This window comes from Acinetobacter lwoffii (assembly GCF_024129435.1).
Classification (GTDB): Bacteria; Pseudomonadota; Gammaproteobacteria; order Pseudomonadales; family Moraxellaceae; genus Acinetobacter; species Acinetobacter lwoffii_F.
Map to the genome: position 1 here is coordinate 1 of NZ_JAMXXN010000013.1, position 57,671 is coordinate 57,671.

The 57,671-nt window shown below is 45.0% G+C and carries 54 protein-coding genes and 1 riboswitch (1 of these 55 running past the window's edge); of the genes, 24 read left to right on the forward strand and 30 right to left on the reverse strand.

The annotated features are described in order from the left end of the window. Positions 1 to 99: 99 nt before the first annotated feature. Genes NI455_RS09710 through NI455_RS09725 form a run of 4 tightly spaced genes read right to left on the reverse strand, consistent with a single transcriptional unit; the run spans position 100 to position 3,530 of the window. Complete coding sequence (locus NI455_RS09710; protein ID WP_005108477.1) at positions 100 to 1,086, reverse strand: CsgG/HfaB family protein; 987 nt, start codon at positions 1,084 to 1,086, stop codon at positions 100 to 102. A 52-nt stretch (positions 1,087 to 1,138) separates the two neighbouring features. Further along, positions 1,139 to 1,738 carry a penicillin-binding protein activator LpoB gene (gene lpoB, locus NI455_RS09715; protein WP_005108476.1) on the reverse strand — a complete coding sequence of 200 codons (600 nt, stop codon included), beginning with the start codon at positions 1,736 to 1,738 and terminating at the stop codon, positions 1,139 to 1,141. 12 nt (positions 1,739 to 1,750) lie between these two features. Beyond that, entirely contained in the window at positions 1,751 to 2,152 is a 402-nt protein-coding gene (locus NI455_RS09720; RefSeq protein WP_253113889.1) for a YcfL family putative periplasmic lipoprotein, read from the reverse strand. A 19-nt stretch (positions 2,153 to 2,171) separates the two neighbouring features. Further along, entirely contained in the window at positions 2,172 to 3,530 is a 1,359-nt protein-coding gene (locus NI455_RS09725; RefSeq protein ID WP_034438391.1) for a COG3014 family protein, read from the reverse strand. A gap of 665 nt (positions 3,531 to 4,195) precedes the next feature. Here NI455_RS09725 and NI455_RS09730 point away from each other — a divergent pair. Both NI455_RS09730 and ruvX read left to right on the forward strand, forming a co-directional pair. Beyond that, a complete protein-coding gene (locus NI455_RS09730) occupies positions 4,196 to 4,750 on the forward strand; it encodes a YqgE/AlgH family protein (RefSeq protein ID WP_004281085.1) in 555 nt (184 codons plus the stop codon). Further along, on the forward strand, positions 4,743 to 5,186 hold the full coding sequence (gene ruvX / locus NI455_RS09735) for a Holliday junction resolvase RuvX (RefSeq protein ID WP_253113893.1): 444 nt from the start codon (positions 4,743 to 4,745) through the stop codon (positions 5,184 to 5,186). Before NI455_RS09730 ends, ruvX begins: the two co-directional genes overlap by 8 nt. 64 nt (positions 5,187 to 5,250) lie before the next feature. Here the strand turns inward: ruvX and NI455_RS09740 are convergent, their stop codons facing one another. Beyond that, positions 5,251 to 5,874 carry an alpha-ketoglutarate-dependent dioxygenase AlkB family protein gene (locus NI455_RS09740; RefSeq protein ID WP_253113896.1) on the reverse strand — a complete coding sequence of 208 codons (624 nt, stop codon included), beginning with the start codon at positions 5,872 to 5,874 and terminating at the stop codon, positions 5,251 to 5,253. A gap of 151 nt (positions 5,875 to 6,025) precedes the next feature. On the opposite strand from NI455_RS09740, the gene NI455_RS09745 reads away from it, so the two are divergent. Further along, entirely contained in the window at positions 6,026 to 7,828 is a 1,803-nt protein-coding gene (locus NI455_RS09745; RefSeq protein WP_253113898.1) for an ABC transporter ATP-binding protein, read from the forward strand. 60 nt (positions 7,829 to 7,888) lie between these two features. On the opposite strand, the gene phoU is transcribed toward NI455_RS09745, so the two are convergent. Together phoU and abuO are read right to left on the reverse strand one after the other, a co-directional pair. Further along, positions 7,889 to 8,608, reverse strand: coding sequence for a phosphate signaling complex protein PhoU (gene phoU, locus NI455_RS09750; protein WP_005108465.1), 720 nt, complete (start codon positions 8,606 to 8,608; stop codon positions 7,889 to 7,891). 91 nt (positions 8,609 to 8,699) lie between these two features. Further along, positions 8,700 to 10,061 carry a multidrug efflux outer membrane protein AbuO gene (gene abuO / locus NI455_RS09755; protein WP_168730889.1) on the reverse strand — a complete coding sequence of 454 codons (1,362 nt, stop codon included), beginning with the start codon at positions 10,059 to 10,061 and terminating at the stop codon, positions 8,700 to 8,702. Between the two features lie 289 nt (positions 10,062 to 10,350). On the opposite strand from abuO, the gene NI455_RS09760 reads away from it, so the two are divergent. From NI455_RS09760 to NI455_RS09790, 7 genes are all read left to right on the forward strand, one after another. Continuing rightward, a complete protein-coding gene (locus NI455_RS09760; protein ID WP_253113901.1) occupies positions 10,351 to 11,382 on the forward strand; it encodes a hypothetical protein in 1,032 nt (343 codons plus the stop codon). 108 nt (positions 11,383 to 11,490) lie between these two features. Further along, a riboswitch (TPP riboswitch) is annotated at positions 11,491 to 11,623 on the forward strand. An 88-nt stretch (positions 11,624 to 11,711) separates the two neighbouring features. Further along, a complete protein-coding gene (gene thiC, locus NI455_RS09765) occupies positions 11,712 to 13,607 on the forward strand; it encodes a phosphomethylpyrimidine synthase ThiC (protein ID WP_253113904.1) in 1,896 nt (631 codons plus the stop codon). Positions 13,608 to 13,683: 76 nt separating this feature from the next. Continuing rightward, the gene (locus NI455_RS09770; protein ID WP_004281075.1) at positions 13,684 to 14,319 is read left to right on the forward strand and encodes an NUDIX domain-containing protein; all 636 of its coding nucleotides are present in this window, start codon (positions 13,684 to 13,686) and stop codon (positions 14,317 to 14,319) included. Beyond that, positions 14,316 to 15,128, forward strand: coding sequence for a metallophosphoesterase (locus NI455_RS09775; RefSeq protein WP_253113907.1), 813 nt, complete (start codon positions 14,316 to 14,318; stop codon positions 15,126 to 15,128). Before NI455_RS09770 ends, NI455_RS09775 begins: the two co-directional genes overlap by 4 nt. 210 nt (positions 15,129 to 15,338) lie before the next feature. Further along, positions 15,339 to 15,866 (forward strand): RNA polymerase-binding protein DksA, encoded by a 528-nt coding sequence (gene dksA / locus NI455_RS09780; RefSeq protein ID WP_004281072.1) that lies wholly within the window; start codon positions 15,339 to 15,341, stop codon positions 15,864 to 15,866. Between the two features lie 2 nt (positions 15,867 to 15,868). Next, complete coding sequence (gene gluQRS, locus NI455_RS09785) at positions 15,869 to 16,789, forward strand: tRNA glutamyl-Q(34) synthetase GluQRS (protein ID WP_253113910.1); 921 nt, start codon at positions 15,869 to 15,871, stop codon at positions 16,787 to 16,789. A gap of 57 nt (positions 16,790 to 16,846) precedes the next feature. Beyond that, positions 16,847 to 17,107 (forward strand): zinc ribbon domain-containing protein, encoded by a 261-nt coding sequence (locus NI455_RS09790; RefSeq protein ID WP_168730893.1) that lies wholly within the window; start codon positions 16,847 to 16,849, stop codon positions 17,105 to 17,107. On the opposite strand, the gene ftsW is transcribed toward NI455_RS09790, so the two are convergent. The 5 genes from ftsW to NI455_RS09815 form a co-directional block, all read right to left on the reverse strand. After that, positions 17,096 to 18,292, reverse strand: coding sequence for a putative lipid II flippase FtsW (ftsW, locus tag NI455_RS09795; protein ID WP_004281069.1), 1,197 nt, complete (start codon positions 18,290 to 18,292; stop codon positions 17,096 to 17,098). The genes NI455_RS09790 and ftsW overlap by 12 nt on opposite strands. A 20-nt stretch (positions 18,293 to 18,312) precedes the next feature. Further along, on the reverse strand, positions 18,313 to 19,659 hold the full coding sequence (gene murD / locus NI455_RS09800) for a UDP-N-acetylmuramoyl-L-alanine--D-glutamate ligase (protein WP_247143100.1): 1,347 nt from the start codon (positions 19,657 to 19,659) through the stop codon (positions 18,313 to 18,315). Positions 19,660 to 19,821: 162 nt separating this feature from the next. Then, on the reverse strand, positions 19,822 to 20,073 hold the full coding sequence (locus NI455_RS09805; RefSeq protein ID WP_253113913.1) for a DUF6587 family protein: 252 nt from the start codon (positions 20,071 to 20,073) through the stop codon (positions 19,822 to 19,824). 59 nt (positions 20,074 to 20,132) lie between these two features. Then, on the reverse strand, positions 20,133 to 21,989 hold the full coding sequence (gene feoB, locus NI455_RS09810; RefSeq protein ID WP_138743174.1) for a ferrous iron transporter B: 1,857 nt from the start codon (positions 21,987 to 21,989) through the stop codon (positions 20,133 to 20,135). Continuing rightward, complete coding sequence (locus NI455_RS09815) at positions 21,986 to 22,246, reverse strand: FeoA family protein (RefSeq protein WP_004281065.1); 261 nt, start codon at positions 22,244 to 22,246, stop codon at positions 21,986 to 21,988. Before NI455_RS09815 ends, feoB begins: the two co-directional genes overlap by 4 nt. Positions 22,247 to 22,420: 174 nt before the next feature. Here NI455_RS09815 and xerD point away from each other — a divergent pair, with 174 nt between their 5' ends. The 4 genes from xerD (at position 22,421) to thrC (ending at position 26,877) form a co-directional block, all read left to right on the forward strand. Further along, on the forward strand, positions 22,421 to 23,338 hold the full coding sequence (gene xerD, locus NI455_RS09820; RefSeq protein WP_253113915.1) for a site-specific tyrosine recombinase XerD: 918 nt from the start codon (positions 22,421 to 22,423) through the stop codon (positions 23,336 to 23,338). A gap of 99 nt (positions 23,339 to 23,437) precedes the next feature. Further along, entirely contained in the window at positions 23,438 to 24,247 is an 810-nt protein-coding gene (locus tag NI455_RS09825; RefSeq protein ID WP_071851139.1) for a DsbC family protein, read from the forward strand. 126 nt (positions 24,248 to 24,373) lie between these two features. After that, on the forward strand, positions 24,374 to 25,681 hold the full coding sequence (locus tag NI455_RS09830; RefSeq protein WP_034438395.1) for a homoserine dehydrogenase: 1,308 nt from the start codon (positions 24,374 to 24,376) through the stop codon (positions 25,679 to 25,681). Positions 25,682 to 25,737: 56 nt separating this feature from the next. Beyond that, positions 25,738 to 26,877 (forward strand): threonine synthase, encoded by a 1,140-nt coding sequence (gene thrC / locus NI455_RS09835; protein ID WP_005248423.1) that lies wholly within the window; start codon positions 25,738 to 25,740, stop codon positions 26,875 to 26,877. Between the two features lie 58 nt (positions 26,878 to 26,935). Here thrC and NI455_RS09840 read toward each other — a convergent pair whose 3' ends face one another. Then, the gene (locus tag NI455_RS09840; RefSeq protein ID WP_005248424.1) at positions 26,936 to 27,997 is read right to left on the reverse strand and encodes a serine hydrolase; all 1,062 of its coding nucleotides are present in this window, start codon (positions 27,995 to 27,997) and stop codon (positions 26,936 to 26,938) included. 219 nt (positions 27,998 to 28,216) lie between these two features. On the opposite strand from NI455_RS09840, the gene gacA reads away from it, so the two are divergent. The 3 genes from gacA to NI455_RS09855 are packed head-to-tail and all read left to right on the forward strand — an operon-like array spanning position 28,217 to position 31,879. Beyond that, positions 28,217 to 28,852 carry a response regulator transcription factor GacA gene (gene gacA, locus NI455_RS09845; RefSeq protein WP_004281059.1) on the forward strand — a complete coding sequence of 212 codons (636 nt, stop codon included), beginning with the start codon at positions 28,217 to 28,219 and terminating at the stop codon, positions 28,850 to 28,852. A 22-nt stretch (positions 28,853 to 28,874) separates the two neighbouring features. After that, the gene (locus NI455_RS09850; RefSeq protein WP_253113917.1) at positions 28,875 to 30,440 is read left to right on the forward strand and encodes a sensor histidine kinase; all 1,566 of its coding nucleotides are present in this window, start codon (positions 28,875 to 28,877) and stop codon (positions 30,438 to 30,440) included. 14 nt (positions 30,441 to 30,454) lie between these two features. Continuing rightward, positions 30,455 to 31,879, forward strand: coding sequence for a sigma-54-dependent transcriptional regulator (locus tag NI455_RS09855; RefSeq protein WP_253113918.1), 1,425 nt, complete (start codon positions 30,455 to 30,457; stop codon positions 31,877 to 31,879). Here NI455_RS09855 and NI455_RS09860 read toward each other — a convergent pair whose 3' ends face one another. From NI455_RS09860 to lptF, 4 genes are all read right to left on the reverse strand, one after another. Then, on the reverse strand, positions 31,880 to 33,052 hold the full coding sequence (locus tag NI455_RS09860; protein WP_253113919.1) for a S41 family peptidase: 1,173 nt from the start codon (positions 33,050 to 33,052) through the stop codon (positions 31,880 to 31,882). A gap of 31 nt (positions 33,053 to 33,083) precedes the next feature. Further along, a complete protein-coding gene (gpmI, locus tag NI455_RS09865) occupies positions 33,084 to 34,631 on the reverse strand; it encodes a 2,3-bisphosphoglycerate-independent phosphoglycerate mutase (RefSeq protein ID WP_253113920.1) in 1,548 nt (515 codons plus the stop codon). A gap of 124 nt (positions 34,632 to 34,755) precedes the next feature. After that, on the reverse strand, positions 34,756 to 35,826 hold the full coding sequence (gene lptG / locus NI455_RS09870; protein WP_253113921.1) for an LPS export ABC transporter permease LptG: 1,071 nt from the start codon (positions 35,824 to 35,826) through the stop codon (positions 34,756 to 34,758). A 2-nt stretch (positions 35,827 to 35,828) separates the two neighbouring features. Further along, on the reverse strand, positions 35,829 to 36,929 hold the full coding sequence (gene lptF, locus NI455_RS09875; RefSeq protein WP_004281053.1) for an LPS export ABC transporter permease LptF: 1,101 nt from the start codon (positions 36,927 to 36,929) through the stop codon (positions 35,829 to 35,831). Between the two features lie 156 nt (positions 36,930 to 37,085). Here lptF and NI455_RS09880 point away from each other — a divergent pair, with 156 nt between their 5' ends. The 3 genes from NI455_RS09880 to blhA are packed head-to-tail and all read left to right on the forward strand — an operon-like array spanning position 37,086 to position 39,590. Then, entirely contained in the window at positions 37,086 to 38,534 is a 1,449-nt protein-coding gene (locus NI455_RS09880; RefSeq protein ID WP_253113923.1) for a leucyl aminopeptidase, read from the forward strand. Further along, positions 38,527 to 38,934 carry a DNA polymerase III subunit chi gene (locus tag NI455_RS09885; RefSeq protein WP_253113924.1) on the forward strand — a complete coding sequence of 136 codons (408 nt, stop codon included), beginning with the start codon at positions 38,527 to 38,529 and terminating at the stop codon, positions 38,932 to 38,934. Before NI455_RS09880 ends, NI455_RS09885 begins: the two co-directional genes overlap by 8 nt. Before the next feature lie 26 nt (positions 38,935 to 38,960). Next, the gene (gene blhA, locus NI455_RS09890; RefSeq protein WP_253113925.1) at positions 38,961 to 39,590 is read left to right on the forward strand and encodes a cell division protein BlhA; all 630 of its coding nucleotides are present in this window, start codon (positions 38,961 to 38,963) and stop codon (positions 39,588 to 39,590) included. Between the two features lie 61 nt (positions 39,591 to 39,651). On the opposite strand, the gene NI455_RS09895 is transcribed toward blhA, so the two are convergent. The 7 genes from NI455_RS09895 to glnK form a co-directional block, all read right to left on the reverse strand. Then, positions 39,652 to 40,197 (reverse strand): VTT domain-containing protein, encoded by a 546-nt coding sequence (locus NI455_RS09895; RefSeq protein WP_004281049.1) that lies wholly within the window; start codon positions 40,195 to 40,197, stop codon positions 39,652 to 39,654. Between the two features lie 109 nt (positions 40,198 to 40,306). After that, positions 40,307 to 40,966, reverse strand: a complete 660-nt coding sequence (locus NI455_RS09900; protein ID WP_004644909.1) for a riboflavin synthase — start codon at positions 40,964 to 40,966, stop codon at positions 40,307 to 40,309. A 22-nt stretch (positions 40,967 to 40,988) separates the two neighbouring features. Further along, entirely contained in the window at positions 40,989 to 42,281 is a 1,293-nt protein-coding gene (locus NI455_RS09905) for a DNA adenine methylase (protein ID WP_004644908.1), read from the reverse strand. Beyond that, the gene (gene ribD / locus NI455_RS09910; protein WP_253113927.1) at positions 42,278 to 43,366 is read right to left on the reverse strand and encodes a bifunctional diaminohydroxyphosphoribosylaminopyrimidine deaminase/5-amino-6-(5-phosphoribosylamino)uracil reductase RibD; all 1,089 of its coding nucleotides are present in this window, start codon (positions 43,364 to 43,366) and stop codon (positions 42,278 to 42,280) included. Before ribD ends, NI455_RS09905 begins: the two co-directional genes overlap by 4 nt. A gap of 2 nt (positions 43,367 to 43,368) precedes the next feature. Then, a complete protein-coding gene (gene nrdR / locus NI455_RS09915; protein ID WP_004281044.1) occupies positions 43,369 to 43,833 on the reverse strand; it encodes a transcriptional regulator NrdR in 465 nt (154 codons plus the stop codon). A gap of 140 nt (positions 43,834 to 43,973) precedes the next feature. Next, positions 43,974 to 45,386, reverse strand: coding sequence for an ammonium transporter (locus tag NI455_RS09920; protein WP_213686734.1), 1,413 nt, complete (start codon positions 45,384 to 45,386; stop codon positions 43,974 to 43,976). A 59-nt stretch (positions 45,387 to 45,445) separates the two neighbouring features. Further along, positions 45,446 to 45,784: a P-II family nitrogen regulator gene (glnK, locus tag NI455_RS09925; protein ID WP_004281042.1), complete on the reverse strand. Its 339-nt coding sequence runs from the start codon at positions 45,782 to 45,784 to the stop codon at positions 45,446 to 45,448. Positions 45,785 to 46,061: 277 nt separating this feature from the next. Here glnK and NI455_RS09930 point away from each other — a divergent pair, with 277 nt between their 5' ends. Both NI455_RS09930 and NI455_RS09935 read left to right on the forward strand, forming a co-directional pair. Further along, positions 46,062 to 46,289: an accessory factor UbiK family protein gene (locus NI455_RS09930; RefSeq protein ID WP_253113929.1), complete on the forward strand. Its 228-nt coding sequence runs from the start codon at positions 46,062 to 46,064 to the stop codon at positions 46,287 to 46,289. Between the two features lie 66 nt (positions 46,290 to 46,355). Beyond that, complete coding sequence (locus NI455_RS09935; protein ID WP_004732527.1) at positions 46,356 to 47,846, forward strand: YifB family Mg chelatase-like AAA ATPase; 1,491 nt, start codon at positions 46,356 to 46,358, stop codon at positions 47,844 to 47,846. A gap of 47 nt (positions 47,847 to 47,893) precedes the next feature. On the opposite strand, the gene NI455_RS09940 is transcribed toward NI455_RS09935, so the two are convergent. Next, on the reverse strand, positions 47,894 to 48,628 hold the full coding sequence (locus tag NI455_RS09940; RefSeq protein ID WP_085064601.1) for a TorF family putative porin: 735 nt from the start codon (positions 48,626 to 48,628) through the stop codon (positions 47,894 to 47,896). 598 nt (positions 48,629 to 49,226) lie between these two features. On the opposite strand from NI455_RS09940, the gene NI455_RS09945 reads away from it, so the two are divergent. Then, positions 49,227 to 50,573, forward strand: a complete 1,347-nt coding sequence (locus NI455_RS09945; protein WP_085064600.1) for an OprD family outer membrane porin — start codon at positions 49,227 to 49,229, stop codon at positions 50,571 to 50,573. Positions 50,574 to 50,668: 95 nt separating this feature from the next. On the opposite strand, the gene ppa is transcribed toward NI455_RS09945, so the two are convergent. Beyond that, positions 50,669 to 51,205, reverse strand: coding sequence for an inorganic diphosphatase (gene ppa, locus NI455_RS09950; RefSeq protein WP_004281037.1), 537 nt, complete (start codon positions 51,203 to 51,205; stop codon positions 50,669 to 50,671). Between the two features lie 117 nt (positions 51,206 to 51,322). Beyond that, entirely contained in the window at positions 51,323 to 51,721 is a 399-nt protein-coding gene (locus tag NI455_RS09955; protein WP_005101513.1) for an MAPEG family protein, read from the reverse strand. Between the two features lie 100 nt (positions 51,722 to 51,821). Between NI455_RS09955 and NI455_RS09960 the strand changes: the two genes are divergently transcribed. Further along, positions 51,822 to 52,202 carry a hypothetical protein gene (locus tag NI455_RS09960; RefSeq protein ID WP_253113931.1) on the forward strand — a complete coding sequence of 127 codons (381 nt, stop codon included), beginning with the start codon at positions 51,822 to 51,824 and terminating at the stop codon, positions 52,200 to 52,202. A 51-nt stretch (positions 52,203 to 52,253) separates the two neighbouring features. Here NI455_RS09960 and NI455_RS09965 read toward each other — a convergent pair whose 3' ends face one another. From NI455_RS09965 to niaP, 3 genes are all read right to left on the reverse strand, one after another. Next, on the reverse strand, positions 52,254 to 53,930 hold the full coding sequence (locus tag NI455_RS09965) for a long-chain-fatty-acid--CoA ligase (protein ID WP_005101517.1): 1,677 nt from the start codon (positions 53,928 to 53,930) through the stop codon (positions 52,254 to 52,256). A gap of 150 nt (positions 53,931 to 54,080) precedes the next feature. After that, positions 54,081 to 56,300, reverse strand: a complete 2,220-nt coding sequence (gene parC / locus NI455_RS09970) for a DNA topoisomerase IV subunit A (protein WP_253113933.1) — start codon at positions 56,298 to 56,300, stop codon at positions 54,081 to 54,083. Positions 56,301 to 56,465: 165 nt separating this feature from the next. Next, positions 56,466 to 57,671: the 3' portion of a niacin transporter NiaP gene (niaP, locus tag NI455_RS09975; RefSeq protein ID WP_004281032.1), read on the reverse strand. 114 nt of this gene lie beyond the right edge of the window; 1,206 of the gene's 1,320 nt are visible here — the last part of the coding sequence; the start codon falls outside the window, past its right edge — the gene reads right to left on this strand; it ends in the stop codon at positions 56,466 to 56,468.

Consider the following 57,671-nt stretch of genomic DNA (forward strand, 5'->3'; position numbering starts at 1 on the left):
AGTACGTGCCATTGAAAATATAGAAATAAAAATAACTCAAAGGAGGATTTTAAGTATTTAAAACCAATTCTTCAAATGAGGACACGCCCTAATATTAACTTACCATTTTACAGGTTGATCGCTTGAACCTGGCGTCATTTCATAGCCCGGTGATGAATCATAAGATTGACCAGTCTGAGACTGTACAGGCTGTAATTTTAAGCCCTGTAAAATTTCCGGGTTTAAGCCCTGAGCAATTTTATCCGCCGTACTGTCATTTAAACTATTGGTCAGAATATTCTGTGTCATTAAATTAGACAGAGTTCGATTGAAAGTGCCCGCTGCTACCACTTTACTGGTATTGGCTTCAATGACACGCCAGCTTAAACGCACTTGTTCAGCGCCGGCATTCAAACCATACATTTGCTGATGGCTGGCACTAGACAGATCATTAATTCGTCCCACCAGTAAATAGTCTGCTCCAACTTTCTGACCGATACGCGCCAGCTCATGCGGTGCACCATCCCAATACAGGAATGCATTTTCAGACTGCATTTCATCCAGATAATGACGATCTACCACACTCAACTGTCCGCTTTGAGCCAGATAATTTCCTAAAGTATCGGATAATTCCTGACTAAACTCATAGGCAGATGTGTCATTGGCCAGTCGGTTATTTTTCTCGGCCATCTGGAATGGCAATACTGCAATCCTGCGCAAATGCTGGTCTTGTACAGTCGATTCAAACTTCACCACATGTGCGCGAACTTTGGCACGGTAATTATTTTTTGCACCCGTCACACTCAGCACCTGAAACTTGGTCACTGAACCTGAACCTTGATTTGCCACACTAAAAACTGGTGAAACTTTACCGTTATAACTCCAGCCCTGATTATTCACCGATACAGAAACAGTCTCTTCATAATTCATTTGGGAAGAAACTGAAGCACCATTTACCGATTGCACAGCAATTAATAAGGCTTCAGAAATCGCCTGGTGTTGAGTTGGACCACTTCCACTGGCTTCTTTAACCACTTCTTTAATGGCTGCAAAGGCCGGAGCGCTCAACAATCCAGACAACAGGCCTGCAAGTAATATTTTTTTCATATTATATTCTTCTACAGTCACTGTGCCAAAAGCACAGTGACCTTCATTGAAATTACAGACCAAAAGTCGAGCGTTTGCCTGCCTTACGGATTTCTTTCTCGCCAGTCCACTCTACGATACCAGTTTGCAGGTTTTGCAATTTAAAAGTGAACTTGTAATACACATCACTCTTGCCACCGGCATTCTTCACAATACTCGACAAGTTGCCATTTAGCATAAATTCGGCACCAATATGACCACCGGCACGTACTGCTGTTGACTGGTTCACCATACCGCTTTGCTTTTGATAAGCTAGCTGCTGTGCCACCGCATTCACCGATTTCATATCAACAAAACGAAATTTTCCAGAATTGATTAGTTTGTTCTGAATACTGTCAGTAATCGATTCGGTATCGATATGTTCCTGGGTTTTGTTATGAATCCGATCAAGGACAATGACCGGACGGCGGTTTTGGGTCATTTGCACCACTGGCGGGAACATCAACATGTCATCCACCATTTTGGCTGCAATCATTTGCAAGTCAGTTGAACCAAAGTCTGTGGTTAAGGTTTCGACTGCTTGGGCATCACCATAACTTACTGAACCAGTAGAGGCACAGCCACTAAGCAGTGTCGTAGTTGCCAATGCGGCGAAAATCAATTTTGCGTTCATTTCAAGTCTCTCTTATTTTTTCAAATACACAACAACATCAACAGCAGATGGATTTGGCGCCAAGGACTGCACACCTTTGGTTTCACGTCCGGTTAACTGGATCGGCTTCCAGATGGCACCTTCAGGATTAACTTCCACACCTTGTGCATCCACCCAAACAATCTTGTAGCTAAAATTTTTATTGTTAAAACGGCGGTTTTTGATCGCGATCGAAGCACGCTTTAAATCACCAACCAAGCTCATATTCACACGTTCCACAAAGACTTCCGTAGTTAATACCGGATTATTGGTAATGGTGCGGATACTCATTTCATTATTGGCATTGGTTTGGGTAGATAAGGCATTCGGTGCGGTACAACCCACCATGAACAGCGCCCCTAAACCAAGTACAGCAAAGCTAAATTGACGTTTCATATTGTTCCCTTATTTATGATTAATGTGGAATGGTGCTTACACTAGCCGTAATTTTGTCATTAACATGATGGGCATAGACAAACACTGTTTGATTGGCTTTCACATCTAGGGTGACCGGAGAGCTAGATACACTCCCGCTAGAAAGTTGTAAATTATGTTTGCCCGGCGTTAAATTTAAGCGCGCAATCTGGGCATTACTCGGCAAGGTACTCCAGCCACGCAAGTCAGCACGCTCAGTCGCCATATTTAAGACGTTACCGGCAAGTTGACCAAACACACCAAACTGGTTACCAAGTTCTTTTTGTGCGGCATATTTTGCAGTGGCGCGCAGCACCTGACTGCTCACATTCGCCATAATTTTTTCTTTGAGATCCTTGACGGCCAAAGCACCAATATCACTAATCACATAACTGTCTTGTAAAGCTTTATTATTGACTTTCACTTTCAGGCTAGTTGGTATCACATAGGTACTTGGTTCATAGGTCGCAAAAGCAATATTGATTAAACCGCCCGGTGTAGGGACATCAATTTTATTTTCCACCTTTTGCGGTACAATTCCCTGTTCGATAAATACAATCACCGGAACACTACCCTTCTTATGCTGTGTGACCAGTTGATCCAGACGTTTCACGTCTTCGGAAATTTGCTTATCTGGTTGTAACTCATAAGCTTTCTTATAATCAACCAAGGCATCATTGTATTCACCCAAGGTTTCCCATAAATTGGCTGCCATATAAAAAGCGTAGGCATTCTGATAGCTGTTCTTAATCTTGCCGGCTATGGGGTCCAGACCGACAAAAGCTTCATCCAGCACACTTAGATTCTTCTCTGCTTCCGTGTTTTTAGCTACTTTGTCTTTTTTCTTTTCTAGTTCTTTTTGGTGCAACAATTCGATTTCACGCTGGAGGCCCTGAGCCACGCGCATTTCTACCGCAGCAGCTTCCAGATCCTTTAAGAAAATATAGTTTTTAGCTTGGGAAATATGCGCCAGCACCTGCTCATGTGCTGGTACCAGATAAGGCACTACAGAGTCATTGCTGACCATGGCAAGAGCCTTAAACCCCATTCGGGACACACTAATTTTGGCCCGATTTTTTTGTTTTTCTAACAGCGTAAAGGCTTGCTTATAATAATCTCGGCTTTCTTCATATTGATGGTTAACTTGTAATAAGCGGGCTTGTTCAAGTAAATATAAAACTCCATCCTTTGAATCAGCTTTGTCCTTAAACTGAGTAATGAGGTTTTCAGATAAAGCGCTATTCAAATGACTACGGAAAAAACTACCTTCTTCATTATAACTACTAAATACTGCTGCCTGTGAAGTGACTGACACAGAAAATAGCGCAGAAATTAAAGTCCCTTTTAAAATATGATGCATAACAACCCCATTAAAAAAATAAATTAAAGATGAAAATTTCTGCATTCTACGAACAAAGCAATATGGTTTCAATATGTATATTTTGTATAATAATTGAAATATTCTGTACAATATATCGCAAATTTATTACATAAATAAACAAATATTATAGTTTGTTATCTAATATTGACCATTTTTTAATCACTAGAAACTATGTATCGAAATATAGTTAGAGCTTAATTAATGAGCTGAGATTGTAATAACTTACCTTTAGTTTTCAGATAAATTCTATTTAAAAGCAAGAAACTATATATAGTCTACTTTTAACCATGAATGATCTATTGTTATTATTTAATTCATTCCACCACAATATATTTAATATTTTTTATTAAAATTTAAGTAAGTTTTTACTCGGTTTATCTGGCTGTTTTAGCATAAATAAAAAACGCTTAAAACTACCTCCCATCATTTAAATAAAATCACTGAAGGTCTTTTTAAAAGGAATTTTAAAACCGGCCTTAACCTGTTCATGCCTGATTTACCCCATATCCAAGTTGTCAGCCTAAGCATTTTATGGGATAACTAGCAGGAAGAAAGCCGCTGTTTGAGTGATTACAATTAGGCCCGTAGGCCATGCTTCACTTTTTCAGACTGCATAGCATACTGACTTTGGGAGAACTGCTCAGGTGACCAAACAGTTTCTGACACATCGTTGTCTGATTGCACCACCGCATGCGAATGATGATTTTTTTGCACAGACGGTCATTTATCTCGCGCGTCATGATGAAGATGGTGCCCAAGGCATCATTATCAATCGACCTGCCGGCATTCAAATTAAAGAATTGCTGAATGATCTTGATATTGAAGCAGACAATGTCAATCCGCATGAAGTATTACAAGGCGGCCCTTTACGCCCTGAGGCCGGTTTTGTCTTGCATACTGGTCAGCCGACCTGGCATTCCTCCATCGCCGTAGGTGAAAATGTCTGCATTACCACTTCCAAAGATATTCTGGATGCCATTGCGCATAATGAAGGGGTCGGTCGCTATCAGATTGCCCTCGGTTATGCCAGTTGGGGCAAACACCAGCTGGAACAGGAAATTGCCCGTGGTGACTGGCTGATTTGTGATTCCGATATGGATCTGATTTTTAACCTCCCTTATAACGACCGTTGGGACGCTGCCTATAAAAAAATGGGTGTAGACCGCAACTGGTTATCTTCCGAGATTGGACATGCCTGATGTAAACGTGCCACAAACCATTATGGCGTTTGATTTTGGTACACAAAAAATGGGAATGTCAGTTGGACAATCCCTGATTGCAAGTGCCAATCCCCTGCCCTTATTTCCCATGAAAGATGGTATCCCCAACTGGGATGAACTGCTCAAAATCGTGAAAAGCCATCAACCGAATTTATTTCTGGTCGGTTTGCCATTGAACATGGATGATAGTGAATCCGAGCTGTCGACACGGGCGCGAAAATTTGCCCGCCGTTTACGTCATCAGACCAATATTGAAACCTGGATGGTGGATGAACGTCTGACCACCCGTGAAGCACACGATGAGCTGGATCATTATCAGGCGCAAGGTCGCGGCAAGAAACTCTCTGCTGACAGTATTGCGGCTGCCTTGTTGATTGAAAGCTGGTATCGTCATCCTGCCGGGATCACGCCTTAATCTGTTTTGAAAATTTTTTAAAACAGCATCCTTCAGGGTGCTTTTTTATGCTCCAAAATGCTTCTTAAGGATAAAAATAACGAAAGGTCAGGTTAATTCGTGGTGTCAAAACTTTGCTGGTTTTGCTAATACTGTGCTTCCAGTGTTGCTGTGTCGCGCCACGCATCACAATTAATTGCCCACTATGTAACAGCACATCGACTTTATCACTGCGAATTTTATGCTTAAAGCTCATTTTGCGGGTGGCTCCCAGACTCAGAGAAGCGATGACATTTTCCCGAGAAGTACCTGTATATAAAGCCGGCTCATCATCACTATGCCAACCCAAGCCTTGCGAACCATCTTCATACAAATTGGCCAGACAGGAATTAAAGGGATGACCGACCAGAATTTCAATATGCTGCTTTAAACGGAATAATCCGGATGTCCATACCTGAGCTTGTTTGAGCGTACCAGAATAACGATACTGATAATGTTCATCGCCATACCAGACCACCTGGCGGCCGGTGACATGGTGCTTCTTGCCAAATAAATGCACTTCATCATATTGCCAGGCCAGCTGACTGAGAAAATGCTGTAGATACTGCTGGCTTTGTCCCTCATCCAAAATCAGGCCATAATCCTCCACTACCCCATCAAAAGGTAATACATTGGCTTGCGGCTGGGGTGCAAATAAATCGAGCGTCATATCAATCAGATCCAGTATCCACATGAAAATACTGACATTCGACCTAAAGGATTACAACTGCTCTTCACAAATGACTACAACATTTATGCTTGTGGCTGGCATGATTCCTGCCTAGACTGAATTCAACTTTCACAATAAAAATAATCCTTTTATGAACTTATGGCAGCTGTTTCAGAAACTTCGTCCCTTTGTTCAGCCTTACCGGTTGCTGGTGATTGCCACGCTGATTCTGACCCTGATTGGCTCATTCACCGCACAGGTCAATGCCATTACCTTGCAATATGCGGTCGACAGCATCAATTCGCTACTCGAAGCCGGTCAAGGATTGGAGCAAGGCTGGCATATTCTGATCACGATTTCGGCAATTTTGCTCGGCAAAGAAATTATTAATGCCTTTGTCCAGTTCGGGCAGAAGTTCTATGGAGAGAAACTGCGAATTTTTGTCTCTCAGGATCTGGCCCAAGGGATTATTGAAAAGTTTTTAAAATATCGTTTGGAATTTTTTAATCAGGAAAATAATCAGGCCGGTAAATTACAGACCCGGATTGACCGTGGTATTGGTTCACTGACCCGTCTCGTTCAGATCTTCTTTATTGATATTTTACCGTTATTTACCAGTGCCATTGTGGCTTTGGGGTTAATGTATTATGCCAATGTTTATGTCGGTCTGGTCGCGACTGCCATTGTCCCGATCTATTTCTGGTTGACCTATAAACAGGCGCAAAAGCTGGGGGGCTGGCGCCGCAGTCTTCGCGATGGTCGGGAGAAAAAGAGTCAGGGCATTCTCAGCATCATCAACTCGATTACCGTAATCAAATCCTTTAACCGCGAATCGATTGAATCGGAAAAGCAGCTCGGTTTACAGCGTGAGCTGACCGACAATCAGATGAAAACCCGCCAGACCAGTTTCCTGTTTGATGGCCTGAAAACTTTTCTGGAACAGATCGGGATTGTACTCATCATTATTCTAACCTCCTACTTTGTGCTGGATGGCCAGATGAGTATTGGCATGATCATGTTTCATGTGCTGCTATTTAATAATGTCTCTGCCCCAATCCGATCCCTGCACCGGATTTATGATGAAGTGAACGATGCCATGATCTATTCAGAAAGCTTTTTCAAGATTCTGGAAGCCGATGATGAAATTGAACAAAGCGGTCAGCAGAAACCGGTTGTCCAAGGCAAATTTGAACTCAGTGGCGTGAATTTTTATTATCCAAATGGCCACCATGCCCTGAAAGATATTGATATGGAAATTCGCCCCAATAAAATTACCGCCTTAGTGGGTTTATCTGGTGCCGGAAAATCTACCCTGATCAGTCTGCTGGATAAATTTTATGAACCGCAGCAAGGCCAGATCAAACTGGATGGCATTGACCTGAAAGATTATGACACCCAATATTTACGCGATCATATTGGTCTGGTCTTGCAAAAAAATCATATTTTTCAGGGTACCATTTTTGACAATATCCGTTATGGAAAAACCACAGCTTCGATGGAGGATGTGATTGAGGCGGCAGAAAAAGCCTCGATTCATGGGCAGATTTTACAGTTACCGGCTGGCTATGATAGCGATGCCTTGATGCTGTCTGGCGGCCAGCAGCAACGGATTGCCTTGGCAAGGATGTTCCTGAAAAATCCACCGATCATTTTTCTGGATGAACCGACGGCGAGTCTGGATGCAATTGCCACGGAACAGATCAAACAAAGTCTGGACCAGATCAAGCAAGGCCGTACCGTGATCATCATTTCGCATAGCCTGTCGCAGATTATTGATGCGGATTATACCTATGTAATGAAAGAAGGAACGATTGCCGAACATGGTGAACACGACCAGCTTTATCATCAGCAAGGCATATATAAGGAAATCTTTGATGCGATGGCCAAAAGCCTGAATATTGAAAAAATTGCCAAAACTTTTGAAGATGATGCTGAGGAAGAAACTCATAGTTAGCTTTTCTATCCCAATAAAAAACCTCCGAGCTGGAGGTTTTTTTATTTAAGTCTGGAACGTTTAACGCTGAACTTTCTGTTCAATTTCTTCAACGCTGGTATGACGCACATCAAAACCTTTGACCATATAGATCACCTGTTCCGAAATATTCCGGGCATGATCGCCAATTCTTTCTAGCGAACGCAGCACCCATAATACATTGATGACACGACTGATATGCCGCGGATCTTCAATCATATAAGTCATAAGCGTACGTGTGGCTGATTGATACTCACGGTCAATATCCGCATCTGCCAACATGACCTTCAAAGCTTGATCTACATCCAGACGCGCAAAAGCATCCAGTGCATCATGAATCATCACCCGCACCTGGTTGCCAATATGCCGGGTTTCCATATAACCGCGCGGTGAGCCGCCCTCTTCACATAAGCTTTGTGCAATTCGGCCTATTTTCGAGGCTTCATCGCCAATCCGTTCCAGATCGGTATTGGCCTTGGACATGGCAAGCACCATACGTAAATCAATCGCGGCAGGATGACGGCGCGCCAGAATCAGGGTCAGCGCTTCATCAATATCTCGTTCCATCTGATTGACGACATTATCTTGAAACTGCACATCTACTGCCATTGAAACATCTGTGTCCAATAGGGCATGGATGGCATTAGCTACCTGCTGTTCTACCAGTCCGCCCATCGTCATGAATTTGGTATTTACGTCCTGCAGTTCTTCATTAAATTGCGAAGAAATGTGATGACTTAATACAGGATTATTTGGACACAAGGAAAGCTACTCCTGAACGATAGAGGACAATGATCAATAATAAATCATATTAAAGCATATCTATGATGAAAGTTTGATGACAATAGTAGCCTCATAGAGGCTGAGGCGAATCATATTCAATCAGCCAGGCATTCAGCTCTGCCAGTTCCTTTTCGGTTAACTGCCCAACCGAAGCCTGCAATTGCAGCACATGTAGAAGATAATCATATTTGGCATTTAAATAATCGGTCTTGGCGGAAAAGGCATTACGCTGTGCCAGCAACACATCGACCATGGTTTTTAAGCCTTCCTGATATTGGGCTCTGGACGCTTGTGAGACAATTTCCGAAGAGTCCATCGCGGCTTTACGTGCATTCAGTTTGGCCTGATCGGTTTCTACCTGCATAAAGGACTGTTTCACATCGGTATTGGCTTTACGGATGGCTGCATCCAGTTGCGCTTCACTTTTTTGCACATTAACGCCGGCCTGACGGATACTTTTTTGCGTGCGTCCACCGCTAAATACATTCCAGTTCACCTCCACCCCAATCTGGTCGAAATCTCCATTGCTGGACATGATCGTAGCCGGACTTTGCTTTAAATAGCCATAGGTTCCGACCGCTTCGACCTGCGGATAGAGCGCAGCCTGTTCGACCCGTTTGGCATCTTCAGAATAGCGCTTTTGCAGACGCGCTTGCAGAATATTCAGATTTTGGCTTTGTGCTAATTCGGTCCAGGACTGCATATCACTTGGAACCGGCTTCTGGAACTGGAAATCGTTGCGTAATACCGCCAGATTTTCCTGATAAGGGCCGATTAACTGTGCCAGCTGTTCTTGGGCCAGTACCAGCTGAACTTGAGTCGAAATCCGGTTGGCTTGGGCACTTTGATACTGGGCATTGGCTTCACTGACCTCACTACGCGCCACCAAACCTTCTTTCAGCTTAGCATTCATCATGCGTAACTGTTCAGACAGCGCCTGCTCTTCCTGTAAATAAGCCGTAGTCAAAGACTGCTGCCGCAAGACATTAAAATAGGCTTCGGCCACCTGTAAAATATGCTGCTGTTTTTGCAGACGCAGATTGACTTCACTGAGTTCGACCGAGGTCTTGACCTGCTTATAACCTTGCCAGGCATCCCAGCGAAATAAAGGTTGGCGTGCGGTTAAGGCCACCTGACGGCTGGTTGTACTGGAACTTTGCAACTCACCAAATTCAGCAGGCAAACCTTCAGACTCTGAGTTGTTGACGGACTGGTTTTTACGGGTCACATTTCCAGATAAAGTCACGGTCGGCAGCAAATTTCCGCTGGCAATCCCCAGATTGAGCTGATCAGATTGGTACTGCAACACATTCGCCTGCCAATTTGGATCATTTTGCTGGGCGCGTGCATACGCTTCTTGTAAATCCAGGGCAAAAATCGCCGGACTAATTAATAGCAATAAACCGGCCATGACACTGAGTTTTAATTTCATTTTATAGTGTTAACCCCTAACAGCCATTCAGATCAAAAAATTCTGGCGCTTTAAGCTAAGCCATACTAAAGAGATCTCTTGAATTTTTACGTATGATTTTTATTAACTTTTTAATATAACTATCGCGTTTTATTCACGATTAATTCAATTTTCAAGATCTCTGTCTGTAATGTAACAAAGGAATTCACAATACTAAACATAGTATTTTAATTTGATCTATACAATATACCTCCCAGTAAGGCCGTTATTTTCTGAATTCACCTATACAGAGTCCTGAAGCACAGTGTTAATGCCATTCCCGTCGATATTCAAAGCCTGTTTCATTGCCGGCAGTTTGCTGTTTCTGGGAGGCTGTCAGCAGCCCTCAGAATCACAGCTCCAGATTGAACAGCCTGAAGCGAGTCAAGCCCAAAGTCCAGTCAATGACTTCAGCCTCATGTGCCAGAATATTGAAAAAAACATGTCCCAGATTAATGACCAGCGTACGACTTTTGCGCTGGAACAGATTAATCAGGATCTTAAAGTGTGCCTGCCCTTAATGGAACTGGCAGAGCAGAAAAATCTGATGTTGCGCTCTACCGAAATGTATCAGCGCTTTTTGGCTGTGGACCGTACCGAATTTCAGCAACGTGCCTTTGAGCAGTATGCGCTGGAAATGGCCCAGCATCCGACCATTCAGCACGCGCATTTTCAACAGCTCACCTCACGTGACCAGTATCTGTTAAAACACAAGGGGCAGGCTTATGTAGAACTGCTGGATCTGGGAGATGGCACTTTACATTATCGCCGCAGTCCGGAATATCTGGCGCGTATTTTTGCCCCTTATTTACCGGCCGCTGAAAAAGCCTTTATTGAAAATCTGGCGGAACAGAATATGGAACCGGTGCTGGTAGAAAAACGCCTGCAGATTGAAGCCGCTGATATTGCAGCCCGCAGTCTGCTTTGGGAAGACTATCTCAAGACTTATCCGAATAGCAGTTATAAACGCGATGCTGAATATCTGCTGAAGCAATATACCTATTTCCTGTTTAGAGGTACCGAGCAATCCCCGGTGTCGGAAGATTATCGCGATCGTTATGCTGTGGATACCAGTCATCTGGAAACTATTATTGGAATGTCGAGTGGCCAGAAATCAACGCTGTCCACACAGGCACGCCTGTTTCTGGAATTTCTGGACATGACTCCGGAACAGCGCCAGCAAACCTTGCCTGCCGATTATAGAAACCGTTCGGAAGCAGAACAGATTCTGTACTATGCCCAGATCAGTCCGCCCTCACAAAAATACGATAAGGACTGCTTTACCGATGCCATCTGTATCTAGTTGGGATCAGTTTCACCTTCAATCAGTAGGACCATGTCTAAATCAATCCTCGCTTAAAGTTGAGCGATTTAGACCTGTTTATTCTGCCTAAACTGAGCTAAGCTTTAGCCTCGCTTGACGGAGCGCGAGTAATGCCTCGCTGAGATCATGTGATTCCTTTTATCATTATCAGGAATTGAGCATGAGTACCGTTGAACCTGATCAGGTTAATACCTGCGTAGGAATCAAGCCAGCTAAAAACCCAGCCCTTGCTTTATCTGTTCAGGATAAATCTGCCTACGTTTTTGGTCGTGCTTGATTCGTTGATGTCATTCATAAGGATCATAGCCATGAACCAGTTAACGAATCTTTCTTCTGAAACTTCTCTCTCCACTCATGAACAGGAAGCACGCGATTTAACGCGAATTCTGCCTGCCTCACGTAAAGTCTATCTGCCAGGCTCGCGTCCTGATATTCAGGTGCCGATGCGGGAAATTTCCTTAAGTGAAACCCCGACAGGCTTAGGCGGTGAATACAATCCGCCCTTGATGGTTTATGACACCTCTGGTGTGTATACCGATCCCAATGTGACGATTGACCTGAATAAAGGCCTGCCGAATGTTCGTGACAGCTGGATTGAACAGCGCAACGATAGCGAAATTCTGGATCAGCTCAGTTCTGAATTTGGCCGCCAGCGTTTACGCGATATCCGTACCGCCGCAATCCGTTTCGCCCATATCCAGAAACCTCGCAAAGCCAAATGCGGCCGCAACATCACCCAGATGCATTATGCCAAGCAAGGCATCATCACTCCGGAAATGGAATACATCGCCATTCGTGAAAATCTGCGTCAACTCGATGGTGTCGATATGCGCCAGCATCCGGGCCAGAATTTTGGTGCAAAAAACCTGACTGAAATTACGCCAGAATTTGTGCGTCAGGAAGTCGCCGCCGGCCGCGCGATTATTCCGGCCAATATCAATCATCCGGAACTGGAACCGATGATCATCGGGCGTAATTTTCTGGTCAAAATCAATGCCAATATTGGTAATTCTGCACTCGGTTCAAGTATCGAAGAAGAAGTCTCGAAAATGACCTGGGCGACACGTTGGGGCGCAGATACGATTATGGACCTCTCGACCGGCCAGAATATTCATGAAACCCGTGAATGGATTATCCGCAACTCTCCTGTACCAATTGGAACCGTACCGATCTATCAGGCACTGGAAAAAGTCAATGGTGTGGCCGAAGACCTGACCTGGGAGATCTTTAAAGACACCCTGATTGAACAGGCTGAACAAGGTGTGGACTATTTCACCATTCATGCCGGCGTGCTTTTAAGATATGTACCGCTGACTGCCAACCGTTTGACCGGTATCGTATCGCGTGGCGGTTCGATCATGGCGCAGTGGTGTCTGGCACATCATCAGGAAAACTTCCTGTATAGCCATTTCGATGAAATCTGCGAAATCATGAAAGCTTATGACGTATCGTTTAGTCTCGGCGATGGCCTACGTCCGGGCTGTGTGCAGGATGCCAATGACGAAGCGCAATTTGCCGAACTTCGAACTTTGGGCGAACTGACCCACCGTGCCTGGGAGCATGATGTTCAGGTGATGATTGAAGGCCCGGGCCATGTCCCGATGCATATGATCAAGGAAAATATGGATCTGCAACTGGAAGTCTGTAAAGAAGCACCCTTTTATACCTTGGGGCCACTCACCACCGATATCGCACCGGGTTATGACCATATTACTTCGGCAATAGGAGCCGCGATGATTGGCTGGTACGGCACCGCAATGCTGTGTTATGTGACGCCGAAAGAGCATCTCGGTTTACCCAATAAAAAGGATGTCAAAGACGGCATTATTACCTACAAGATTGCCGCACATGCAGCCGATCTGGCCAAAGGTCATCCGGGTGCGCAAGCCCGGGATAATGCCCTGTCCAAGGCGCGTTTTGAGTTCCGCTGGGAAGACCAGTTTAACTTGAGTCTGGATCCGGACACGGCGCGCAGCATGCATGATGAAACCATGCCGAAAGCCGCGCATAAATCCGCGCACTTTTGTTCCATGTGCGGACCAAAGTTCTGTTCAATGAAGATTAGCCAGAATGTTCGTGATTATGCCAGTCAACAGGCCAATCCTGATCAGCCGGCAAGCTCTCAGGCCGAAATTGAAGCCGGCATGAATCAGATGAAAGCCAGCTTCCACAACTCTGGTCAAAATTTATACCACAAACTATAAAACTGTAAAAAAAACAGTTGTCTTCAAAAAAAACTCAGATAGGATGAAAATAAATCAATTCATTCTATCTGAGCATATGAATATTATTAAACAGGCCTCTTATAATAAAAAAGACTTTAGCGTAGAGGCACGTGAGTTCTTGTACCAGGGATTTATTCAGGTAGAAAAAGTCAGCCTGAAACACCGTTTATTTAATCAGGAAAGCTCAACCCCTATTTTGCAACGTGAGCTGATTCATCGGCCAGAAGCAGCGGGTGTGCTGATGTACAATCATCAACAGCAGAAATTCGGCCTGATCGAACAGTTCCGGATTGGCGGACTGGATGATATCGACTCTCCTTGGCAACTCGAAGTAATTGCTGGCGTTCTGGATGGCGATGAAGCGCCTGAAACATGCATCCGTCGCGAAGCACTCGAAGAATCAGGCTGTACCCTGGATGAGCTGCAGCACATTTTCAGCTTCTATCCGTCCGCCGGGGCATGTTCCGAATTATTTCATTTATATGTGGCGCAGACCGAATTGCCTGAACAGGGCGGTATTTTTGGCATGCCGGATGAAGGTGAAAATATCCAGCTGCATATTCTGGATTATGCTGATATTCCGTCCTTGCTCACGAATGGTCGCTTAAGAAATGCACCTGTCATTATGGCCTTGCAATGGTTGCAACAACATATTCATACTGCAGGAATATGTCTAAGGGGAAAGACATGAGTTTTCAGCAGTCAAGCATAAACACACAGCCAGATTGGACCATTATCCAGATTTCTGATACCCATTTGATGGATCGGGAAGAGCTGGAATTTGCCCGGATGAATCCCGAGCAGAGTTTTCACGAGGTGATGCAGCAGATCCAACAGCGCTTTCCCCAAATGGATGCACTGATTCATACCGGTGATCTGGCACAGGTGCCGGTCGAGCAGACTTATCAACGCTATTTAGCATTTGTCCAGTCTTTAAACGTGCCGTATTATCAGATTCCAGGTAACCATGACGATTCTCGGGTGTTCCCTTTTCACCAGCATGCGAATCAGGTACATGCCATTCATTTTGGCACCTGGACCATGATCCTGTTAAATAGTGCCGTTCAAGGCAAGATCGATGGCTGGGTGGAACAAGCTCAACTTGATCAATTGGACCAATTATTGCTTGAATTTAAACATCAGCATGTCATTGTGGCTTGCCATCATCATCCTTTTGCGATGAAATCGTACTGGATTGATCAGCACCGGCTGAAAAATGCTGAAGATTTAAAAGATGTACTGGCTCGGCATCAGAATATCAAGCTGGTTCTGTTTGGTCATGTGCATCAGGATTCCTGCAACGAATGGCATGGCATCTACTTTTTATCCACGCCATCGACCAGTGTGCAGTTTAAACCTAAAAGTGAAGATTTCGCGCTAGATCAGGCGGCACCAGGTTATCGTGTATTACATTTGCAACAAAATGGTGAGTTTGATACCTATATTGAACGGGTGGCATTGAGCCAGCAAAATATTAATACCGAAATTTCAGGTTATTAACTTTTCAATTTGTTTTTTTTGCATTACTTTATTGCAACCAAAGGAAATGTGATATGCATAGTCCAGACATCAAAGACTATCAATAAGCATAAAAAGTCTATATGATGACGGCCCCCATAGGAGGATAATCTTTCTACAGGGTGGATAAAAAACTGCATATCACCATATTTTTTGCGTAGCAATCATACGCATAGATGAGGAATGCCCTAAATGGCGAATGACAACCAAAATCAAGTCTTAGACAATCAAACTGATGTTGTAGAAGAGAAAGCTGCAAAGCGCGTACGCAAATCTAAGCCTAAAACGACTGACGGTGGTTCTACTGCTAGCTTATTTGGTATTGAACCTTATCAACCTAAAAAAAATGAAGAATACATGTCTGAAGGTCAGCTTCAGCATTTCCGCCAAATCTTGCTGGCTTGGAAAGCTGAGTTGATGTCAGAAGTGGATCGTACCCTGAATACGATGCAAGACGAAAATACTGCTCTTCCAGATGTGAATGACCGTGCCACTCAGGAAGAAGAGTTTGCGATTGAGTTACGTACCCGTGACCGTGAACGTAAACTGATTCGTAAAATCGAACAGTCGATCGAAGCAATCCAGAATGATGACTATGGTTTCTGTGAAACTTGTGGTATCGAGATTGGCTTGCGTCGTTTAGAAGCACGCCCAACGGCTACTTTATGTATTGACTGCAAAACACTTGCAGAAATCAAAGAGAAGCAAAATAACGGTTAAGCATGTCTGTAAATAATCCTCCCCTAACCCCTCCTTTAAAAAAGGAGGGGCACAACAGGATGGCTTATGTGGGTCGGTTCGCGCCATCGCCAACCGGCCCTTTGCATTTTGGCTCCCTCATTACCGCAGTTGCCAGTTACTGCGATGCCAAAGCCAATCAAGGCACATGGCTGGTTCGGGTTGAAGACACCGATATTCCTCGTATTTATCCCGGCAGCGAAGAGCATATTTTGCGTGCCCTAGATGCCTTTCAGCTTGAACCTGATGCCGAAATCATTTTTCAGAAAGACCGTTTAGATATTTACGAAGACGTCATCCAGCAATTGCGTCAGCAAGGTCTGGTCTATGCCTGCCAATGCACCCGTAAAATGCTCGGTTCCAATCATATCTATCAGGATACCTGCCGCGACTTGGGTCTGGCTTTTGAGCATCAAGCCATTCGCCTAAAAGTTGAAGATGTTGAAATCTGTTTTGAAGACCGGCTGCAAGGTCGGCACTGTTCAGAATTGAAGAAAGATCTGGGAGACTTTGTCTTAAAACGTCGTGATGGCATTATTAATTACCAGCTGGCTGTAGTGGTCGATGATTATCTGCAAGGTATGACGCATGTGGTACGTGGGGCTGATCTTTTAGATAATACCGAACGACAAATCTATTTGGGACAGTTACTCGGTTATCCGCAGCTGAGCTATATGCATCTGCCGCTGGCAATGAATGATCAGGGACAAAAACTGTCGAAACAAAATCTGGCCCAAGCACTGGATTTAATTCAGGCGCCACAATTATTAAAACAGGCACTTCAGGCTTTGCATCAGGCTGAAGTTGCTTTAGATGCTCCGCAACGGATGCTGCAACAGGCAGTGGCGCAATGGGATATCGACCGGATTCCACATACAACTGAGCTACAAGGTCACTATTTATAAAAACAGCTTTTCACTTAAGCTAGACTTCTACAATGAAAAATAGATAGGAAGAAGAGTATGTTTTTTATTTTTGGCGTCGGCCCTAAAACTAAAACCATTGAGAAAAGCCAGTTTCTGTGTCCGGTCTGCCGTACCCGTTCGGGCTATGAGCTGAAACAACAGCGTAATTATTTTTCTTTGTTTTTTATACCTTTGATTCCACTTTCCAAGCCTAAAACTGCTTTTGTGACCTGTTCTAATTGTGGAACCACAATGCCGAGCACGGTACTTGACCATGCTCAGCCAGAGCCAGGACGAAACTCGAATCTAGAAGCTTGATTCTTCGCGGCTTGGATTGACTTGGCGTGTGGTTGAATCAATTTTCAGAATCAGACTGATCATGACTGCACAGATAATCAGGGATGAACCGCCATAACTAATAAATGGCAGAGTCAAACCCTTGGTCGGCAACATACCCATATTCATGCCGGCATTCACCAGAATCTGTAACAGGAAAATGATACTGATCCCATAAGCCAGATAGCCGGCACGTAGATATTGATGCTGCAAGGCACGATGCCCAATACGGATACAGCAGACCAGCATGGTGAAGGACAAGATCAGGATGGTCGAAATACCTAAAAAGCCAAATTCTTCACCCAAAATTGCCAGCATGAAATCGGTATGCGCCTCAGGCAAATAAGACATTTTCTGGATACTATGCCCCAAGCCTACCCCTGCCCATTCCCCACGGCCAAAGGCCATAAGGGCATTAGAGAGCTGATAACCGGTGCCTAAGGGATCTTCCCAAGGATTCGAAAAAGACAGCAGACGTTGCAGACGATACGGTTCCAACAGAATCGCGGCAGCAAATGCGCCGACCAAGGTCATAAAAGCCACACCGAACTGAATCCACGGCGCACCCGCCAGAAAGAACACGCCAAGCATGGTTAAGGTAATTACCACGGTTGCACCCAAGTCAGGCTCGAGAATAATCAAACCGACGGTAGCACCCATGATGGCACTTAAACGGACCAGACCCTTGATATTATTCCGTACTTCTTCCGCACGGCGCACCACGTAGTCTGCAGTAAAAATTGCCATCATCACTTTGGCGACTTCCGAAGCCTGTAAGGTAAAGCCTGCGATCCGAATCCAGCGTTTGGAACCATTGACTTCCGTCCCGACAAATAGCACGGCCACCAAAAGTACGATGGTAATAATCCACAAAAAGAAAGTGTTATTAAACCAGACTTTTAAGGGGATTTTATAAGCCAGAAAAGCTGCTACGGCAGCGACAAAAATCGAAATCCCATGTCGGCTAATATAGTGAAACGGATTTTCATGCATACGTTCTGCATAGGGCATCGAGGCCGATGCCACCATGATCGAACCAATGCAGAGCAAAGCCAACACACAGAAAATCAATACATTCCGTGGATTCACTTCAGCAGGTATTCTAGGTATCCACTGCGTATAAAATTGATTTAATTTATTGATCGTAGTCTGAGCAAACCCAGCCATATCACGAATCCTTGTTATTCTTAATTGAGTTCATTCACATACGCAACAAACTTGCGACCACGCTCAGGATAACCCGAGAACATATCAAAACTTGCGCATGCAGGAGACAATAGCACGACATCATGTGCCTGAGTGTGCTTTTGGCAGATTTCTACTGCCTGCTGCAAGCTGTCCGCATGAATCAGTTCAGTCGTACCCGCAATCGCTGCTTCAATGACGGGACGATCTTCACCGATTAATACCGCTACTTTGGCATATTTGCTTAATGATTCACGCAAGGCTTTAAAGTCCTGCCCTTTGCCCTGACCACCGAGAATAATCGCGACTTTACCGCCTTGGGCTTCAATGGCCATGCCGAGACCGTCCAGTGCTGCCAAGGTTGCGCCGATATTGGTACCTTTGGAGTCGTTATAATAACGTACGCCTTGCACTTCTTTAACGAATTCACAGCGATGTTCCAGACCTTTAAAGGTCTTTAAGGTATTCAACATGCTTTCCAGTGGCAGGCCAATCGCTTCACCCAGCGCCAGACAGGCTAAGGCATTGGCAACATTATGCGTGCCCTGCATATACATCTCGGTACTTTTCAGCAGACGCTCACGACCACGCGCCAGCCAGATGCTGCCATCCGTATCCTTGAGAATACCGTACTGGTTCATATCTGGTGCATTCAGGCCGAAGCTTTGCATCGGTGTTACGTCCGGTACCAATGGACGGGTCAAAGAGTCATCACGGTTATAGACGACTTTTTTCACACCCTGGAAAATCCGGTGTTTCGCCGTGTGATAACCCATCATATCGCCATGACGATCCAGATGATCTTCACTCATGTTCAACACCACCGCGACTTCAGCCGCCAGATTTGAGGTGGTTTCCAGCTGAAAACTGGACAGCTCAAGTATATATAGCTCAGGATCATCTTTGGTGAGGTCTAGCGCAGGACGCCCCAGATTGCCACCGACAGCGACTTTTTTGCCTGCATCTGCTGCCATCAGGCCAATCAAGGTAGTCACGGTGCTTTTGGCATTAGAACCGGTAATCGCCACAATAGGCTTATCCGTAGCACGGCGTAAAATCTGGATTTCACTGACTACCGGAATACCCTTGTTAATCGCTGCCTGAATTTCAGGAAGTTTAGGGTCAAGCCCGGGGCTAATCACGATTTCTTCTGCAGAAAGTAACAGTTCGGCGTCAAACTGACCAAAACTGGTCTGAACCTCAGCGGGTATCTGGTCATGCCCTGGCGGGTTAGCTCTTGAATCTGTTACTGCAACGCGGTAGCCCTGACTATGCAAGAAATTGACTGCTGCAACACCTGATATTCCGAGTCCTGCAACGACTTTTAACCCACCACGTTGTATTAACATTTTCGCCCCATATTTTGGTCTATTTTGAAACTGACGAAATGGTAGCACTTTGCTGTTTTGAATGCCTTTTCTGATTGGCCTTTCTGCACATTTTTTTTGTGTCCATGCGTAAAAAAACCGTCATGATCATGACGGTTTTTAAAATTCAGTCAGAAAAGGAAATTATTTCCATTTCACCGCTTGTTGGGCTGGTTTTTCTTCTACACTTTTTTCTGAAACTGGACAGGCACAGTTGCCACCACAGCCTGCAGCCATACCCGGTTGCAGCCATTTGGCCAGACGCTGCCAGCCTTGGGCTGCACAGGCATCAGACAGCTTCTGGAAGACTGAGTTAGAGGTGTTAGGAAACACCTTTTTGAATACGACCAGTATGCTCCAAAGCACCAATGCTGTCACAATTAGAATTTCAATCATCTCAATCTCCCATACATATACAATGCAGCAAACTCAATTGGCCAAGGCCAATCTAAGATTTAGCCCAAATAATATGAAGCAATTTGATAAGTCAGGAATGACATGAAATATGCCAGACCAAACAGGTAAACCGTCATGATACTGACAGTTTTCCAGGAACCTGTTTCACGTTTAACCGTTGCCAGAGTCGCCAGACAATGTGGTGCATAAATAAACCACACCAGCAAAGACAAACCTGTCGCAACTGACCAGCCCAGATCACCTCCACCGCTAATTAGCGCAGCTAGACCTTCAGACATCGCATCTTCATCAACAGCCGACATCGCATAGACTGTACCCAGTGCTGCAACGACCACTTCACGCGCTGCCATCGCCGGAATCAGGGCAATACAGATCTGCCAGTTAAAACCGAGCGGTGCAAAGATCGGCTGCATCAGATGACCGAGCATCCCTGCCAATGAATAATCAATGGCCGGCAAGGTTGCCCCTTCTGGTGGCTGTGGGAAAGTACACAAGAACCACAGTACAATCGATAAGGCGAAGATGATGCCACCGACACGTTTCAAGAAGATTTTGCCGCGATCCAGCAAGCCGATCCAGACGTTTTTTAGGTCTGGAAAACGGTAGCTTGGCAGTTCCATCAGCAGCATGTGCTGTGATTTATCTTTATGGAAGAATTTCAACACAAAAGACACTACCAAAGCACTTACGATGCCTGCCATATACAGACCGAAAAGTACCAGACCTTGCAGATTCAGGAAGCCCCAGACAGTTTGTGCGGGTACAAATGCCGCAATCAGCAAGGCATAAACCGGCAAACGCGCCGAACAGGTCATTAAAGGTGCAACAAAAATCGTGGTTAAACGATCTCGTGGATCACTAATGGTCCGCGATGCCATAATGCCGGGAATGGCACAGGCAAAGCTGGACAATAACGGAATAAAGGCACGTCCTGACAAACCGGCTTTAAACATCAGTTTATCGAGCAAGAATGCTGCACGCGGTAAATAACCCGATTCTTCCAGTACCAGAATAAAGAAGAACAAAATCAGAATTTGTGGCAGGAATACGACTACTCCGCCTGCACCGGCAATAATCCCATCTACCACCAGACTATTCAGCAAGGGATGAGAAATATATTCGCCGAGGAACTCACCCAACCAGCCGAAGAAGGATTCAATCCCATCCATAAACGGCGCAGCCCAGGCAAATACCGCCTGGAAAATCACGAACATCATCACGGCCAGACTAATTAAGCCCAGTACCGGATGCAGAAAAATCTTGTCGAGGAAATCGGTACGTTTATCTTCCTGATCGACGAAATTGACCACGTCATTCAGAATGTTTTCCACGCGCTGGTGACTGTCACCTTTCAAGCCGCTGAGCTCAGTCTGTGGTACAGAATACTTGCCTTGATCCAACGCATTTTTCAGGTTTTCAATCCCTGAATTGCGCACAGCCACCGTTTCTACCACAGGTACGCCCAGTCGCTCAGACAGCTTCTGAGTATTGATCTGCATGCCACGACGGCGTGCTTCATCCATCATGTTCAGCACAACCAGCACCGGACGACCCAGCTGAATCATTTCCAGCACCAGACCCAAATGCAGTTTCAGATTGGTGGCATCTACCACACACAAAAATGCATCCTGCTCCTGCTCTTCCGCAATTTTACCTTGTACGACGTTGCGGGTAATCTCTTCATCCGGACTGGTCGCATCCAGACTATAAGTTCCCGGCAAATCCAGTACCCGTACCGCTTTGCCTGAGGCAAGCTGAAACGTACCGACTTTACGTTCAACCGTGACACCCGCATAGTTACCGACTTTTTGGCGTGTTCCGGTTAAGTGGTTGAATAATGAAGTTTTACCGCAGTTAGGGTTACCGACAAGGGCAATACGTAATGTATCACTCATGCCGACACCGCCTGTTCGATTTCAATTTTGGCTGCTTCTGATTTACGCAAAGCAAAACGTGTGAATCCAACTTGAATCAAAATGGGATCTCCACCAAAAATACCTTTAGTAATGACTTGTACCTTTGTACCTGGTACAAAGCCTAAAGTTTCCAAACGACTCGCAACGACATCGTGTAGAGCACTTTCACCATCAGTTGTTCGACTCACTTTTCGAATGATGGCAATTTGTTTTGCTTTTAAATCAGACAAACGCACCGTGAAATTCCTAAACTATTTTGTACAGTATACAAACAAATGAGAATAATTAACAAATAAGATTAATTACATTTCGATTTAGCCTTATACCACATCGACACTGTCATAAAATTAAACTACAGTGGAGAATACCAATCCCGATTATCGCTTTTTCAGATCAGATCCTTTCACCCTATGCTGAATAAAAAACCCCGTATTCCTGCCCCTGTCCAGATTCCTGATGCGTTCAGTTATTTACAGGGTTTTCGTGATTATCTGATTGCGCAAACGGTCAGCCCGCATACCCGCAATGCCTATTTGTCCGATCTGGTGCAATGTGCAGAATGCCTGAGCAAGCCTCTACCGGAATGGAATCATGATGATATTTCCGATGTACTGATTGCGCTGACCAAACAGCAAAAAAGTCCACGTTCGATTGCCCGCTGCCTGTCTGCCTTGCGTTCATTTTATAAATTTCTGCGCGAGCAAAAACTGCGTAGTGACAATCCGGTGGCTGCACATAAAACCCCAAAACTGGGCCGGGCCTTACCCAAAGATCTCTCCGAAGCAGATGTCGAAGCCTTAATTCATGCCCCTAATATCAACACGGCATTAGGACTGCGTGATCGAGCCATGTTTGAAGTATTGTATGCCTGCGGACTCCGGGTGACCGAACTGATTAACTTGCGTCTGGAACTGATCAACTTAAAACAGGGCTATTTACGTATTGTGGGTAAAGGCAATAAAGAACGCCTGGTTCCGATGGGGCAAATGGCCTGTGAATGGGTAGAAAAATATCTGAACGAAGCCCGTCCGCAACTGTACAAGACTTCGACCGATTATCTGTTTCTGACCCAGCATGGCGGCATTATGAGCCGGCAGAATTTCTGGTATGCCATTAAGCGTTATGCGCTGCAGGCCGGCATTCAGGCCGAACTTTCACCGCATACCTTACGTCATGCCTTTGCGACGCATTTACTCAATCATGGCGCAGACTTACGTGTGGTACAGATGCTGCTCGGGCATAGTGATCTGTCTACCACCCAGATTTATACCCATGTAGCGCAAGTACGGATGCAACAGCTACACGCGACCCATCATCCACGGGCTTAAAACATATCCGGATGGAATAAACTGAGAAGTTTGACGTGTGGGTATTTTTTTTTGTTATGCTAATGCTCTGTTTTTAATCCAAGAAGAAAAGGGTTTTTTATGACATTTGCCCGCTCAAAAATTTTTATGGCTTGCATACTTGCTGCTGGTTTGGGTCTGACTGCGTGTTCCAATTCCACTAACAACGATAAAAAGCAAGAGTTGACTGCGAGCGCACCGGCGACGGGCGAAGCCTCTACCCTGACAGAACGCAATGCAGAACAGCGTCTGGCTTCTACGCTGGAAAAGCATTTCAAAACTGCTGGCATCAGTGCCAAAATTACCGACATTAAAGCCACTGAAGTGCCAAACCTGTACTGGGTGAGTCTGGAAGGCATGTCTGCGGTCTATGTCACCAGTGACGGTAAATACCTGATTCAGGGCGATGTGATCCGTCTCGGTGACAAACAGCTACACAATGTCAGCGAAAACCTGCAGGCAGGCATCAACAATAAACTCTTTGCTGAACTCAAGCCAGCAGACTTGCTGGTCTATCCAGCCAAAGGCAAAGCCAAGCATGTGGTCTATGTGTTTACCGATGTCAGCTGTCCGTATTGCCATAAATTCCATGAGCAAATGGATGAGATGAATGCCAAAGGCATTGAAGTGCGTTATATCGCCTGGCCGCGTGGTGAACAGCATATGCCGGCCATGGAAGCGATCTGGTGCAGTGCTGACCGCCGTAGTGCCTTTGACCAGGCGATTTCAGGCGCACAGATTAGTGCAGAGAAGTGTGAAAATCCTGTTCAAGATCAATATCAAATGGGTCTGAATATGGGCGTGAATGGTACCCCTGCCATTTATAATTCAGCAGGTACTTATCTGGGTGGTTACCTGTCTACATCGGAATTATTGAATCGGCTTAAATAACTCATTTTAATACGTTATTTAACTTTATTTTATAGATAAAGATATTCTGAAATGACCCTAGAGTCAGGCGGGTTTTTTAGCTATGATCTAGGCTCTTGTAAAAAACTGTTTAATTTGGAGTGTGACGTGAAACCAGTTCGTCTGGCAATCCTCGGTCTTGGTACTGTAGGTGGTGGTGCCTTGAAACTATTAAAAGAAAATGCTGCTGAGATCAAACGTCGCACCGGTCGTGAAATTGAAATTACCCATGTAGGCACCCGCCGTCCACGTCCTGATCTGGATCTACCAGAATCAGTCAAACAAAGTGCCGACTTGATGGATATCGTACGTCAACCTGATGTAGACGTCGTGGTAGAAGTCATGGGCGGAATTCATCCTGCTTTTGAAATTATTATGGAAGCCATGAAACATGGCAAACATATTGTAACGGCCAATAAAGCACTCTTGGCTGAACATGGGAATGAACTGTTTAAAGCGGCTGAAGACAATGCCGTACAGATTGCCTATGAAGCGGCAGTGGCTGGTGGTATTCCGATTATTAAAGTGATTCGTGAAGGTCTGGCAGCCAACAAGATTGAATGGCTGGCCGGTATTATTAACGGTACGGGTAACTTCATTCTCAGTGAAATGCGTGAAAAAGGCCGTGCTTTTGAAGATGTGCTGAAAGAAGCTCAAGAACTGGGTTATGCCGAAGCCGATCCAACTTTTGACGTGGAAGGCATTGATGCGGCTCACAAGCTCACCATTCTGGCCTCGTGTGCCTTTGGTATTCCGCTACAGTTTGACAAAGTCTTTACTGAAGGCATTGGCAAAGTCACTGCACAAGATGTGAAATATGCCGAAGACCTCGGTTTCCGTATCAAACACTTGGGTATTGCACGCCGCACAGACGCCGGAATCGAATTACGCGTTCATCCTACTTTAATTCCAGATGACCAGCTGATTGCCAATGTGAATGGTGTAAAAAATGCGGTTCTGGTACAAGCCAATGCGGTCGGCCCAACACTCTACTATGGCGCTGGCGCAGGTGCAGGACCAACGGCTTCTGCGGTTGTTGCCGATGTGGTCGATATTGTTCGTGACATCATTTACACAGAAGACGGCGCAGGTACCATTCCACAACTGGCCTTTGAAGCGCTCAGTGATTTACCGATCTTGAGTCGTGAACAAATGACCACCGGCTATTACATCCGTATTAATGCCGAAGATCAGATGGGCGTGCTTGCTGATGTCACCACGATTCTTAGTCGTGCCGGCATCAGTATTGATGCAATCATGCAGCAACCGCGTTTATCCAAAGACCTTATTCCTATCGTGATTCTGACTGATCCAGTCAAGGAATCAAAAATGGATGCAGCGCTTTCACAAATTCAAGCATTACCCGTCATTCATGGCGAAATTGTACGAATTCGTTTAGAATCGCTTGATAATTAATCGGGTTGAGGGGAGGATTCCCCTTGCCAAGCTCTACACACAATTGGAACATCATCATGTCGAATGCCAATCGTTATACTGGTTTAGTTGACCGCTATCGCGACCGTTTACCAGTGTCTGCAACTACTCGTGCGATCTCTTTGGGTGAAGGTAATACTCCACTGATCAAGCTTGAGAATATTCCACGCATTATTGGTAAAGATGTTGAAATTTATGTGAAGTACGAGGGCTTAAACCCGACTGGTTCATTTAAAGACCGCGGTATGACTATGGCGGTGACCAAAGCCGTTGAAGAAGGCTCTAAAGCCATCATCTGCGCATCTACTGGTAACACCTCTGCGGCGGCGGCGGCATATGCTGCGCGTGCTGGCATCAAAGCATTCGTGCTCATCCCTGAAGGCAAAATTGCCATGGGTAAAATGGCTCAAGCGATGATGTATGGTGCGATCACCATGCAAATTCGCGGTAACTTCGATGACGGTATGCGTCTGGTTAAAGAAGTTGCCGATCAGGCACCGGTAACGATTGTAAACTCAATCAACCCATACCGCCTGCAAGGTCAAAAAACCATTGCTTATGAAATCGTTGAAGCTTTAGGTCGTGCACCGGATTATCACTGCCTGCCTGTAGGTAACGCGGGTAACATCACTGCACACTGGATGGGTTATACCGAAGCGGTGGCTAACCAGTCGAAAGAAGAATTTGAGCAAGTCGTTTACGATGCTGAAACTGATGCTTTCACTGGTCCTAAACCGGCTGGCTTGCCAATCATGGCAGGTTACCAAGCCTCTGGTGCTGCACCGTTCCTTCGTGGCGGTCCAGTAGAAAACCCGGAAACTGTTGCAACTGCGATTCGTATCGGCAATCCGCAAAGCTTCAATCATGCTAAAGCGGTTGTTCGTGATTCAAACGGCTGGTTTGATGAACTGACTGATGCGGAAATTCTTGAAGCTCAACGTCTGCTTTCTATGTATGAAGGTGTATTCGTAGAGCCTGCGTCTGCTGCGTCTGTCGGCGGTGCGATCCGTGACATTAAAGCGGGTAAAATTGCTGAAGGTTCAGTGATCGTATGTACCGTAACGGGTAACGGTCTGAAAGATCCAGACACTGCCATCAAGCAATGTGCTGATGCTGTGATGCTGTCGATTGATGCGACCATGACTCAAGTTAAAGACTCTATTCTGTCGAATATGTAATTTCGGCCAGAATTAAAAAAACCCTGCAAGTGCAGGGTTTTTTTTATGAACCAATCAATTAGATTCGTTTAGGTTGCTGGCTAACCCAACTCATTAAACGGGTCGCATCATTGGTACGCGCCTGTGAGCTGTTTGCACCTAAAAGTACCACTGCCACAGGACGGTTATTCAGAGTGGTGTGCATCACCACACAGCGCCCTGCTTCATTAATAAAACCGGTTTTAGAAATATTGATATTCCATCCGCCATTACGTACCAAGGCATTGGTATTATTCGATTTCAATACACGATAACCCAAGTTAAAGTCATAGCTTGGCGTGGTCGAGAACTGACGAATCAGGCCGTATTGAGAGGCCGTATTTACCAAGATTCCCAAGTCACGAGCTGATGCCACGTTACCCGGATGCAAACCTGTTGATTCCATAAAGCGAGTGGAGTTCATTCCCAGCTCTTTAGCTTTTGCATTCATTTTGGCAATAAACGCTGATCGACCACCCGGATAGGTTCGTGCCAAAGCGGCAGCAGCCGGGTTCTCGGACTTCATCAGAGCAAATAATAAAGCTTCAGCACGGTTCATGCTGTCTCCTGCTCTTAGCGTCGAGCTTGAGCTTTTACAACCTGAACAGGAAAAATCAGCCTGTTGCAGGGTGATTTTTTCCGACATATTCAGACGTGCATCAGAAATCACCACCGCTGTCATCAGCTTAGTAATCGATGCAATCGGATAGGCAGTATTGGTATTTTTGCTAAACAGCACTTCACCGGTTTGTGCATCCATGACCAGTGCAGCCCGTGCATTGACAGAAGGTTGATTACTAAAATGATTCGTATCAATAATCTGTGGCGCAGTATAAGCAGGTTTGGCTGCTGTTGGCGCTGCTGTGCCGGCCTGACGCAAAGTGGTAGTCACTGTGGCTGAACCGGGTGGCGACGGCTCATTGGCAGAGGCATTAAAATCATCGCTCATTAACTGGTTAACTTCTTCAGAAGACCAACTAATGCTGGAACCGCCCTCTGCCGTGCCAGAATTCATAATGATTTCAGCAAAACTTGTCGTGCTCATGCTGATTAACACGGACAGGCCGAGTAGATGCCTTAAAGACTTGTTTATTTTCTTCACTATTCCTTCACTCAACTAACAGAGGTAAGATTGATTTGCGTATTACCTCTAATATGCCTTACATTTAAACACAATGCCGAACATTTTTTGTTCTTGACACTGTGTGATAAGTTTCAGATTTAATCTTGCGAATAGGATTGCTAATTTTGTACTTTCATTGCAAGCTTATTTTGCTTTATGTAACAAAAAAATGATTTTTTTAACAGAGGGAGAGCGTAGGTGATCACAGTTTTAGTTGTGGACGACCATGAATTAGTTCGTACTGGAATTTGCAGAATGCTAGAAGACCATGCGGAGGTTCAGGTAATTGGACAAGCTGAATCTGGTGAAGAAGCGATCTCTCTAGTTCGTCAACATCATCCTGATGTAGTTTTGTTAGATGTGAATATGCCGGGCATTGGTGGCGTAGAAACCACGCGCCGTCTACTTCAGAGTGCGCCGGAAACCAAAGTTTTGGCGGTTAGCGGTTTAGCAGAAGAGCCTTATCCGTCCCTGTTATTGAAAGCCGGTGCCAAAGGTTATATCACCAAAGGGGCCCCGATTTCGGAAATGGTCCGTGCGATTAACAAAGTCATGCAAGGCGGCAAATATTTCAGTGCAGACATTGCGGAACAGTTAGCAAGCTCTTACCTTTCTGATACACAACAATCGCCTTTTGATGCATTGTCAGAACGTGAAATGCAAGTCGCGATGATGGTCGTGAATTGTATCAGCGCCCAGGAAATTGCCGACAAGCTCTTTGTGAGTGTTAAAACCGTGAATACTTATCGTTACCGTATTTTTGAAAAACTGAATATCGATAGCGATGTTAAACTGACTCATCTGGCCATGCGCTATGGACTCATTAAACCTTAGCTTTTAACGATTTCCGGTGCATATGGCACAACAAAAAAACTATGCTGAACTGAATCAATACCATCTCGGTATCTGGTACAGCGCTTATCGTCTGCTGATCAGCACCGGTTTGTTACTGATTTTTCTGCTGACCTACCCCGAACTCACCACCGATTATCAATACCCGCAGCTGTATTATTATGCACTGGGAATCGGGGTTGTGATCAATACCGTACAGCTGTTTGTGCTGAAATGGATCAGACGCCTGATCCAGCCGCAGCTGATTATGATTTTCTTTAGCGATGTCTGCGTTTTAAGTTTGCTGACTTTGGCGAGCGACGGTCCTAATCTGCAAATTGGGCTGCTGTTTGTGATTACTATCTTTTCTGCATCTTTATTATTAGATGCAAAAAAGGCCTTGGTCGTCACCCTCATTGCAGTCATTAGTGTTATTTATCAGCATTTTATCGGCAGTATTTTTGCGTTTTCTTCACTCAGCAATATCAGTAATAGCGCCCTGCTGGCCTTTTTGTTTTTTGTGGTTTATGGCACTGGACAAATTGCCGTGCGCCGTTTTCAGATTCTGGAAAATTTGAATTTTTCTCAATCGCTGGAACTGCATCGCTTACAGAATATTAACCGCTATATTCTGGAACAGATTGAAACCGGTTATCTGGTTCTGGATGAAAACTATCATGTGGTACTCAGTAATCCTGCCGCCTGTAATCTTCTTGGAATTGAGTCCAAATACGGCCATGAGAAATTTACTTTATCTCAATCACAGCCAGATTTATTTGAACTGATCCATTTTGAAACGCTAGAAAATGGTGAGCGCTTTCAGTTTGAATCCCAGCAAAGTCGCTATAATATTCATGTGCAGGTGCAAAAACTGATTGTGCCGCATCAGACTCTAATGCTACTGGTGTTACAGGATGCCAAAAAACTGAATCAGCAGGTGCAGCAACTTAAACTTGCTGCACTGGGTCAACTCTCAGCCAGTATTGCCCATGAAATTCGTAACCCCTTGGCGGCCATTGTGCAGGCCAATGATTTATATCTGGACTCGGAAACTGAACAGCAACAGCTACTCCAGCAGATGATTGGCCGACAGGCGACCCGGATTGACCGGATTATTCAGGACACGCTGAATATGGTCAAAAATAAAGAAACCCATCCTATACCGATTCATCTCAATGATTTTATCCCGTTATTTATCCAAGAAGATCTGGCCGATATTCATGATCAGATTCAATTTAATATTGATATCCCTTTGGTAATTCAGTTTGATGAAGCACAATTCCGGCAAATCCTGATTAATCTGATTCGTAATGCCATTCGTCACAATTCAGCAGATGCAGCCTATATTCAGCTGAATGTGCATCCCTATGAACATCGGGTCTGGATTGATGTACGGGATTTTGGCTCTGGCGTAGCCGTACATGATCAGGCCTTATTGTTTAAACCCTTTTTTAGTACATCGATTAGTGGTACCGGATTAGGATTGTATTTATCACATAGTTTTTGCGAAGCAAATCAGGCACAATTAAACTATATACAACAAGAACAGGGCGCATGCTTTCGCATCAGCTGTCAACGTATTACGCTTTAAAGGGGTCAAGGAAGATGAATGGGGAACAACAACCACTGGTGCTCTTGGTGGATGATGAGGAGGATTTATGTACCCTCATGCAAATGTCATTGCTGCGCATGGGAATTCGCACGCACATTGCCCATCGTTTGGAAGACGCTAAAAAATGCCTTGCCAATCATCAATATGATGCCTGTCTGACCGACCTTAACCTACCCGATGGCAATGGTTTGGAGTTACTGGATTGGATTGGCAATCTTTACCCGGCACTTCCGGTCGCGGTTCTGACCGCCTATGGCAACATGGAAATCGCCATTGCTGCACTCAAAGCAGGGGCCTTTGATTTTGTCAGCAAACCGGTTAATCAGAAACATCTGGAACAGCTCTTACAAAAAGCCCTGAATAAACCGGTGGATTATTCGCATAATAATCCGAATGATGCACTCGAACATAAAATGCTGATTGGACAATCCCTGCCGATTCAGCAATTACGTATTACCTTACAAAAAATTGCCCGCTCACAAGCACCGGTTTTTATCACCGGTGAATCGGGAACAGGTAAAGAAGTCGTGGCCAATCTGGTCCATCGCCTGAGTAACCGTAATGAAGGTCCTTTTATTGCGATTAACTGTGGCGCCATTCCGACTGAGTTGATGGAAAGTGAACTCTTTGGACATAAAAAAGGCAGCTTCACCGGCGCTGCTCAGGACAAACAGGGCCTGATTCAATCTGCCCATGGTGGCAGCCTGTTTTTGGATGAAATTGCAGAATTACCGCTTTCCATGCAGGTCAAACTGTTACGTGCCGTACAGGAAAAACGTATTCGTCCACTCGGTTCAGATACCGAAATTGATGTGGATTTCCGTGTAATCAGTGCCACCCATCAGGATCTGGAAGCCTTGGTGCAACAAGGCAAATTCCGTCAGGATTTATATTTCCGTATTCATGTAATGGATCTGACTTTACCGCCGCTGCGTGAACGCGGCCAGGATATTCTGTTACTGGCTGAACACTTTATGCAGAAGATTTGTAAGGAATGGGGAATTCCCAATAAAAAACTGACCGAACGCAGTAAAGAGTTCTTATTGGGACAATATTATCCAGGTAATGTACGTGAATTGCGTAATATTATGGAACGCGCGATTACTTTAAGTGATGAAGAGCGGATTGATCTTCAGCATTTACAGAGTGCACCGCTACGTCAGGCGCTAAACAGCCCTCAGGAGATGGATACGCTCACGAGCGAGATCATTGCGACCGAAACCCTGATTGCACCTAAAAAGCTGCCTGAAGAGGGCTTAGAGCTGTATTTGGAAAAGGTCGAGAAAGAGATTTTACTGAATGCGCTGAATCTGACCCACTGGAACCGGACACTGGCCGCCAAAAAACTCGGCATGTCGTTCCGTTCCCTGCGCTACCGCTTGAAAAAGTTCGGACTGGATACCGAAGAAGACGAATAATTATTTTTGCAGGAGCAGCAAGTCTGTGACATGTTCCAGATAGCTCTCCTCACGCATTTCCTGCTTAAACGAATAGTTGAAATGCGGCTGTACGCCCCGCCCTTCAATCATCTGGCCACTCGGGCTAAAGTATTGCGATACGGTCATCTGTAAGGCTGAACCATTGCTTAAAGGAAAGAGTTTCTGTACTACGCCTTTGCCATAGCTCTTTTCTCCGACCACCCAGGCACGATTATGTTCTTTCAGGGCTGCAGTAAACACTTCTGCTGCAGAAGCCGAGCGGTTGTTAATCAGCACCCCAACTTTCAGATTCTGGAACTCAAAACTCGGCAAGGCCTGAAATTGCTGGTTGCCTTCAGCACGGCTTTTAGTCGAGACAATCACGCCCTGATTCAAAAATAAATCGGCAGATTCAACTGCTGCAGACAATAAGCCTCCCGGGTTATTACGCAGATCAAATAATACGGCTTTTAAGCGTTTATCCGAGTAACTTTCGATTAGACGTTTGATTTCATTGGCAGTATCTTGCTGAAAAACCTTGACCTGTAAAACCAGAACCTGATTATTGTGCAGGCTCGATTTAATTTCAGTATCCAGTTTGGTATTGCGGACCAGACGAACGGCCGGACTTTGCGGGGAAAGCTGGATCATGAGCGTTGAGCCAACTGCTCCGCTCAATAACTGCCGGACTTGTTCCTGATTCAGGCTACTTAAGACCTGATCGTCAATTTTATAAACCGTGACGCCATTTCGCAGTCCCTGCTTGGCTGAATCTGCATCGGCACTCAGTCCCTGAACCACCCATTGCTTCAACCGCGGGTCAAATTGCAGATCGAAATCAATGCTGGCCAGATCGCCTTCGGTATATTCACGCAACTGTTTATAATCTTCAGGCGACAAATAACGGGAATAGCGGTCTAAGCCACTGACCAGACCTTGAATAGCCTGCTGGAATAAAGCATCGTCATTTTTATCTTGAATATAATTGTCTTTTACGATGCCATAAATTTGTACGAATTCCTGAATAGATGCCACAGGAATTTCAGAATAAACCTGCCCATCCATTTCCATATCATCGAATGCCGGCTCATTTGAACCCGCACCCCAGGCTGAATGACTCAAACACATCAGTAAGCATGGTATTACAACAGACTTCCAGCGTGTTCTTGCCATTCTTTGACCTTTTTTAGAATTTTATCGAAAATTATGTATCAAGCTGAATCAGGTTACGACCTTGCATTTCAGCAGGTACCGGAATTTGCATTAGACTTAATAAAGTCGGTGCGACATCTGCCAGTACACCGCCTTCTGCGATCGTGGCCTGAGTTGGACCGACATAAATAAATGGAACCAGTTCAGTGGTATGTTGGGTATGTACCTGACCACTGTGATAGTCCTGCATCTGCTCTACGTTACCATGATCGGCAGTCACAATCATATGACCTTTTTGCGCCATCACGACTTCATAAACCCGACCCAAACAGGTATCGACCGCTTCAACAGCTTTCACCGCAGCATCGAATACGCCCGTATGACCGACCATATCACCATTGGCAAAGTTCACGACCAGCAGGTCAAATTCACCTGAATTGATCGCAGCCACCAGCTCATCAGTCACCTCATAGGCACTCATTTCCGGTTTAAGGTCATAAGTGGCCACGTTTGGCGATGGAATCAGGATACGTTTCTCACCCGGATATTCATCTTCACGACCGCCACTGAAGAAGAAGGTCACATGTGCATATTTTTCCGTTTCCGCGATACGCAGCTGGGTTTTACCCAAGTTAGACAGGTATTCGCCAATCGAGTTTTTCAACGCTTCTGGCATATATGCCACAGGTGCATCAATGGTCGCTTGATAACGCGTCAGCATGACAAACTTCGCCAGATTTGGCACCACTTTACGTTCAAAACCGGCAAAGTCTTTTTCCACAAATGCGCGGGTCAATTCACGGGCACGGTCAGCGCGGAAGTTCATGAACACCACGCTGTCGCCATCCTGAATTTTTGCCAGCTCGCCAATACGAATGGCTTTGACAAACTCATCCGACTCATCGGCTGCGTAAGCCTGTTCCAGACCTTCAACTGCAGTGGCAACCGTACGAACCGCTTCGCCTTCAGTCAACAAGCGATAGGCCTGTTCAACACGATCCCAACGGTTGTCACGGTCCATGGCAAAATAACGGCCAATCATAGTCGCAATACGACCTTGACCTGGATATTGTGCGAATAAGGCATCAAGCTTTTCTAAAGATGGCTGTGCGCTTTTAGGGGGTGTATCACGGCCATCTAAAAATGCATGTAAATAGACTTTTGCACCACGTTTCAGGGCCAGTTCAGCCATCGCCACGATATGATCTTCATGTGAGTGCACACCGCCTTCAGACAAAAGGCCAAGCAAATGTACTGCCCCACCTGTAGCTTTAGCTTTCTCCACCGCATCGACCAGCACTTCATGTTCAAAGAAGTCGCCAGTACGAATGTCTTTGGTAATTCGGGTAAAGTCCTGATACAGCACACGACCTGCACCGAGGTTCATATGTCCGACTTCAGAGTTACCCATCTGACCATCTGGCAGGCCAACATCTTCACCTGAACCCGAGATCAAACCATGCGGATGCTTGTCCTGTATCGCAGTTAAATTTGGTCGTTTAGCTGCTAAAAACGCATTGTCTTCGACCGCTTCGCGATGACCCACACCATCCATAATCACCAAAACGTGAGGGATTTTGCCAGCAGTTGCATCCGTCATAATGAAATACTCTGTTCGTCTACGAATTAATCGCTCTATTTTAGCGAAGTTTATAAAAAGAGGCCATGACCCATATATGGTTTAAGCCTCTCATGATGATTGATTTGTTCTATTTTCCTGTGCCTTAGCGCGCCCGATGCAGCAAGTATCCGCCGATACCGAACATGATCAGAATCGGAATAAACACGAACCAGGCCGGAGATGGTGCGTAAATCAGACTGGCATAGCCGAGGAAGTCCTGCAGATAGAAAAAACCTAGGCCGGCAAATAAGGCAATCACCAGACGGAAACCCATGGATTGCTGACGTAATGGCCCGAAGATAAATGAACAGGCAATCACCACTAGTGCAATCAAGGCAAAAGGCGAGCCGAGTTTTTGCCAGAAGGCTAACTGATAGGTTTTCGGCACTTGGCTGTATTCATGCATATAGCTCATGAAACTAACCAGTTGACTCGGCGATAAATCTTCAGGATCAATCGTCACCATATGCACATATTTGGGCTGTAATGCCAGCGCTAAAGATTGCTGTTGCTGCTTGACCAGTGTGGCATTGCCATTTTGTAAAATATCGAACTGTTCTGTGTTGTCCAGCGTCCAGGAACCATCTTTGACGAATTGGCCCTGATCGGCCTGCAAGGTACCGCGTAAGCGATAGTTCTGGTCAAAGTCCAGCATCTGCACATTTTTCAACTGACCTTGCGAGTTAGCATAATCGATATAAATAAAGCGCTGCCCTTCCCGAGTCCAGTAACCACGAACTTCACCGAGCTGAGCGGCTTTACTGGCACTTTTTACGCTTTTGGCCTGTTCATTGGTATAAGGAATGACCCACTCGCTCAGGGCAAATGACAATACCACCAACAACAGTGCTGAACGGATCACCCACCCGACAATACGCCATAAGCTCACGCCGACCGAACGCATCACAATCAGCTCACTATTCGAGGCTAATGTACCAAGACCTAAAACTGCACCAATCAGTGCAGAAATCGGCAGGATTTCATATAAATAATTTGGTGCGCCCCAAAGCACATATTTCAAGGCATCCCAGGCACCATAACCATCTTTGAGCGAACCAAGCTCACCCAGATAAGTAAATAATACCTGTAAACCCGCCAATACCGCGGTTGCACCCAGCATCGCCAGCGCAGTGGTTTGGGTCACATGTTTTGCAACTATACGACGTGCCAACATTGTTAAGACCTCACTCGCTGAATCTGTTTCTTGATTTTCGGGCCTAATTTCTGTTTACGCGAGAACAAGGCACCCGCAATTGCATAGGCAATCAGAATCAATGGATAGGCCCAAATGCCCATTTCTTCTTTACTGATCCGCGTCTTCACTGCCATCAGGGCCACAATCAGACTGGCAAAAATCATGAGGGCAGGAAATAACTTGAGATATCGACCCTGTCGTGGACTCACTTCAGACAAGGCCACAGCCAGAATCAGGGCAATCAGAATCGCAAAAGGAACAAACACCCGCCAGCCCAACTCACTGGCCACCACAGGATCCTGACGGTTCTGCCACAATTGCGAGGTCGGTAAGGCCTCAACTTCAGTACTGGCAAATTGCGCTTCTTCATCGCTTTCTAAACGCAGACGATAGCTTTCAAATTCAGCTTGAGTATATTGCGGTGTACCCGGATAGATCTCATAACGGCGTCCATTAACCAGATCGACCACATTGGCAGCATCATTCGGTACTTCAATTCGGGTGGCTTCCTGCGCCAGAATCATCACATCCGGTTTGCCTTCTTTTTCCGCACGCTGATAAAAGAAAATATCTTTTAAATTTTTACGGTCTTCTGACAGGTCACCGGCATAAATGGTATAGGGCCCAGAGGAGATAAATTCTTTCGGTCGCACCAGGTCAAAGCCGGTACGTACCGCCTGACTGGTGGTCAGGGCTTCAAACTGGCGAATGCCCCACGGCGCAGCCCAGAGCATCAATCCGGCCTGAGCAATCAAAAACACCAGGGTCATCGGCACCAGTAGACGCGCCAATTGATGCCGACTGACGCCACTGCCATTCATCACGGCCATTTCATGGTCGACATATAAACGGCCAAACACCAGCATCAGTCCAATAAAGAAACCGAGCGGAAGAATCAGGGTCAAGAATTCAGGCAAACGGTAGCCAATAATGCTAAATAAAATGCCTGCATCCAGACGGCCTTGCGCCGCGACACCAAAATACTTGATCAGTCGACCGCCCATCATGATCAAGGTCAATAAGGCAATCACCACCAAGGATGTCGAGACAACTTGCTTGACCAGATAACGCCGAATAATCAAATTAATTCTTCCAAAATAAGGTCCATAAAACGAGTGCTAGTTTACCCGAATAGCAAAAATATAAAACCTAGGCCGCCCTGCCCATTGAAAATCTATTCGGATAAATGTTTCAATGACTGAATGATTTACCCATCTAGACAGGCGTGAAAACAGAATATGAAACTTACAATTAATACGTCATTCCCAGAGAATGGATCAAGTCAATCTTTGTTGATTTTAGTTGACTCAGAACAACTTCAGAATACAACCGCAACCTATCAAATCAATAATTTAGACACATTAATTGAAGCCTCTCAATTCAAGGCCGCGTTGGCGGAAAGCCTGAGCCTGATTGGTCAGGTGAGCCAGTCCAGCCATGCAGCACTAATTGGTTTAGGCAAGGTCGCTGAACTGCAACCGGCAAAACTTGCAAAAATCGCGCAAACTATTATTCAAGTCACTCAAAAAAAATTCAAACAGATTTCTGTAGATCTGACACAACTTCCACAAGAATTCCATTATCTGTTTGCGCTCTTCCTGACTCAGGCCAGCTATGGTTATGATGAATATAAATCCAAGAAGAATGAATTTGTGCTCGAGCAGATCGACCTGATTGCCACTCATAGCGTCTTAACTACCGAACAGTTGCAACTGGTACAAGCAGTGCAAAGCGGACAAAATCTGGCACGTGACCTGGGCAACCGTCCGGGCAATATCTGTTTCCCTGAATATCTTGCAGAACAGGCGGTGGCTTTGGCGGCTGAATATCCAGACCTACTTAAAGTCACAGTGCTAGATGAACAGCAAATGGCAGATTTAGGCATGGGCGCCTTCCTTGCGGTAAGTAAAGGTTCAGAGCGTCCTGGTCGGATTATCAGCATGGAATATCAGTCAGAGCGTAGCGAAGCACCGGTAGTCTTGGTGGGTAAAGGCATTACGTTTGATACCGGCGGTATTTCCCTTAAACCAGGTGCAGGCATGGACGAGATGAAATACGACATGTGCGGTGCAGCTTCTGTACTCGGTACAATGCGTGCATTGTGCGAAGCCCGCTTACCTCTACATGTGGTGGGAACCATCGCTGCAGCAGAAAACATGCCTTCAGGTAAAGCCACCCGTCCTGGTGATATCGTAACGACCATGAGCGGTCAGACGGTTGAAATCCTGAATACCGATGCCGAAGGTCGTTTGGTCCTATGTGATACCTTGACCTATGTAAAACGTTTTAATCCTGCTTTGGTGATTGATATTGCGACCTTAACCGGTGCGTGTGTGATCGCTTTGGGTTCAGTACTAACGGGTCTGTTCACGCCAGATGATAAACTGGCAGCAGAACTAGAAGCTGCCGGCCAGCATTCCTTTGACCGGGTATGGCGTATGCCGGTACTGGAAGACTATCAGGAACAACTGGATTCACCATTTGCCGACATTGGCAATATCGGTGGTCCAAAAGCTGGTTCTGTGACTGCAGCCTGCTTCCTGCAACGTTTTACCCGTGAATATCGCTGGGCACATCTGGATGTTGCAGGTACGGCATGGAACTCAGGTACCAATAAAGGTGCAACCGGCCGTCCAGTTCCATTATTGATGCAATTCCTGACGAGTCGCGTTCAAAGCAATGGCTAAAGTCAGCTTTTATTTATTTGAAAAAAGCCCTGAACGACAAGTGGACAGCACTTGTCGTTTATGCCGTAAGATTCTGCGCCAGCCGGCGCGAATCTGGTTATTGTGTGCCGATACAGATTTGCAACAGCAGCTGGATGAACGCCTGTGGAGTTTTGATCCCGCGAGTTTTATTCCGCATGGTATTGACCAGCCTCGGGCGACGGTCTGTATTTCGGCAACACTGCCGGAACAGTCCGACTGGATTATTTTCAATTTTAATCCGGAAGCACTTGAACCTTACACAAAATTTAGTCACATTATTGAGATCATTGAAAACCATGAAACGGCTAAACAGCTGGGTCGTGAAAAATTCAAGCAATATCGTCGTTTAGGTATTGAACCGGACACCCATAAGCTTTAACCGATATCATCCACAAGGAGAGGCACGTGGCATTAAATGTAGGTCCCGATTTTAAACAGCGCTGGTTAAATGTGCCGGAAGCTGTACGTCAGACCTTTATCGATGACCTCTCTCGGATCTGCGATATTTTAAAACCAGAAACGTCTTTGGAAGAATGGCAGAGTCGCGACCAGCGCTTGCAACAGGAATCTGAACGCAAGATCGAAGCCGCGTATGCGCAGCGCAAGGCCGAATTGATTGAAGAAGCCCGTATTCGCAAACAGCTTGCGCTTGAAAAGGCCTTGGCCGAGAAACGTGCCGAAGAACAGGCCTATCAAGAACAGCTACGTCATGAGGAACAGCGCAAATTTAGCGAACAGAGTCAGGCGCTCGCTGAAATAAATACGCATCTAGAGGCTGAAGTGCAGCACTATGTCGCACGTTATGCAAAAAATCCTGAGACGACTTTTGATTTTGCCAGAGGTCGCATCCAGATTGAGGACCAGAGCATTTTATCCGAATTAGAAAGTGTGCGTTTACGTCTGGAACTTGAGGCAGAAACCGTGATTGAACAGACCGTGAATGCACTTCGTGAAAAAATGCGTGCGGCAGCCAAAGAAGAAATCGAGTATATGCTGAAAAATTCTGAATTTTCTGATCAGCCACGCAATATTTAAATGATCCTTTCACATTAAAAAAGCCCGAAAATTCGGGCTTTTTTATCTTCTATGTCGCATCTTACAAAAAATCTGCCAGCATAAAGGCAGCATTTCCGAGCAGATAGCCAATGCTTAATAAAGTGCCAATCCAGAGGATGCCACCCGCAATATTATAAAAGCTGAATGTGGCAAAGCTCATATGCGCTGAACCGGCAGCAAAAGGGCCAAATGAGCGGACAAAGGGAATAAAACGTGCGATTAAAATAGTTTTACCGCCATGTTTCATAAAATAGTGGTTGGTTTTCACCATATATTCCGGCTTAAAATAGCGTGAATGTTGATTGAAATATTTTAAGCCAAGAACTTTTCCGGTGTAATAATTCACGCTATAGCCCAGCACCGAAGCAGTGAATAACAACAGCCCCATCGAATGCAGGGTCACCAGATCGCTGCTGGCACATAAAGCTCCCACAGCCAGCAATAGACTGTCGCCGGGCAGGAAAAAGAAAAACACTGAACCGGTTTCTGCAAAAATCACCAGAAACAGGATTGCATAAATCCATACCCCATATTGATCGAGCAATAGCGGCAATGACTGTTCCAAGTTAAGTAAAAAATCGAGCATTCGACCCGTCCACCAAGGCAATATTTGCAAGTTGAACTGCTGATTATCCCGAAAAATAAAAAAACAGTCTAATTTTTCAATCAGACTGTTCAGTAAATCAACATTTCTCTTATTTTAAGAAACCATTTTCAGCCAGGAAATCCATACTGATTTTTGATTGTTCAGTGGTTTGGGCGGCTTTATCACCGAGCAATAAACGCTCGATATAACGTGCCAATACATCCACTTCCAGATTGACCTTGCTACCGACTTTCCAGGTACCGATATTGGTACGTTCAGCAGTATGTGGAATCAGGTTCAGACTAATCACGCTACCACGCAAATGATTAATCGTTAGACTGATGCCGTCGACTGTGACCGAGCCTTTTTCTGCGAGATATTTGGCAATTTCAGCAGGTGCAGTCACTTCATAATAAATTGAACGTGCATCTTCACGTACCAGGGTGATCTCGCCGACTGCATCGACATGACCTGACACAATATGACCGCCAAAACGCGTAGTCGGCAACATGGCTTTTTCAACATTGACAGGTTGACCGGCTTTCCAGGTGCCGAGCGTGGTCCGGTTCAGACTTTCACGGGAAACATCAGCCGCATACCAGTTCTCGCCCCAGTCGATCACGGTCAGGCAGATACCATTGGTCGCGATAGAATCACCCAGATGTACATCAGACATGTCCAGATCGGTCTGGATGCGTAAACGTACATCACCACCAACGCTTTGCAGACTTTCGACTTTGCCGAGGCTTTCGATAATACCTGTAAACATTTTTATTTCCTTTTCAATTCTTTTACCAGAGGGCCAACTGGGTACTAACGCCGGTCGTATCCACACCACCCAATTCTGCATAATGATGCAGCTGGCTGAGTAATTGACGGATCGGTGGACCTGACTTGGCGTGGGTATCGGTAATCACAATAAATTCCAGCACGCGGGCACGTTCAGACTGGCGCTGTTTGCTAACACGATAACGCGGCACATCCTGGGTTAGCAAGGTCACCCGGCCACGTTTCAGATTGGCCTGTAACAAATCGGTAGCGCTGATATTACCGTCAGTTGAATAACTGGTCAGAATGAAACGTGCATTGATGGTGGCCAACAGGCTCTCGTAAGCTTCTTTGGCATATTTAGAGGAATTGTACTGGCTCGGACGCTCTTTGCGCCATGCCCGGTCAATCCCGCTCTTAAAGCCCTTGGTATCCGGAGTCGGTAAATCGGCCTGATCCCATAAGGTCAGCGCATTCAGCACATGATAATTACTGCTATAGGCATGCTGATTATACGGTGGATCCAGATAAGCCACATCCACTTCAAAACCACTCATCTGGTTGGCCAGATGCTGGGCATCGACACACCACATTTCTGCGGCCATCCCCTTTTTCTGATCCGATTCACAAAAACGGCTGGGTGTCAGCCACAGTAAAGATTCAATCCTTTCCAGTGCAGTTTGAGTTTTCCCGCCCCAACCATGGTGGAAGCTTTTAAAAACACCAGAAGTATTGCTGACAAAACTGGCGGAATAAAGCAAAGGGGCCAGCAAGGCAGACATCTCTACATCATCAATTGCACCTTGGGCCTGCCAGGCGGCAATCTGCTGACGAATCGCATCAATACGCATGCCGTTACGACGTTTGAAGAACAAACGGTCACGGGCTGGATCATAGATTTCATCATTACGTGGACAGAGGTTATGCGTCACCCAGCCTTTAACTTCAGGCAAACGGTTCAGATAATCAATTGCTTTCTGATAACCACCCAGCTCTTTAAAAGCCGGTGCTTCAGTACAAGCCAGTACTGCATGATTCAGCGCATGGCTATACGGCTCCCAGTCATTGGCAATTACACGATAGCCATTCTGACGAGCCAAACGCGAGACCACACCTGAACCTGCAAAAAAGTCAGCAAAAATCGGAGCACGACCATCAGCACGGTTCAGGGTTCCCGTACTTTCCAACGCTTCCAGAATTAAATGCAGTAAACGGCGTTTGTTGCCCAGATAAGGAACCAGCTGATGGAAAAGATATTCATCGGTGGTACGTGCCGCATGGCGACGTTTATGATAAACCGTAGACTCTGAACTCATAGTGTCTCTTGAAAAGGAATTAGCCTGAAGCGCACGTCATCACCTAAGCGAGTTACATCGCGCAGCTTAAATCGGAGTTGTTCGGCCATATGGCTAAATTCTGCATTAAACATGGTACGCGCGGACTGACCCAATAGGGTCGGTGCAACGTAACTGATCAGTTCATCAACCAATTTTTGTTGTAAAAATGCCGTAGATAAGGTCGCCCCTGCTTCCACCAACACATCATAAATCTGATGCTGTTGAACCAGTTGCTTTAATAATTCTGATAAAGGTTGTACCGGCAAGTGTAGCACACCTAGGTCTGCAAGCTCCTGACGAAATGGCCCCATCACCATCACTGTTTCAGGTTGCGCTAAAATCTTTGCACTCAGTGGCAGACGTCCCTGACGGTCCAGAATAATCCGTTTCGGTTGCACCACGGTCTTGATCTCTTCAACGCCATCCAGTTGACGCACATTCAGTTCACAGTCATCCGCAAGAACCGTATCAATCCCGGTAATCACCGCGCCTGAAATCGCACGCCAGTGCTGTACATCCTGACGTGCTGCTACACCGGTAATCCATTTTGATTCACCCGATGCCATCGCAGTACGGCCATCCAGACTTGAGGCAATTTTTAAACGCACATACGGTTGGCCGGTTGCCATAGCCTTCAGGAAACCTTGATTCAGCTGATGCGCTTCATCTTCACAGATGCCAACGTCTACCTCAATGCCCGCATCTTTCAGGATCTGTACGCCCTTTCCAGCCACCAGCGGATTGGGATCAGGACAGGCAACAATAACTTTTGCCACGCCTGCTTCAACCAGACCCTTGGCACAAGGCGGCGTCCGGCCATAATGCGCACAAGGCTCTAAAGTCACATAAGCCGTTGCACCACGTGCCTTTTCACCGGCCTGACGCAGCGCAAATACCTCGGCATGTGGCTGGCCGGCTTGGGGATGAAAACCTTCACCAATCACGATGCCATCTTTAACAATGACACAACCGACATTCGGATTCGGTTTGGTGGAATATTGCCCCTGACGTGCCAATTCAATGGCCCGGCGCATCCAGACTTGATCTTGATTCAGTTCAGCCATGCTTATTCTTGTAATTCTCGTTGTTGCATCTGTTCAATCTGATGACGAAAAGCTTCAACATCCTGAAAATCCTGATAGACCGAAGCGAAACGCACATAAGCAACATGATCAAGTGCGAATAAAGACTGCATCACGATTTCACCAATAGTACGAGATTTCACATCACGCTCACCCAGACGGCGAATCTGTAGCTGAATATCGCTCAGCACTGTTTCAATCTGCTCCTGGGTCACCGGGCGTTTTTGCAAGGCATGCATCAGGGAACGACGTAGTTTGGCTTCATCGAAAGGCTCATTTTTGCCATCCGACTTGATGACGCGCGGCATCACCACTTCATAGCTTTCAAAGGTAGTGAAGCGTTCATTACAACTGACACATTCACGGCGACGACGAATCTGACAGCCTTCAGCTGCCAGGCGTGAATCAATCACTTTACTGTCTGCAGTATTGCAAAATGGGCAATGCATAGCGGTTTAATTGAACAAATCCAGATGGATTCCGAGTGTAGCAAAAATTACAAACTTTGTAGAGTTTTACGCAACATATAGAAAAAAAACAGCCCATTCGGGCTGTTTTACACTATATATTGATTATGGTGTATTTGTTATTATTCGACACGTTCGCCATGTTGGCTTAAATCCAGACCCATACGCTCATCATCAGATGCCACACGGATTCCAATGATCAGGTCGATGACTTTCAGGATAATGAAGGTCATGATCGCAGAGTAAGCAATTGTCGCCAGTACACCTTCCACTTGCACCCAAAGCTGATGCATGACATTGGCAGGGGCATTGTCACCCATGATGAATTCGCTGGCAAAGAAAGCCGTTAAAATCGCACCGACAATACCACCTACACCATGCAGACCAAAAGCATCTAAAGAGTCATCGGCTTTCAATGCGCGTTTCAGTGCCGTAATCCCCCAGAAACACACCACACCACCGATCAGACCCATCGCCAATGCACCACCTACAGTCACAAAACCTGCAGCTGGAGTAATGACCACCAGACCAGCAACTGCACCTGATACGCCGCCCAGTACAGAAGCTTTACCACGTGCCAGTTTTTCAGTGATTAACCAAGAGATGGCTGCGGCCGCTGCTGCCACTTGAGTCACGATCAAGGCATAGCCTGCAGAACCGTTGGCACCTAATGCAGAACCACCGTTGAAACCGAACCAGCCTACCCAAAGCAAAGATGCACCAACTACAGTAAGCGTCAGGTTATGCGGTGCCATAGATTCACGACCCAAGCCCATACGTTTGCCTAGCATATACGCTGCTACCAGACCGGCAACACCCGAGTTGATATGTACAACCGTACCACCTGCAAAATCAAGCGCGCCGTCGTTACCTAACCAGCCACCACCCCATACCCAGTGGGTAATTGGTGCATAGACAATCACCACCCAAAGTGCGATGAAAGCAACGAAAGCACCAAATTTCATACGTTCTGCAATCGAACCACTGATGATGGCAACCGTAATAATGGCAAAAGTCATTTGGAAAATCACAAACAGGATTTCAGGAATCGTGCCTGAAAGCGCCTCTGTGGTAATACCGGCCAGCATGAACTTATCCAGACCGCCTATAAAGGCATTGCCTTCACCGAAAGCGAGGGTATAACCAATAATCACCCATGCAATACTGACCACCGCCGCAGCAATAAAGCTATGTGCCATCGTCGCCAGAACGTTTTTCTTACGGACCATACCGCCATAAAATAGCGCCAAGCCAGGAATGGTCATGAGTAAAACTAGAGCGGTAGAAGTTAAAACCCAGGCGGTATCGCCGGTATCTAGCGTTGGTTCTTCTTCTGCAGGTGCTGCAGCTTCAACTGGCGCTGCTTCAGCAATTGCTGCTGTAGTGTCTGTTGTTGTATTTGTTGTATCGCCTGCTTCTTCAACAAGCACAATTTCTTCTGTCGGTGTTGTTGCTGTTGCAGCTTCTTCAGCCCATGCAACAGAACCACCAAAAAGAGCGCCGGCCATGCCGAACGCGAGTAGCATTTTTTTCATTCGTATCCCCCAACCAAGTTTTTGTGAGTTATTAGGTACTCAGCAAACTTCGTGCCAAGTTAGACAGCGTCTGCACCTGTTTCACCTGTACGAATACGGATGACTTGTTCTAAGTTAGTCACGAAAATTTTTCCGTCACCGATTTTTCCAGTGCTCGCCACACGAGTAATAGATTCAATCACCGCGTCTACCATTTCATCGCTAATCGCGATTTCAATTTTGACTTTCGGCAAGAAATCTACAACGTATTCAGCACCACGATAGAGTTCAGTGTGGCCTTTTTGACGACCAAAGCCTTTCACTTCAGTTACAGTGATGCCTTGAACACCAATTTCAGACAATGCTTCGCGAACATCATCTAATTTAAAAGGTTTTACAATTGCAGTTACGAGCTTCATGTTTGTTTTCCTTCGGCTTATTTCACCAGTAAGGTTTTACGTTCAAATTTCATGCCAAGATTCCTAAGGTCGGGGGAAATTAGAAAGCCCGGCATATGGTTTATTTATACCTTATTTTATACGGATAAAGGCTTTGAATCTTCAAAAAATAGACATTTTTTATGTGGATTTTTACAATATCTTTAATCGAATAAGTCTATATTTTGTCTGAAATACTATAGTCTGCATTTTAGCAATGCTAAACTGTCGGTTCCTTTCTACGGCGATGGATCAGACAATGATTGAAACTTTATTACAAGCAATTTTGCAGCAAGTCGAACAACCTAAGAAAGATGTGGAACATAATATCCGTGCCTTGTTAAATGAAGCTGTGGCGAAAATGGATTTGGTGTCTAAAGAAGAAATAGAACGTCAGCGTACTGCCCTAAATAATGCCAATCATCGCCTGAATGATTTGCTCAAACAGGTGGAAGCATTAGAAGAGAGAATTTCGAACAAAAAATAAGCACAACTACAGTGCATAAAAGACACCAGAACTATAAAAATAACGCACCAAATTGGAACAATAATAATGTCTTTTGCCAAAATTTATACGCGAGGCTTGCTGGGCCTGCATGCGCCTTTAATTGAAGTCGAAGTTCATGTCAGTTCGGGTATGCCTTCGCTCACTATAGTGGGGCTTCCCGAAGCGGCGGTACGTGAAAGTAAAGACCGGGTCCGTTCTGCCATTTTGAATAGCGGCTTTCAATTTCCAACCAAACGTCTGACCATTAATCTGGCCCCTGCAGATCTGCCAAAAGATGGCTCACGTCTGGACTTACCGATTGCTTTAGGTATTTTAGTGGCCTCTGGGCAGCTGCCTGAAAATTGCACCGAGCATCTTGAATTTATTGGAGAATTGGCCCTCGATGGTCAATTACGTCCTGTCAGCGGCACCTTAAGTATTGCCATTGCCTGTCAAAGTGACCAGCATCAACTGATTTTGCCTGGCCCCAATGCACAGGAAGCCTGTCAGCTCCCAGACTTTAAAGTCTTTGCAGCCAATCATTTAAAAGAAGTGTGTGAACATCTTTCCCAAGCGCAGCGCTTACCGCAAATAGAAGCCAGTCCACTCAATACAGACCATTTTTATAAGTTTGATCTGGCGGATGTAAAAGGACAATTACGACCACGGCGTGGCTTGGAAATTGCTGCGGCAGGTGGTCATTCCCTGCTGTTTCGAGGCCCACCCGGAACAGGCAAGACCTTGCTGGCTTCTCGATTGGCCAGTATTTTGCCGCCCTTAAAGACGCAGGAAAATCTGGAAGTGGCCAGTATTTATTCGGTGGCGAATGCCAATCACCCTTTTGGACAACGGCCGTTTCGAGCACCACACCATACTGCTTCTGCGGTGGCATTGGTCGGTGGCGGCTCACACCCCAAGCCAGGAGAAATTACCCTGGCACATTTAGGGGTTTTATTTCTGGACGAACTGCCTGAATTCGACCGCAAAGTGCTGGAGGTTCTACGTCAGCCTTTGGAAGCCAAGGAAATCGTCATTTCCCGGGCATCACGCCAAATTACCTTTCCGGCTAATTTCCAGTTGGTGGCTGCCATGAATCCATGTCCATGTGGGTATGCATTCAATCAAGATATCCGCTGCCAATGTTCACCCGAAAGTATTAAACGCTATCAGAACCGGATTTCAGGCCCGTTGCTGGATCGGATTGATTTGCATATTGATGTACCGCCATTACAAGCGCATGAATTACAGGACAATCGACCTACAGAAAACTCAGAAACGGTTAGACAACGCGTCATTGCAGCCTATGAAATTCAGATGCAACGACAAAATACCTTGAATATGAGTTTGAGTCCAAAGCAGTTAGAGCAATATGCCGCATTAGATCAGTCTGCTCAGAATATGCTTGAAATGGCTCAGCAAAAACTGAATTTATCAGCGCGCGGCTATCATCGGGTCTTGCGTGTTGCACGCACCATTGCCGATTTAAATCAAAGTCCAGATATTCAAAGTCAGCATCTTTCGGAGGCCCTGTCTTATCGCGGGCAGCAGCAGATTTAGATCATTAAAAAAAGGCGACCTAAGGTCGCCTTTTTATCTAAAGAGAATTAGAAGCTATAACCGAGCCCGAATACGACTTTATTCTTTTGTTTTTCATCAAAACGATCATAACCACCCAAGATATAATTCATGCTTGCAGTTACACCTGTGTCACCAAGTGGCTTGCTTAAACCGATGTCAAAATGACGGAAACCAAAACTTTCTGTAGTTCCTTCAATAAAGTCACCTGATTTTTCATAAGCGTATAAGCCTAAAGCTGTATCCAAGCTGAAATCTTGTGGTAAAGCATAGCTATAAGTGGCTTTTAAATAGGTATCACCCGCATTGCCCCAAGTGGTATCTTCGAGAAGAGTTTGTGCTGTAACACCCAAATCTTTATAGCTCATACCCAGTAACAGCTCAAATCCATCAGAATTGACATCAGATTCATAATAATAGTAGTAAGTCGTACCGATCGTTAAACCTAAGTCATCATTGACTGCGTGGCTATAGCCAGCATAGAAGTTATTTTCGAAAGCATCACGTCCTTCTTCAGACAAAGTGTAATCTAGCGTAGATCCCCACCAACCTGCATAGAAGCCAGACGCATGGTTATAATCGAGTCCACCTTGTAAGGTAGCGCCGCTATTTTCAGGAATGTTAGTAATACCACGCAGGTTATAGCTTGAAAGTACGCTTATATTTCCAGATACCGTATGTTCAGCAACAGGTTCTTCGGCAAAAGAAAAAGAAGATACAGCGCCCAATAAAGCAAGAGATAATACTTTTAATGTTAATTTCATTGTGTGGCTCCCCCAGATCGTCTGAGACGTTTTTATGATCATTGATTAAACTCAAGCTCAAAATTTGCAAGAGCTATGCCAATCTGGATAAAAGGAACCAAAATAATAAATCTAAAAATATAAATAAAATTTAAGTTATTGTTTTTAATTTAAAATTTGAATTATAAAAAACTGAATTATCTAGGTTTTCTTTTAAATAAATGTATTTAAGGGTATTTCATCACTTTTTTAATACTTATACATAATCATTTACAATTTGCCCCATTTTGATTCTATTTTTGTAATGAATAAAATTTGTGCTGAAAAATAGTGCGTAATTTTTGATCACTTTTTTTTGCACATTCTAAAATAAACAAGCTGATCACGTTCATTTCACTACTTCAGAAATATCATTTATATCTTCCAATAGAACTATGTTTTTACTAACTTTTTACCGATAGGTTAGAAATTAGCCACCTCAAATCCTTGCTATTGTTTAATTTGAGTTAAAAAAATCTAAACTTTAGTGGAATATATCCAATAAAAAATGACATTTTTTCAGCAATTCTTATACAATTCCTAAAAAATTCCGATCAATTTGTATAAGGCTCTCTTCCCAATGCAAAATTCAAAAAAATTAACGTTAGCAGTTTTGATTCAGGCTGCTTTGGTTTCTACTGCTTTCGCTAGCGAGCAAAGTGAATCGAAAGGTTTTGTAGAAGATGCAGAAGGTTCTGTACTTTTCCGTACCGGTTATTTGCACCGCGATAAAATCAACTATAACGACAATCAAACCGGTGCACGTGAAGTTGTTAATGATACAAGCTCAGCTGCTCAAACTGCGATCGTTAAATTAGACTCTGGTTTTACCAAAGGTGTAGTCGGCTTTGGTGCGGGTATCATTGGTGATGCATCTTTCAAATTGGGTGAAAATGCACATGCCGGTAATGACATGATTCCTCAACATCCCGATGGTTCAGCTTATGATCACTGGGCACGTGGCGGCGCATATGTAAAAGCACGTGTTTCAAACACGACTGCTACTTATGGTACTCAGGTTTTAGACTTACCTGTACTTGCAAGCAATACTGCGCGTTTAGTACCTGAATACTTTACAGGTGTATTGGTTGAAAGTAATGAAATCGAAAACTTAAGCCTCGTTGCTGGTAAATTTACTGAAAACCAGCGTTCAAGCCAGATCAAATCTGATGGTAATGAATTGGATCGCGCAGTAGTTTGGGGTGCAAAATACAAATTTAATGATGCAGTTAATGCTTCTTATTATGGTACAGACATTAAAGACCGCCTAGAGCGTCATTATGTCAATGCCAATTATAGTTATGCATTGGCGAATGGTAGTACTTTAACTCATGACTTTAGTGGCTATCATACTGATTGGGATAAAAAATCCGACGTCAGTGCATATACATACTCACATACAACTGATGACTTTAATAACTTAAGCAACAATATTTGGGCAATTTCTACGACCTATAATAAAGGCCCACACAATGTCATGCTTGCTTACCAACAAAATACGGGTAATACAGGTTATGACTATGGTTTAGGTAAAGGTGTAGGTGATGGTCATCAAACCATTTATATGCCGAACTCATACCTGTCTGACTTCATTGGTAATGATGAAAAATCAGCACAGCTTCAATACACTTATGATTTCGGTGCAATGAATGTTCCTGGCCTATCTTGGACTTCTGCATTTGTTTATGGTTGGGATATTGATGTTGCTAATCAAAATGATCGCTCTCAATTAATCACTAGTGATGCTCAAGAACGTGAATTCTTTAATCAGGTAAAATATACAGTTCAATCTGGTTTTGCTAAAGACACTAGCTTACGTGTACGTCACTCATACTACCGTGCGAGTGATGAATACCAATACGGAAACTACATTGGTGACACTAATGAATGGCGTATCTGGTTAGACATTCCTGTGAAATTATTCTAATTCACTTGAGTTTCAAGCCATAAAAAAACCTGCACATTGTGCAGGTTTTTTTATTCCAGGCTTTAAAAAGTTAAAACCTGAACGATAAAAAGCAATTATTTATTTGCTTCTGCATAAGCAGCAATTGAGTCCAGTACTTCTTGTTTCGCAACATCAGCACCTTCCCAACCACTGAGTTTCACCCATTTTCCTGGCTCTAAATCTTTGTAGTGCTGGAAGAAATGTTCGATCTGGCTGATCAACAATGGAGGAAGATCAGTATATTCCTGAACATCTTTGTAGATTGGAGTCAGTTTGTCATGTGGAACTGCAACCAGTTTCGCATCAACACCACCGTCATCTTCCATGTTCAATTTACCGACAGGACGGCAACGAATCACAGAACCTGGCTCTACTGGATGAGGCGTTACAACCAGTACGTCTAATGGATCACCATCAAGCGATAGTGTGTTTGGTACATAACCGTAGTTTGCTGGGTAGAACATTGCTGTACCCATGAAACGGTCTACAAATAACGCATCAGAATCTTTATCGATTTCGTATTTGATTGGTGCTGCATTTGCAGGAATTTCGATGATCACATAGATATCGTTTGGCGCATCTTTACCCGCTGGGATATTGCTGTAGCTCATAGCATCACTCTTTAACAAGTTATATCTTTTAAAAAACCGCGACAATTATAACGGTTTTTAAAGATTTTTTTGGATTTTAAAATATCGAACTGTAAATATGTCCGCAGACCTGATGACTTAAACCAACTTGATGATCAGCAGCAATAAGGTCACAGGACATAACATCGAGAGCAACCATACGATAGAGCGTAAAGTCGCCCAGTTGGCCAGATAGCAGATTCCGTACAACACACGAAAAACCAGATAAGCCACACCAAAAATCATGACCAAATCTTGTGATATCACCATGTACTCTGCCATCAAGATCGCAGCAATAAAGAGTGGCAAACTTTCAAAGCTATTCTGCTGGGCAGCATTGGCGCGACTGGCCAAGCCTGAAGACTTTTCTAAAAATGCCCGTGGATTCTGATTGTCTTTGCTGCTGAAGCCTGCTGATTTTTTTGCAATCAATGTAAACACATAAGGCAAAAGACAAGCGGCCAAAATGAGATAAATAACCCCACTAATGCTGTGCATCTGTTTTTTCTCATGAAAATTTTATCTCTATCATAGCATGGCATTTCGTGAATAAATTTTGTTAAATAGAGTGCTTTTTATTACTTGTTAAGGATTCACTATGGTCGCGCCTGATCAAAATGAAATGTTCGATGTCCTCGAGAAACAACGCCAGCATCAACGTCAAGTGGATCGCGTATTAAAAATTGTCCTACCGATTGTGGCATTTCTGATGGCTGTCATTTGTGCCAATATGAATATCTGGTCACCAATCTTCACCTTTGCCATTTTATGGATTGCCTTTTATTTCGTCGGTATCAAGCGTATGCCTCTCTGGCACTGGCTGGTCGCGATTCTGGTGTATTGCTTGGTCGATAACATTCTAAGTTATGGCAGCTTTAATCAAACCGGATTTACTCGCCAGTTTGGCACCATGTTTATGTTCTTGGGAGTAGTTGGTGTAGGTCGTCCTTATTTTGATCGCTGGTTAATGAAAAAATAAAAAGTCCAAATCAAAAAAAGCGCCTGACGGCGCTTTTTTTTCTTATAGGTATTAGGCTGTTTTACGTAAATCTTTACGCAGGATTTTACCTACGTTTGATTTTGGCAATTCATCCATAAACTCGACATAACGTGGACGTTTATAACCGGTCAGGTTTTCTTTAGCGAATGCTAAAACTTCTTCTGTGGTTAAAGACGGATCTTTTTTCACGACAAACAGTTTTGGCACTTCACCTGATTTTTCATCTGGCACACCAATCGCAGCCACTTCCAGTACTTTTGGATGAGTTGCTACAACCTCTTCAATCTCAGATGGATAGACGTTAAAACCAGACACTAGAATCATGTCTTTCTTACGATCTACAATTTTCACATAACCACGTGAATCCATAACACCGATATCACCGGTACGGAAGAAGCCATTCACCATGACCTTTTCAGTTTCATCTGGACGGTTCCAGTAGCCTTTCATGACCTGAGGACCACGGATTGAAATTTCACCTTGCTCACCCAGTGGAACTTCATTGCCTTCATCATCCAGAATAGCCACTTCAGTCAATGGCAATGGAATGCCAATAGTGCCACTGAATTCTTCAGACGCAGGTGGGTTTGCTGTTGCCACCGGAGAAGTTTCAGACAAGCCATAACCTTCAACGATATTGGTTCCGGTAACTTTCTTCCATGCTGCTGCGGTAGAAGGAAGTACGGCCATACCGCCGCCCATCGCCATTTTCAATTTGCTATGATCAAGTTGCTTGAACTCTTCATTGTTTACCAGCGCATTGAAAAGTGTGTTCACTGCCGGGAAGAAAGTCGGCTGGTATTTACGTAGCTCTTTCATCACCGCAGGTAAATCACGCGGGTTTGGAATCAGAACATTCGCCTGACCTTTGTACATACCGTAAAGTGCGCATACCATGAATGCAAAGATATGATAAAGCGGCAAAGCACAGAAAATACGGTCATCTGGCTGACCATCTTGCGCACCAAATTTACTCTGGAAGATGCCGTCACACTGCAGCATGTTCGCAACCAAGTTACGATGTGTCAGTTCAGCGCCTTTAGATACGCCTGTGGTACCACCTGTGTATTGAAGAACTGCTGTATCGCTAAGGGTCAATTCAGGGCGTTTATAGTTACTTGGATTAACTTTAGATAACGCCGCATTGAATCTCACATGGCCTGGAATATCCCAAGCTGGAATTTGCTTGCGTACAGAACGCAATACAAAGTTCACCAGTGTCCCTTTCAAGGCACCCAGCATGTCACCGACAGAAGCTACCACGACATGTTTCACCGGTGTTTTACCAATAATCGCTTGATAAACAGAAGCAAAGTTTTCAATAATCACCAGCACTTCAGCGCCAGAGTCATTTAATTGATGCTCAAGTTCACGTGATGTATAGAGTGGATTCACGTTGACCAGTACCAAACCTGCGCGGAACACCCCAAGTGCCACAACCGGATACTGAAGAACGTTTGGCATCATCACTGCCACACGTGAACCTTTTGCCAACCCCAAGCTTTGTAGATAAGTTGCAAACTTGCGGCTCGCCTCTTCCAATTCATTGAAAGTCATAGCCTTATCCATAAAGATAAAGGCATCACGCGAGCCGAATTTTTGGAAATTACGCTCAAAAACATCTACTAGAGAAGTATTTTCTGCTGGTAATTCTACTGTTTCTGGAATCCCTGTTTTTTGGTATTCAGCAAACCAAATTTTTTCCATAATGGCCATCTCTCCAATCATAATCCTTAGTATTTCAACTGTTTTTTTCAATATCACACGCCATTTTTAGACTTGTATATGTGCGATATTGCATCCATCTTGTTGAATCGTTGTTCATATATAACGTATTTCGCAGGATGGATGCTAGTCTTATCTTTGAATCAACAGTTTATTTGCTTTTTGATATCCGCGTGGTAAAAGCTGTCCTTTTGCACCGCGCTTACCGATATATTTGCGCAAATCATCCCCTTTTAATTTTAACTGCTGTTGTCCTGCAAGCACTTGAATTATTTCATCAAGCTTCAATATTGTTATGGACAAAATTTGATCACTATCTTCAAGTTGTATCAATTTATTTCCTTTACCTTTGTTCAATACAGGTAATTCTGCTAAATCGACAATCAACAGGCGTCCTGCTGAACTGAGCAGTGCAACATGCGTGGCATCATCGAGTGGCTGCAGGTTCATGACCTCTGCCCCTTCAGATAAATTCAGGAAAGCTTTCCCCGCTTTGGCACTGGTATCCAGCTGCTTGGCCTGGGTTTTAAAACCATAACCTTTATTACTTGCCGCTAGAATTTCAGTTTCATCCTCTGCCACCAGAACCTGTTTAAAACCCACCCCACTGCCAGGAGACAGTTTTGAACTGAGCGGCTCACCGAGACCACGTGCGGATGGCAATGTGTTGATGGCCAAGGCATAGCTACGGCCAGTGTCATCTAATACATAAACGCGTTGATTGGATTTGCCCTGTGCATGACTCAAGTACTGATCACCCGCACGGAAATTCAGATTTTCTGCATCGACTTCATGACCTTTGGCACAGCGAATCCAGCCAGCTTCTGATAACACCACCGTTACCGGATCGGCCGGCAACATTTCAGTTTCATTAATTGCAGCAGCTTCGGCACGTTGTACGATTGGCGAACGGCGATCATCACCAAATTTCTTGGCATCGTCTTTCAGTTCAGAAATGATCAGGCTTTTTAAAGATTCTGGATTGGCCAGTTGTTCACGAATTAATGCCGCTTTTGCTTCCAGTTCTTCCTGCTCACGGCGCATTTCCATTTCTTCAAGCTTGGCTAAATGACGCAATTTTAGTTCTAGAATCGCTTCGGCCTGAATCTCGTCAATATTAAAACGCTGCATCAAAACTGGTTTTGGCTGATCTTCTTCACGAATAATCTGAATCACTTCGTCAATATTCAGATAAGCAATGATCAAACCGCCGAGAATATGTAGGCGTTTTTCGATCTTGTTCAGATGATATTGCAGACGGCGTGTTACCGTGGTTTTACGGATTTCAATCCATTCCAGCAAAATACGACGAATTGATTTCACCTGTGGACGGCCATCGGCACCAATCATGTTCATATTGACACGATAACTGGATTCCAGATCGGTGGTGGCAAACAAGTGACTCATCACCGATTCGGCATCAATACGATTCGAACGCAGAACAATGACTAAACGGGTTGGATTGGCATGATCCGATTCATCCCGTACATCACTGACCAGTGGCAGTTTTTTGGCCTGCATCTGATCGGCAATCTGGGTGATGATTTTGGAGCCTGAGACCTGATATGGCAGTTCGGTGATGATAATTTCGTTTTTATCGACGCTATAGACCGCACGCATGCGATAACTGCCACGACCTGTGGTCTGAATTTTTAACAGTTCAGCAGGCGGGGTGATAATTTCGGCTTTGGTCGGCAAGTCTGGCGCAGGAATATATTCTGCGATTTTTTCATCGGTCAGGTTCGGATTACGAATTAGCGCAATCGTCCCTTTGACCACTTCACGCAGGTTATGCGGTGGAATGTCTGTGGCCATACCGACAGCAATACCAGTGGTGCCATTCAGCAAGATGTTCGGTACACGTGCCGGCAAGTTCACCGGTTCTTTCATCGAACCGTCAAAGTTGTCCTGCCATTCACAGGTGCCCTGTCCCAGTTCAGACAGTAATAGTTCACTGTACTGGGAAAGCTTGGCTTCGGTATAACGCATCGCTGCGAAAGACTTTGGATCATCTGGTGAACCCCAGTTGCCCTGCCCTTCAATAAACGGGTAACGATAACTAAAGGGCTGTGCCATCAGCACCATGGCTTCATAACAGGCCAAGTCACCATGCGGATGGTATTTACCCAGTACGTCACCGACTGTACGTGCCGATTTCTTTGGTTTGCTGGTCCATTTCAGGCCCAGCTCACTCATGGCATAGACAATCCGGCGCTGTACCGGTTTCAGGCCATCGCTAATATGAGGGAGTGCCCGATCCATAATCACGTACATGGCGTAATTCAGATAAGCTTGTTCGGTAAATTCTGCTACGGAGCGGTTTTCTGTCGCATGATGCGCAAGGCTTGTCATAACAACCTATAGTCCTAAATAATTCGTTTTTGTATCAATGTTTCTTATGCTAAGTCGTGGCTGTAGATGACACAAGGGCATCAAATCGTTCAGCGCGACAATTTGTGTCTTATGGCCTAAAAATATCCACTTTATAGGCCCTAAGCAACTAAAAATTCATTCCCTTTATAAGCCCATCGATTCCAGGGTCTTGCCTTTGGTTTCTTCACCCAGGACCAGAATCACAATCGCGACAGCGACCAAAACTGCCGTAAACATGGTAAAGACATAGCTGAAACCGTTTGGCATGCCCATCAGATGGGTTACTGCAAAAGGTGCCGCGATACCGCCAATCCGGCCTACTGCACCAGCCCAGCCTGAACCAAAGGCACGGATATTGGTCGGATATTGTTCCGGGGTATAAGTGTAGAGCACGCCCCAGGCACCCAGATTAAAGAAGGACATCAGACAGCCCCAAATCACGATTTCAGTAACACTACCCGACTGGCCAAAGAAATAGGCCGAGATCGCGCACATACCGATAAAGCCGGCCAGAGTCGGCTTACGACCCAGCTTTTCGACCAGCCATGCCGCCACCAGATAACCGGGCAACTGCGCCAGAATCATAATCAGCACATATTCAAATGACTGGACAATGCTATAACCTTCTTTGACCAGTAAACTTGGTAACCAGGTAAAAATGCCATAATAAGAGAAAATAATACCGAACCAGATCAGCCATAGCATAAGCGTACGGCGTGCAAAAATACCCGACCATAACTGTGAAAATGAAATATTCTGCTTCTCTGCAACGGGTTTCACTTCAAAAATTTCATAGACTTGAACGCCACATTGACGCTCAATCTTTTTGACCAGTGCCGAAGCTTCCTCTATACGACCACGGTTAATCAGGAATGGAATAGATTCCGGTACCATTTTCCAGATTACAATGGCATACAGCGCAGGCAGGCCACCAATCATGAAAGCAGTTTGCCAACCAAAATCAGGAATAACAAAGCGCGATACCAGCGCCGCAACCAGCCAGCCTAGCCCCCAAAAACTTTCCAGCAAGACAATAAAACGGCCACGCACATGTGCAGGAATATATTCACTGACCAGCGTTACGGCCACGGGTAACTGACCACCCAAGCCTAAACCGACAATAAAACGGAATACTAGTAGCCAAGTCAGATTCGGTGCAAAAGCGCAGGCTGCCGTGGCCAAGCTATAAATGACCAGAGTCGCAGCAAAGACTGTTTTACGGCCAAAACGGTCTGCCAGGCCACCTGAACAAATCGCCCCGATCGCCATGCCGACAAAACCGATCGACACTACCCAGCTTTTTTGATCCGCAGTCATCTGCCAGTCTTCAGCCATTTTGGCCAGGATAAA

Coding starts and splice junctions, on each gene's coding strand:
- nrdR (WP_004281044.1), bottom strand. CDS start 43,833: ATGCATTGCCCATTTTGCAATACTGCAGACAGTAAAGTGATTGATTCA.
- gluQRS (WP_253113910.1), top strand. CDS start 15,869: ATGTCTGTAAATAATCCTCCCCTAACCCCTCCTTTAAAAAAGGAGGGG.
- thrC (WP_005248423.1), top strand. CDS start 25,738: ATGTCGAATGCCAATCGTTATACTGGTTTAGTTGACCGCTATCGCGAC.
- parC (WP_253113933.1), bottom strand. CDS start 56,300: ATGACAAGCCTTGCGCATCATGCGACAGAAAACCGCTCCGTAGCAGAA.
- NI455_RS09805 (WP_253113913.1), bottom strand. CDS start 20,073: ATGATTGAAATTCTAATTGTGACAGCATTGGTGCTTTGGAGCATACTG.
- lpoB (WP_005108476.1), bottom strand. CDS start 1,738: ATGAACGCAAAATTGATTTTCGCCGCATTGGCAACTACGACACTGCTT.
- ribD (WP_253113927.1), bottom strand. CDS start 43,366: ATGGCTGAACTGAATCAAGATCAAGTCTGGATGCGCCGGGCCATTGAA.
- NI455_RS09710 (WP_005108477.1), bottom strand. CDS start 1,086: ATGAAAAAAATATTACTTGCAGGCCTGTTGTCTGGATTGTTGAGCGCT.
- NI455_RS09905 (WP_004644908.1), bottom strand. CDS start 42,281: ATGAGTTCAGAGTCTACGGTTTATCATAAACGTCGCCATGCGGCACGT.
- NI455_RS09960 (WP_253113931.1), top strand. CDS start 51,822: ATGGTCGCGCCTGATCAAAATGAAATGTTCGATGTCCTCGAGAAACAA.
- NI455_RS09965 (WP_005101517.1), bottom strand. CDS start 53,930: ATGGAAAAAATTTGGTTTGCTGAATACCAAAAAACAGGGATTCCAGAA.
- NI455_RS09945 (WP_085064600.1), top strand. CDS start 49,227: ATGCAAAATTCAAAAAAATTAACGTTAGCAGTTTTGATTCAGGCTGCT.
- NI455_RS09850 (WP_253113917.1), top strand. CDS start 28,875: ATGGCACAACAAAAAAACTATGCTGAACTGAATCAATACCATCTCGGT.
- xerD (WP_253113915.1), top strand. CDS start 22,421: ATGCTGAATAAAAAACCCCGTATTCCTGCCCCTGTCCAGATTCCTGAT.
- gpmI (WP_253113920.1), bottom strand. CDS start 34,631: ATGACGGATGCAACTGCTGGCAAAATCCCTCACGTTTTGGTGATTATG.
- abuO (WP_168730889.1), bottom strand. CDS start 10,061: ATGAAATTAAAACTCAGTGTCATGGCCGGTTTATTGCTATTAATTAGT.
- NI455_RS09720 (WP_253113889.1), bottom strand. CDS start 2,152: ATGAAACGTCAATTTAGCTTTGCTGTACTTGGTTTAGGGGCGCTGTTC.
- NI455_RS09740 (WP_253113896.1), bottom strand. CDS start 5,874: ATGACGCTCGATTTATTTGCACCCCAGCCGCAAGCCAATGTATTACCT.
- NI455_RS09725 (WP_034438391.1), bottom strand. CDS start 3,530: ATGCATCATATTTTAAAAGGGACTTTAATTTCTGCGCTATTTTCTGTG.
- murD (WP_247143100.1), bottom strand. CDS start 19,659: ATGTTAATACAACGTGGTGGGTTAAAAGTCGTTGCAGGACTCGGAATA.
- ppa (WP_004281037.1), bottom strand. CDS start 51,205: ATGAGCTACAGCAATATCCCAGCGGGTAAAGATGCGCCAAACGATATC.
- NI455_RS09825 (WP_071851139.1), top strand. CDS start 23,438: ATGACATTTGCCCGCTCAAAAATTTTTATGGCTTGCATACTTGCTGCT.
- NI455_RS09860 (WP_253113919.1), bottom strand. CDS start 33,052: ATGGCAAGAACACGCTGGAAGTCTGTTGTAATACCATGCTTACTGATG.
- thiC (WP_253113904.1), top strand. CDS start 11,712: ATGAACCAGTTAACGAATCTTTCTTCTGAAACTTCTCTCTCCACTCAT.
- NI455_RS09940 (WP_085064601.1), bottom strand. CDS start 48,628: ATGAAATTAACATTAAAAGTATTATCTCTTGCTTTATTGGGCGCTGTA.
- NI455_RS09930 (WP_253113929.1), top strand. CDS start 46,062: ATGATTGAAACTTTATTACAAGCAATTTTGCAGCAAGTCGAACAACCT.
- NI455_RS09920 (WP_213686734.1), bottom strand. CDS start 45,386: ATGAAAAAAATGCTACTCGCGTTCGGCATGGCCGGCGCTCTTTTTGGT.
- dksA (WP_004281072.1), top strand. CDS start 15,339: ATGGCGAATGACAACCAAAATCAAGTCTTAGACAATCAAACTGATGTT.
- NI455_RS09760 (WP_253113901.1), top strand. CDS start 10,351: ATGCCATTCCCGTCGATATTCAAAGCCTGTTTCATTGCCGGCAGTTTG.
- feoB (WP_138743174.1), bottom strand. CDS start 21,989: ATGAGTGATACATTACGTATTGCCCTTGTCGGTAACCCTAACTGCGGT.
- NI455_RS09855 (WP_253113918.1), top strand. CDS start 30,455: ATGAATGGGGAACAACAACCACTGGTGCTCTTGGTGGATGATGAGGAG.
- NI455_RS09770 (WP_004281075.1), top strand. CDS start 13,684: ATGAATATTATTAAACAGGCCTCTTATAATAAAAAAGACTTTAGCGTA.
- ftsW (WP_004281069.1), bottom strand. CDS start 18,292: ATGGCTGGGTTTGCTCAGACTACGATCAATAAATTAAATCAATTTTAT.
- ruvX (WP_253113893.1), top strand. CDS start 4,743: ATGCCTGATGTAAACGTGCCACAAACCATTATGGCGTTTGATTTTGGT.
- NI455_RS09900 (WP_004644909.1), bottom strand. CDS start 40,966: ATGTTTACAGGTATTATCGAAAGCCTCGGCAAAGTCGAAAGTCTGCAA.
- NI455_RS09790 (WP_168730893.1), top strand. CDS start 16,847: ATGTTTTTTATTTTTGGCGTCGGCCCTAAAACTAAAACCATTGAGAAA.
- NI455_RS09775 (WP_253113907.1), top strand. CDS start 14,316: ATGAGTTTTCAGCAGTCAAGCATAAACACACAGCCAGATTGGACCATT.
- NI455_RS09880 (WP_253113923.1), top strand. CDS start 37,086: ATGAAACTTACAATTAATACGTCATTCCCAGAGAATGGATCAAGTCAA.
- glnK (WP_004281042.1), bottom strand. CDS start 45,784: ATGAAGCTCGTAACTGCAATTGTAAAACCTTTTAAATTAGATGATGTT.
- NI455_RS09885 (WP_253113924.1), top strand. CDS start 38,527: ATGGCTAAAGTCAGCTTTTATTTATTTGAAAAAAGCCCTGAACGACAA.
- NI455_RS09955 (WP_005101513.1), bottom strand. CDS start 51,721: ATGCACAGCATTAGTGGGGTTATTTATCTCATTTTGGCCGCTTGTCTT.
- NI455_RS09895 (WP_004281049.1), bottom strand. CDS start 40,197: ATGCTCGATTTTTTACTTAACTTGGAACAGTCATTGCCGCTATTGCTC.
- lptG (WP_253113921.1), bottom strand. CDS start 35,826: ATGTTGGCACGTCGTATAGTTGCAAAACATGTGACCCAAACCACTGCG.
- NI455_RS09935 (WP_004732527.1), top strand. CDS start 46,356: ATGTCTTTTGCCAAAATTTATACGCGAGGCTTGCTGGGCCTGCATGCG.
- NI455_RS09745 (WP_253113898.1), top strand. CDS start 6,026: ATGAACTTATGGCAGCTGTTTCAGAAACTTCGTCCCTTTGTTCAGCCT.